The 51,698-nt window shown below is 73.5% G+C and carries 45 protein-coding genes (1 of these 45 running past the window's edge); 28 read left to right on the forward strand and 17 right to left on the reverse strand.

Annotation, left to right across the window (positions count from 1 at the left end; genetic code table 11):
- The 7 genes from IG05_RS0124925 to IG05_RS0124955 form a co-directional block, all read left to right on the forward strand.
- Window positions 1–686, forward strand: the 3' portion of a protein-coding gene (locus tag IG05_RS0124925; protein WP_030345932.1) for a PP2C family protein-serine/threonine phosphatase. Its footprint begins 538 nt before the window's first position; 686 of the gene's 1,224 nt are visible here — the last part of the coding sequence; its start codon lies beyond the left edge, outside the window; it ends in the stop codon at window positions 684–686.
- Window positions 687–714: 28 nt separating this feature from the next.
- The gene (locus tag IG05_RS0124930) at window positions 715–1,086 is read left to right on the forward strand and encodes an STAS domain-containing protein (RefSeq protein WP_030345934.1); all 372 of its coding nucleotides are present in this window, start codon (window positions 715–717) and stop codon (window positions 1,084–1,086) included.
- A gap of 207 nt (window positions 1,087–1,293) precedes the next feature.
- Window positions 1,294–1,839, forward strand: coding sequence for a hypothetical protein (locus IG05_RS0124935; protein ID WP_030345936.1), 546 nt, complete (start codon window positions 1,294–1,296; stop codon window positions 1,837–1,839).
- 175 nt (window positions 1,840–2,014) lie between these two features.
- Window positions 2,015–2,218, forward strand: a complete 204-nt coding sequence (locus IG05_RS0124940) for a cold-shock protein (RefSeq protein ID WP_030345937.1) — start codon at window positions 2,015–2,017, stop codon at window positions 2,216–2,218.
- A gap of 201 nt (window positions 2,219–2,419) precedes the next feature.
- Window positions 2,420–3,838 carry a serine/threonine-protein kinase gene (locus IG05_RS0124945; RefSeq protein ID WP_078894428.1) on the forward strand — a complete coding sequence of 473 codons (1,419 nt, stop codon included), beginning with the start codon at window positions 2,420–2,422 and terminating at the stop codon, window positions 3,836–3,838.
- A gap of 126 nt (window positions 3,839–3,964) precedes the next feature.
- The gene (locus IG05_RS47975) at window positions 3,965–4,168 is read left to right on the forward strand and encodes a hypothetical protein (protein WP_158839017.1); all 204 of its coding nucleotides are present in this window, start codon (window positions 3,965–3,967) and stop codon (window positions 4,166–4,168) included.
- A gap of 15 nt (window positions 4,169–4,183) precedes the next feature.
- Window positions 4,184–5,053, forward strand: a complete 870-nt coding sequence (locus IG05_RS0124955) for an alpha/beta fold hydrolase (protein ID WP_030345940.1) — start codon at window positions 4,184–4,186, stop codon at window positions 5,051–5,053.
- A gap of 42 nt (window positions 5,054–5,095) precedes the next feature.
- Here the strand turns inward: IG05_RS0124955 and IG05_RS0124960 are convergent, their stop codons facing one another.
- Window positions 5,096–6,085 (reverse strand): magnesium and cobalt transport protein CorA, encoded by a 990-nt coding sequence (locus IG05_RS0124960; RefSeq protein WP_030345941.1) that lies wholly within the window; start codon window positions 6,083–6,085, stop codon window positions 5,096–5,098.
- 518 nt (window positions 6,086–6,603) lie between these two features.
- On the reverse strand, window positions 6,604–7,023 hold the full coding sequence (locus tag IG05_RS0124970) for an ATP-binding protein (RefSeq protein ID WP_051790238.1): 420 nt from the start codon (window positions 7,021–7,023) through the stop codon (window positions 6,604–6,606).
- A 241-nt stretch (window positions 7,024–7,264) separates the two neighbouring features.
- On the opposite strand from IG05_RS0124970, the gene IG05_RS0124975 reads away from it, so the two are divergent.
- The 4 genes from IG05_RS0124975 (at window position 7,265) to IG05_RS0124990 (ending at window position 10,021) form a co-directional block, all read left to right on the forward strand.
- Window positions 7,265–8,404: a YihY/virulence factor BrkB family protein gene (locus IG05_RS0124975; protein WP_078894432.1), complete on the forward strand. Its 1,140-nt coding sequence runs from the start codon at window positions 7,265–7,267 to the stop codon at window positions 8,402–8,404.
- A gap of 48 nt (window positions 8,405–8,452) precedes the next feature.
- Complete coding sequence (locus tag IG05_RS0124980) at window positions 8,453–9,001, forward strand: phosphatase PAP2 family protein (RefSeq protein WP_030345944.1); 549 nt, start codon at window positions 8,453–8,455, stop codon at window positions 8,999–9,001.
- A gap of 115 nt (window positions 9,002–9,116) precedes the next feature.
- Window positions 9,117–9,542, forward strand: a complete 426-nt coding sequence (locus tag IG05_RS0124985) for a phage holin family protein (protein WP_420707627.1) — start codon at window positions 9,117–9,119, stop codon at window positions 9,540–9,542.
- Complete coding sequence (locus IG05_RS0124990) at window positions 9,539–10,021, forward strand: DUF3618 domain-containing protein (protein ID WP_030345946.1); 483 nt, start codon at window positions 9,539–9,541, stop codon at window positions 10,019–10,021. Before IG05_RS0124985 ends, IG05_RS0124990 begins: the two co-directional genes overlap by 4 nt.
- 474 nt (window positions 10,022–10,495) lie before the next feature.
- Here the strand turns inward: IG05_RS0124990 and IG05_RS0125005 are convergent, their stop codons facing one another.
- The gene (locus tag IG05_RS0125005; protein ID WP_030345947.1) at window positions 10,496–11,755 is read right to left on the reverse strand and encodes a SpoIIE family protein phosphatase; all 1,260 of its coding nucleotides are present in this window, start codon (window positions 11,753–11,755) and stop codon (window positions 10,496–10,498) included.
- A gap of 241 nt (window positions 11,756–11,996) precedes the next feature.
- Here IG05_RS0125005 and IG05_RS0125010 point away from each other — a divergent pair, with 241 nt between their 5' ends.
- Entirely contained in the window at window positions 11,997–12,638 is a 642-nt protein-coding gene (locus IG05_RS0125010; RefSeq protein ID WP_030345948.1) for a carbonic anhydrase, read from the forward strand.
- A gap of 112 nt (window positions 12,639–12,750) precedes the next feature.
- On the opposite strand, the gene IG05_RS0125015 is transcribed toward IG05_RS0125010, so the two are convergent.
- From IG05_RS0125015 to IG05_RS43825, 4 genes are all read right to left on the reverse strand, one after another.
- Window positions 12,751–13,728 (reverse strand): L-threonylcarbamoyladenylate synthase, encoded by a 978-nt coding sequence (locus tag IG05_RS0125015; protein ID WP_030345949.1) that lies wholly within the window; start codon window positions 13,726–13,728, stop codon window positions 12,751–12,753.
- Between the two features lie 260 nt (window positions 13,729–13,988).
- Window positions 13,989–14,390, reverse strand: coding sequence for a hypothetical protein (locus tag IG05_RS0125020; protein WP_030345950.1), 402 nt, complete (start codon window positions 14,388–14,390; stop codon window positions 13,989–13,991).
- Window positions 14,391–14,511: 121 nt separating this feature from the next.
- Complete coding sequence (locus IG05_RS0125025; RefSeq protein ID WP_234336017.1) at window positions 14,512–15,255, reverse strand: polysaccharide deacetylase family protein; 744 nt, start codon at window positions 15,253–15,255, stop codon at window positions 14,512–14,514.
- Between the two features lie 114 nt (window positions 15,256–15,369).
- The gene (locus IG05_RS43825; RefSeq protein ID WP_030345952.1) at window positions 15,370–16,389 is read right to left on the reverse strand and encodes a DUF2690 domain-containing protein; all 1,020 of its coding nucleotides are present in this window, start codon (window positions 16,387–16,389) and stop codon (window positions 15,370–15,372) included.
- Window positions 16,390–16,588: 199 nt separating this feature from the next.
- Between IG05_RS43825 and IG05_RS43830 the strand changes: the two genes are divergently transcribed.
- On the forward strand, window positions 16,589–16,999 hold the full coding sequence (locus tag IG05_RS43830; protein ID WP_051790242.1) for a peptidoglycan-binding domain-containing protein: 411 nt from the start codon (window positions 16,589–16,591) through the stop codon (window positions 16,997–16,999).
- Here IG05_RS43830 and IG05_RS0125040 read toward each other — a convergent pair.
- Window positions 16,977–17,945 (reverse strand): helix-turn-helix domain-containing protein, encoded by a 969-nt coding sequence (locus tag IG05_RS0125040; RefSeq protein ID WP_107051409.1) that lies wholly within the window; start codon window positions 17,943–17,945, stop codon window positions 16,977–16,979. The genes IG05_RS43830 and IG05_RS0125040 overlap by 23 nt on opposite strands.
- A gap of 168 nt (window positions 17,946–18,113) precedes the next feature.
- Complete coding sequence (locus IG05_RS43835; protein ID WP_051790244.1) at window positions 18,114–18,521, reverse strand: hypothetical protein; 408 nt, start codon at window positions 18,519–18,521, stop codon at window positions 18,114–18,116.
- Window positions 18,522–18,963: 442 nt separating this feature from the next.
- On the opposite strand from IG05_RS43835, the gene IG05_RS43840 reads away from it, so the two are divergent.
- On the forward strand, window positions 18,964–19,182 hold the full coding sequence (locus IG05_RS43840) for a hypothetical protein (RefSeq protein WP_051790245.1): 219 nt from the start codon (window positions 18,964–18,966) through the stop codon (window positions 19,180–19,182).
- Here IG05_RS43840 and IG05_RS0125055 read toward each other — a convergent pair.
- On the reverse strand, window positions 19,145–19,603 hold the full coding sequence (locus IG05_RS0125055; RefSeq protein WP_030345960.1) for a pyridoxamine 5'-phosphate oxidase family protein: 459 nt from the start codon (window positions 19,601–19,603) through the stop codon (window positions 19,145–19,147). The two genes, IG05_RS43840 and IG05_RS0125055, sit on opposite strands and share 38 nt — an antisense overlap.
- 359 nt (window positions 19,604–19,962) lie before the next feature.
- Between IG05_RS0125055 and IG05_RS0125060 the strand changes: the two genes are divergently transcribed.
- The 6 genes from IG05_RS0125060 (at window position 19,963) to IG05_RS0125085 (ending at window position 25,783) form a co-directional block, all read left to right on the forward strand.
- Window positions 19,963–22,653 (forward strand): LuxR C-terminal-related transcriptional regulator, encoded by a 2,691-nt coding sequence (locus IG05_RS0125060; protein WP_030345962.1) that lies wholly within the window; start codon window positions 19,963–19,965, stop codon window positions 22,651–22,653.
- Window positions 22,654–22,767: 114 nt separating this feature from the next.
- Window positions 22,768–22,965, forward strand: coding sequence for a hypothetical protein (locus tag IG05_RS0125065; protein ID WP_030345963.1), 198 nt, complete (start codon window positions 22,768–22,770; stop codon window positions 22,963–22,965).
- A gap of 74 nt (window positions 22,966–23,039) precedes the next feature.
- Entirely contained in the window at window positions 23,040–24,395 is a 1,356-nt protein-coding gene (locus IG05_RS0125070; protein WP_030345965.1) for a hypothetical protein, read from the forward strand.
- Between the two features lie 59 nt (window positions 24,396–24,454).
- Entirely contained in the window at window positions 24,455–24,652 is a 198-nt protein-coding gene (locus IG05_RS0125075) for a hypothetical protein (RefSeq protein WP_030345966.1), read from the forward strand.
- A gap of 33 nt (window positions 24,653–24,685) precedes the next feature.
- On the forward strand, window positions 24,686–25,114 hold the full coding sequence (locus tag IG05_RS0125080) for a DUF7144 family membrane protein (RefSeq protein ID WP_030345967.1): 429 nt from the start codon (window positions 24,686–24,688) through the stop codon (window positions 25,112–25,114).
- 120 nt (window positions 25,115–25,234) lie between these two features.
- Complete coding sequence (locus IG05_RS0125085) at window positions 25,235–25,783, forward strand: hypothetical protein (RefSeq protein ID WP_030345968.1); 549 nt, start codon at window positions 25,235–25,237, stop codon at window positions 25,781–25,783.
- A gap of 218 nt (window positions 25,784–26,001) precedes the next feature.
- Here the strand turns inward: IG05_RS0125085 and IG05_RS43845 are convergent, their stop codons facing one another.
- Window positions 26,002–26,235 (reverse strand): hypothetical protein, encoded by a 234-nt coding sequence (locus tag IG05_RS43845; RefSeq protein ID WP_030345969.1) that lies wholly within the window; start codon window positions 26,233–26,235, stop codon window positions 26,002–26,004.
- Window positions 26,236–26,426: 191 nt separating this feature from the next.
- Here IG05_RS43845 and arr point away from each other — a divergent pair, with 191 nt between their 5' ends.
- Entirely contained in the window at window positions 26,427–26,855 is a 429-nt protein-coding gene (gene arr, locus IG05_RS0125095) for an NAD(+)--rifampin ADP-ribosyltransferase (protein ID WP_030345971.1), read from the forward strand.
- A gap of 98 nt (window positions 26,856–26,953) precedes the next feature.
- Window positions 26,954–27,226 (forward strand): hypothetical protein, encoded by a 273-nt coding sequence (locus tag IG05_RS0125100; protein WP_030345973.1) that lies wholly within the window; start codon window positions 26,954–26,956, stop codon window positions 27,224–27,226.
- Between the two features lie 130 nt (window positions 27,227–27,356).
- Here the strand turns inward: IG05_RS0125100 and IG05_RS0125105 are convergent, their stop codons facing one another.
- Window positions 27,357–27,944 carry a TetR/AcrR family transcriptional regulator gene (locus tag IG05_RS0125105; RefSeq protein ID WP_030345974.1) on the reverse strand — a complete coding sequence of 196 codons (588 nt, stop codon included), beginning with the start codon at window positions 27,942–27,944 and terminating at the stop codon, window positions 27,357–27,359.
- 112 nt (window positions 27,945–28,056) lie between these two features.
- On the opposite strand from IG05_RS0125105, the gene IG05_RS0125110 reads away from it, so the two are divergent.
- The gene (locus tag IG05_RS0125110; protein WP_030345976.1) at window positions 28,057–29,067 is read left to right on the forward strand and encodes an NADP-dependent oxidoreductase; all 1,011 of its coding nucleotides are present in this window, start codon (window positions 28,057–28,059) and stop codon (window positions 29,065–29,067) included.
- A 173-nt stretch (window positions 29,068–29,240) separates the two neighbouring features.
- On the forward strand, window positions 29,241–30,197 hold the full coding sequence (locus tag IG05_RS0125115) for a hypothetical protein (protein WP_030345977.1): 957 nt from the start codon (window positions 29,241–29,243) through the stop codon (window positions 30,195–30,197).
- A 136-nt stretch (window positions 30,198–30,333) separates the two neighbouring features.
- Here IG05_RS0125115 and IG05_RS0125120 read toward each other — a convergent pair whose 3' ends face one another.
- Window positions 30,334–31,227 (reverse strand): LysR family transcriptional regulator, encoded by an 894-nt coding sequence (locus tag IG05_RS0125120; RefSeq protein ID WP_030345979.1) that lies wholly within the window; start codon window positions 31,225–31,227, stop codon window positions 30,334–30,336.
- Between the two features lie 100 nt (window positions 31,228–31,327).
- On the opposite strand from IG05_RS0125120, the gene IG05_RS0125125 reads away from it, so the two are divergent.
- Window positions 31,328–32,332, forward strand: coding sequence for an NADP-dependent oxidoreductase (locus tag IG05_RS0125125; protein ID WP_030345981.1), 1,005 nt, complete (start codon window positions 31,328–31,330; stop codon window positions 32,330–32,332).
- Window positions 32,333–32,513: 181 nt separating this feature from the next.
- Here IG05_RS0125125 and sbnB read toward each other — a convergent pair whose 3' ends face one another.
- The 4 genes from sbnB to IG05_RS0125145 all read right to left on the reverse strand — a co-directional run bounded on the left by sbnB (window position 32,514) and on the right by IG05_RS0125145 (window position 36,462).
- Entirely contained in the window at window positions 32,514–33,527 is a 1,014-nt protein-coding gene (gene sbnB / locus IG05_RS0125130; protein WP_030345983.1) for a 2,3-diaminopropionate biosynthesis protein SbnB, read from the reverse strand.
- Window positions 33,521–34,540, reverse strand: a complete 1,020-nt coding sequence (gene sbnA, locus IG05_RS0125135; protein WP_030345985.1) for a 2,3-diaminopropionate biosynthesis protein SbnA — start codon at window positions 34,538–34,540, stop codon at window positions 33,521–33,523. Before sbnA ends, sbnB begins: the two co-directional genes overlap by 7 nt.
- A 141-nt stretch (window positions 34,541–34,681) precedes the next feature.
- Complete coding sequence (locus IG05_RS0125140) at window positions 34,682–35,965, reverse strand: MFS transporter (RefSeq protein ID WP_078894438.1); 1,284 nt, start codon at window positions 35,963–35,965, stop codon at window positions 34,682–34,684.
- Window positions 35,966–36,219: 254 nt separating this feature from the next.
- A complete protein-coding gene (locus IG05_RS0125145; RefSeq protein WP_051790247.1) occupies window positions 36,220–36,462 on the reverse strand; it encodes an MbtH family NRPS accessory protein in 243 nt (80 codons plus the stop codon).
- A gap of 167 nt (window positions 36,463–36,629) precedes the next feature.
- On the opposite strand from IG05_RS0125145, the gene IG05_RS0125150 reads away from it, so the two are divergent.
- The 3 genes from IG05_RS0125150 to IG05_RS0125160 are packed head-to-tail and all read left to right on the forward strand — an operon-like array spanning window position 36,630 to window position 51,317.
- Window positions 36,630–37,664, forward strand: coding sequence for a TauD/TfdA family dioxygenase (locus IG05_RS0125150; RefSeq protein ID WP_107051410.1), 1,035 nt, complete (start codon window positions 36,630–36,632; stop codon window positions 37,662–37,664).
- Entirely contained in the window at window positions 37,651–44,106 is a 6,456-nt protein-coding gene (locus IG05_RS0125155; protein WP_030345991.1) for a non-ribosomal peptide synthetase, read from the forward strand. Before IG05_RS0125150 ends, IG05_RS0125155 begins: the two co-directional genes overlap by 14 nt.
- The gene (locus IG05_RS0125160; RefSeq protein WP_030345993.1) at window positions 44,103–51,317 is read left to right on the forward strand and encodes a non-ribosomal peptide synthetase; all 7,215 of its coding nucleotides are present in this window, start codon (window positions 44,103–44,105) and stop codon (window positions 51,315–51,317) included. The genes IG05_RS0125155 and IG05_RS0125160 overlap by 4 nt, the downstream gene beginning before the upstream one ends.
- Window positions 51,318–51,698 lie beyond the last annotated feature (381 nt).

Here is a 51,698-nt window from a genome sequence, read left to right on the forward strand (position 1 = left end):
GACACGACGTCACGGTGGGTGCGGTGATGGAACCGGCGTACCAGGTCGGCGGCGACGCCTTCGACTACGCCGTGGCCGGCACCACCCTGCACCTGAGCGTCTTCGATGCCATGGGCCACGACACGACCGCCGGTATCACCGCGAACGTCGCCGTGGCCGCCTGCCGCAACGCCCGCCGCCAGGGCGCGTCGCTGATCGAGACCAGTGAGCAGGTGGAACGGGTGCTGCTGGAGCAGTTCAGCACCAGCCGCTACGTCACCGGCATCCTCGCGGACCTCGACATGGCGAGCGGTCGGCTGACCTGGATCAACCGCGGCCACCACCTGCCGGTCCTCATCCGGGAGAACCGCTGGACGACGGAGCTGGCCTGCCCGCCGGCCGGCCCCATGGGTGCGGATCTGCGCCTGCCGGTGACCCAGTGCACCGAACAGCTGCAGCCCGGTGACCGCCTGCTGCTGTACACCGACGGGGTCGTGGAGGCCCGCGACGTCCGGGGGGCCGAGTTCGGGCGGGACCGGTTCGTCGACTTCATCCGCCGCCAGCACGCCGGCCGGCACACCTTGCACGAAACCCTGCGGCGGCTCATGGCGGCCGTCCTGGACCACAACGACGGGCGACTCGCCGACGACGCCACCGTCCTGCTCGCCGAGTGGCGCGGGAGCGACCACCGCGGGCTGACACCATGAGACGCGCTCGCCCAGGCAGGAGAATCGCGTGAGTAGCGAACCACCCACCTCGCACCCGCGACGGGGCCCCACTGTGGACGTACAGCTGCGCGCGCTGGCCCCCGACCGCCGTCTCGTGACCGTCAGCGGCCAGCTGGATCTGCACACCGCCCAAGGGCTCGCCGACGCTCTGGAGCCGCTGCTGGGCGGCCGTGACCAAGCGGTGCTGGTGGACCTGTCCGGCGTCACGTTCCTCGACTCGACCGGCCTCACCTGTCTGATCACCGCCTACCGGACCGCCCGGACGACCGGCGCCCGCCTCGCGCTGATCGCCCCGAGCGCGCCGGTGCGGACGATGCTGGAACTCACCGGCGTGGACCAGGTCCTCGACGTCTACCCCGCCGTGGACGCCGCACCCTGACGTCCCGCCGTACGCCACGGGGCCGAAGGCCACGTCAGCCGCGGCGGACTCGATGCCGGGATGCGGCCGGGCCGGGGCCATGACCTCGGCGGCCCGGCCGGACTGTGCGACGGCCGTGCCGAAGTCCGGGCGCGTCGCACATCGCACGGGCGATATCGCGGTACCCGTGACGACGGAGACCGGTCCGGCAACCGAAGGAGTCCGCAGATGAACGCCCCTGTGAAGCCCGGCGCGCACCACGGCCGCCACACCGGGCAAGGTGTCGACGTGAAGTTGCTCGGCATCTATCTCAACGACCACCTCGCCGGCGCCACCGCCGGCACCCAGCGCGCCGCCCATCTGGCGCGCACCTCCCGTGGCTCCGCGCTCGGGCGCGCACTGCACCCCGTCGCGGCGGAGATCGCCCAGGACCGGACGACGCTGATCAGCATCATGGGCGACCTCGGCGTGCCCGTGCGCCGCTACAAGGTGTGCGCGGGGTGGGTGGGCGAGAGGGCCGGACGGCTGAAGCCGAACGGCCGCCTGGTAAGCCGTTCCCCGCTCGGCGTCCTGCTGGACCTGGAGGCGCTGCGGCTGGGGATCGAGGGCAAGGTGGCCCTCTGGCAGACGCTGCGCCGGCTCGGCGCGTCGGAAGAGCGGCTCGACCCGGCCCGGCTCGACACCCTGCTGGAACGGGCCCGGCGACAGCAGACCACGGTCGAGGAGTGGCGGGTCCGCCAGGCGGAGGAACTGCTGCACGGAACGGCCGGATGAGCCCCGCTGCCACGGATTCGTGTCACCCGGTCATGTCACCCGGTCGGCGGCACAAAAGCGTGTTGGGCGGGTAAAGCGCGCGTCATCGGGTACATCGTGTGCGGCTCCTGTTGGTGAAGAGCCGGAGCACGCCCGGACCATGGGCTGCTCCCGGGTATGGACGAAGGATCATCTGATGGCCAGCGGCACTGTGAAGTGGTTCAACGCGGAGAAGGGCTTCGGCTTCATCTCGCCGGATGGCGGAGGCCCCGACGTCTTCGCGCATTACTCCGAGATCCAGGGCAGCGGATTCCGCGAGCTCACCGAGGGCGAGCACGTCACTTTCCAGATCGGGCAGGGGCAGAAGGGGCCGCAGGCTCAGAACATCGTCCGCGGCTGACCGGGGGAACAGGTCGGAACGAGGCGGTTGCCCTTCGGGGCAGCCGCCTCGGCGCGTTGCTCCGGACGCCTGCGGGGCGTCGGCGGTCAGGCATCGGATCTGACCGGACCGGGGTACTCCGGCAGCTCACGGGTACGCGTGTGCGGCGCCCTCTTGGAGGCGCACCTGTGGGCAGCACTCGGGGAAGCAGTAGGAGATGGCATGAGGCTCCGCCAGTCGGCTCTGGCACCGTTCCGGTGTTCCGCACAAGTGCTGGGCGGCCGGTACCGCCTGGACGCGGTCGTCGGCTCGGGCGGCGCCGGTGACGTCCACCGCGGCTTCGACCTGCGTCTGCAACGACCGGTGGCCGTCAAGCTCTTCCGCGCCGGTACCGGCGGCGACCGGGAGGACGGCTTCCACAACGAGGCGGTGATCCTCGCCCGGTTGCGGCACCCCGGCCTGGTCACCGTCTACGACGCCGGGCGGTACGACGGACGTGCCTACCTCGTGATGGAGCTGATCGACGGCCCCACGCTGAAGGCCCGCATCGCCGCGAGTCCCCTGGCCCCCGCGGAGACCGCTGCCCTCGGAGCCGGCCTCGCACGTGCTCTGGCCCACGCCCACGACGCGGGGATCGTGCACCGTGACGTGAAACCCTCGAACATCATCCTGGACGCGTCCGGCCGCCCCCACCTGACCGACTTCGGCATATCCCGGCTGCTGGACGAGACCACCCACACCACCACCGGCACACTCGTCGGCACGGCCGCCTACCTGTCTCCCGAGCAGGTGCTCGGCAGGACCGTCGGCCCGCCCGCCGATGTGTACGCCCTCGGGCTGGTGCTCCTCGAATGCGTCACGAGCCGCCTTGAGTACGACGGTGTCCCCCTGGAGGCCGCGATCGCACGGCTGCACCGTCCGCCCCGACTGCCCGACTCCCTGCCGGTGGAGTTCGCGGACCTGCTGCAGCGCATGACCGCCCTGGAGGCGCAGGACCGCCCCTCGGCCGACGACTGCGCCCGGACTCTGGCCGCCCTGGCCGACACGATCGGGCCCGGGCCCGTCCCGCCCCCGGCCGACGTCACGAGCCTGGTGCCCAGGCAGGCGCCGGCGCGCAGCGACCTCACGCACCCGTACGCGCCGCACGCCGCCGGCACGGCCCAGCCGAGGACCGCGTCGGCGCGCGGACGCCAGCTGGTCCTCGGCACGGCCGCCGCCGTGGCGGCCGCAGTCGCCGCCACACTCGCCGTGTCCGACGGACCCGCGCACCACGAAGCGGCACGGGCGGTGACCGCCCCCTCCGCGAAGGCCGGCACGCCGGGCGCGTCCACTCCCCGCGCCGAGGAGCGCTCCGCCCCGGCCGAGCCCGTCGGCCGCGACGTCCCCGCCGTACGGCTGCAAGCCCTCAGTTCCGATCCGACGTCCACCCCCACCCCAGCCGCCGTCCGGAACCGGGAGCCGGCCGCCGACGCGGGCGCCCACGGCGCCACCCTCCCCGCCCCACAGGCCGCGGTGACGCGGACGCACCCCGGGGCATCGCACGGCAAGAAGGGGGCGCACGCCGCCGGCAAGCGATCCGACAAGTCCCGGAACGCCGAGAAGGCTCACCACAAGAAGCCCCGGAAGAAGCATGGGGACTAGCCGCACGCGTCCGGTGCCCGTCGGAGACGGTCGGCGAGCCCGTCACCGTAACCATCCGGTGGGACGGGCGCGAAGACGCGGACCACGCGGTGCTGGTGCCAGCGGCCCCGTCGGCGCTCCGGGAGCATGGGGCCCCCACCGCGTACCCGGCGGGTGACGCCGGGGGAGCGGACCTGCGGTGGCGGAGGAGCCGCCGGACTACCGGACGCCGACGAGGCGCACTGGCTCCAGGAGAAGGCCCGCGGGGTCCGCCAGGGCTTCATGGATCCGAAGCAGAGGGCGGCGTCCGGGGAGTTCCTCGCCCGGCACGCGTCCCGCGACGAGCAGTGACGGGAGATTCGAGACGTGTTCGAGGGTTTCGGCACCACGCAGGTCCAGGTCGGCGACGCATCGGTCTTCGTCCGTCACGGCGGTGAAGGGCCGCCGGTGGTGCTGCTGCACGGCCACCCCCGGACATCCGCGACCTGGCACCGCGTCGCCCCGCTCCTCGTCCGGCGCGGCTTCACCGTGGTCTGCCCCGATCTCCGGGGCTACGGCCGCTCCACCGGCCCGGCCCCCACCGCGGACCACGCCGGGTACTCCAAACGGGCCGTCGCCGGTGACGTGGCCGAGGTGATGCGCTCCCTGGGCCACGCCCGGTTCGCGCTCGCCGGACACGACCGCGGGGGCGGTGTCGCGCTGCGTCTCGCGCTCGATCACCCCGACGCGGTCTCGCGGGTGGCGCTGATCGACTGCCTGCCGCTCACCGAGCACCTCTCCCGCATCACGACCGAGTTCGCCACGCGGTGGTGGCACTGGTTCTTCTTCGCCCAGCCGGACATCCCCGAGCGGGTCATCAACGCCGACCCGGACAGCTGGTACCGCGGGGATCCCCGGAGCATGGGACAGGAGAACTACGACGAGTGGCGCGCGGCCACCAGGAACCCCGACGTGGTGCGGGCGATGCTGGAGGACTACCGGGCCGGCCTCACCGTCGACCGGCGGCACGAGGAGCACGACCGTGCCGCCGGGGTCCGCATCCGCTGCCCGGCACTGATCCTCTGGTCGCTCCAGGACGACCTGGAGGACCTGTACGGGGACCCGGTGAAGATCTGGCGCCGGTGGGCACCGGACGTGCGGGGCCACGGCATCGACTCCGGTCACCACGTGGCCGAAGAGGCTCCGGAAGCGCTCGCGTCCTCCCTTGCCGGCTTCTTCGCCGGACGGCCTGCCTGAGCAGCCCGAACGGCGGGCCGTCCGCCTGCGTCCGCCGGCCCGTCACAACCAGCCGTTGCGGCGGAACGCCCGGTACAGCAGTCCCGCGCCGAGGGCCATCACGGCGAGCGCGCACGGATAGCCGTAACGCCAGTCCAGTTCGGGCATGTGGGAGAAGTTCATGCCGTAGATGCCGGCGACCATGGTGGGGATGGCGAAGATGGCCGCCCAGGCGCTGATGCGGCGCATGTCGTCGTTCTGCCAGGTGCTCACCTTGGCGAGATGGGCGTCGAGGACGGAGGCGAGCAGGTCGTCCAGGGCGCGGACCTCGGTGTCGGTGCGGGTGAGGTGGTCCGTCACGTCACGGAAGTACGGCAGGACCTGCCGCGGCCAGCCGTCCCGCGCCGTGGTGAAGGGCTGCACGACGGGGACGAGGGGCTGGACGGCGTCGCGGAACTCCACCACCTCGCGCTTGAGCGAGTAGATCTGCTCGGTGAGGTCGTCGCGGGCGGGCGAGAAGACGCACCGCTCCAGCTCCGTCAGGTCCGTGCGCACCTGGGCGGCGGCCTCGGCGTACGCGTCGACGATCACGTCGGTCACCGCGTGCAGGACGCCGACCGGCCCGAGCCGTGCCATGTCCGGCTGGTCAGCGAGCCGGCGCGCGGCCTCCACCGTGGGGTCGTTCGCTCCGTGCCGCACGGTCAGCGCGAAGGACGGTCCGAGGAAGATCATCACTTCGCCGGTTTCCACGTCCGCGCTCCGCTCGACGAACCAGAGCGTCTTCACGGCGACCGCGAGGACGTCGCCGTAGTGCTCCTGCTTGGGCCGCTGATGGGCCTGGACCGCGTCCTCGATCGCCAGCGGATGCAGGTCGAGGTACTCGCCCAGCCGCTCCACTTCCTCCTGGCGGGGTTCGTCCATGCGAATCCAGGCGAACTCGTCCGGCTTCAGCACCGCCACGCGGTCCAGGGTCGCCTGGCAGCCCGCGTCCGCCTGCCGGCAGTCGATCTGCTCGTACTCGCCCGTCCGCTCTTGATAGATCACGCACTCCATGCCCCTTCTGATGCTTCCGTCGCCGCGATCCATGCTCGTGGGAGGGCAAAAGGTCTGCCGCGCCGGGCCATCCGCCCCCAGGTGGTCACCAGACCTTCACAAGAGCGGGCCGCTGGCCGGGAGCCAGCTGGAAACCCGGCGAGGTGTCGCCGGCTGGAGGGATCTGTCGCTGTGTTCGCCGTAGCCGTGTTATTGCTGCCCGTCCTGGGCGTGCTGCTGTACGGATTGGACCGCATCGAGGGCTGGTTGCAGGGCGGCCCACGGGTGGCACGTCACGCCCGTGGCCGTCATCTCCGACTGGTCCACAGCGCGAGTCGGTCACGTGAGCCGGTCGATCGGTCGCCGCGCCACCGCGACGTGGCCTGATCGCGTCGGCATGACAGCCGACCGTGGGGACACCCGCCCCGCGTTGTGTGTGGGGGGGGCCAGCCCGGCCGAGCTCCCCGAGTCCTGACTCGGGGAGCTCGGCTCTTTCCCGTCGTGGTGCGCCGGCGGTCGCCGCACGCCGCCTCCGCCTCTCAGGGCCGGCGGCGGGCGGTACTCCCGTGGGGGTCGTCGAAGAGGGCGATACGGGCGGTGATGCGCTTGCCGACCGGTTCCCGCTTCGCCTCGAAGCCCTGGACGACCGCCATCACGATCTCCAGTCCGTGCTGGCCCACCCGGCCGGGGTCGGCGGCCCGGGCCACCGGCAGCACGGGATCGCTGTCCCAGACCACCACCTCGACGACCTCGTCGGTGACGCGCAGATCGAGCAGCACCGGACCGGGCGCGTACTTGCGCGCGTTCGTCACCAGCTCGCTGACCACGAGCTGCGTGAGGTCCATCGCCCGCGCCGGGACGAGGATCCCGTGGTCGGCCCGGAGCCGCGTGAGGAACCCGGCCGCCAGATGGCGCGCCTCGGCGATGCACGCGCCGTCGCCGTCCAGCGCGGCCGACATCCGCCACGACTCCTGACCTGGGGCCGTGGGGCCCGTTTCACCGAGAAGGACTGTTCGCATCCCCACCGCCTTCGCCACCCCGTTCATACGCCCGCGTATACCCGCGATCGTCACCTGCACGCCTGCGCGTTCGCGGTCGACGCGAGAACGGATGCGCCGACGGGGCCGGGAGGGCCGCCGACGCGTGGCCGGTTCTCCCCGCGCAGGCGTAGACGGGGCCGTGAGGGGTTACCCGGCGCGTATGGCGAGACTGCACCTTCCAGGGCGGAAAGCGCACCACGGCGTCGACGAGGCGCAGCGCGAGGAGTCGGCACGAGAGGCCCGCGAGGAGCCGCGGACAGCACAGGCCCGCGAGGAGCCGCGGACAGCACAGGCCCGCGAGGAGCCGGCGCCGGAGGAGGCCGGGCCCGGGCCGGAGGTGGAACGCCGGGCACCGGACACGCCGACCGAGCTGCCCAAGCGGGCCTGGGGCGCCGTGTTCAAGGGTGCCCTGCGTGAGTTCCAGGACGACGAGCTGACCGACCGTGCGGCGGCGCTGACGTACTACGCCGTGTTGTCGCTGTTCCCGGCCCTGCTGGTGCTGGTGTCCCTGCTGGGCATCACCGGCAGGTCGGCGACCGACGCGGTGCTGGCCAACATCCGGAAACTCGCTCCCGGTTCGGCCCGGGACATCATCACCCGGGCCGTGGAGCAGTTGCAGAGCAGCACCGGCGTCGGTTCGATCATGGCGATCGTCGGCATCATCCTGGCCGTATGGTCGGCCTCCGGTTATGTGGCGGCGTTCATCCGCGCGGCGAACGCCGTCTACGACATGCCGGAGGGCCGCCCGGTGTGGAAGATCCTCCCGGTCCGGGTCGGGGTGACGGTCGTACTGATGGTCCTCGCCGTGGTCAGTGCGCTGATCGTGGTGTTCACCGGCGGCCTGGCCCGCCGGGCCGGGGCCGCGCTGGGGATCGGGAACACGGCGCTGACCGCGTGGTCGATCGCCAAGTGGCCCGTCCTCGTGCTCCTGGTCACCATCATGATCGCGATCCTGTACTGGGCGAGCCCCAACGCGAAGGTGAAGGGGTTCCGCTGGATCACCCCGGGCAGCTTCCTGGCCCTGCTGATCTGGATGATCGCTTCGGCAGGATTCGCGTTCTACGTCGCCAACTTCGCCTCCTACAACAAGACCTACGGCACCATGGCCGGCGTCATCGTCTTCCTGGTCTGGCTCTGGATCACCAACCTGGCCATCCTGCTCGGCCTGGAGTTCGACGCCGAGACCGTGCGCCAGCGGGCCATCGCGGGGGGCCTGCCACCGGAGACCGAGCCGTACACCCAGCCCCGCGACACCCGGACGTGGGACGAGGAGGACCGGCGTCGCCTGGGCGAGAAGTGACCGCGGATCTTGAGTGTGGGGCGTTGACCTGCGGGATATCCGCCTCCCATGAGGCTTCTAGCAGTGTTGAGCGACGTTGATCGGTCGCTGGCCCGACAGGCGGCCTGCCGCGTCCCGCCCCGTGTCGGCAAGGTGCTGTCGGCGGTCGAGGAGGCCGCCGAGAACACGAAGTTGTGGTGCGGCTCGGCCGCCGCGATGGCGTGGCTGGGCGGGTGGCGCGGCCGGAAGGCGGCGGCCGGGGGACTGGCCGCCCTCGCCGCGGCACAGCTGATCTCCAACGGGCTGTGCAAGCAGCTGGCCGACCGGCCCCGGCCGCCGAAGGAGTGGTTCCCCCACGACGAGGTCGACGACCGCCCCGACTCCTCCTCCTTCCCCTCCGGCCACACCGCCGCCGCGGTGGCCTTCACCGCTGCCGTGGCACCGACGTGGCCGGCCGCCGGAGCAGTGTGTGCCCTGCCGGCCGCGATGGTGGCGTTCGAGCGCGTGCAGAGCGGCGCCCACTACCCCAGCGACGTGGCGGCCGGCGCCGCCGTCGGCCTGGCCGGCGCCTGGCTCACCCGTCACGCTCACCGTCTGATCATTCGCCACTGGCGCTAGCGGTCGGGGAAGGCCGGATGCGACGACCTTAAATGGACGGTTCGGGGTACTCGCGCGCTCGTCGGACGGCCGGGCGCAGGGTGCGGCCCGGCCGGTACGGACTCAGGAACGGGAGGTGACCGACGTGTCGGATACACAGCCGCACCAGGCCGGATCCGGTCAGGAGCCGGTGAGCGAGCTGGTGCAGCGGGCCTCGCAGCAGCTGACCGAACTGGTGCGGGGCGAACTGCGGCTGGCGCAGGCGGAGATGAAACAGAAGGGCAAGCGTTACGGCAAGGGCGGTGGCCTCTTCGGGGGCGCCGGTGTCGTCGGCTTCCTCATGTTGCAGGCGCTGGTCGCCACCGTGATCGCCGCACTCGCGGTGCCGCTGCCGGTGTGGGCGGCGGCGCTGATCGTCACCGCGGTACTGGGTGTGATCGCCGCGATGCTGGCCATAAGCGGGAGGAAACAGGTCGACCAGGCCGCGCCGCCCACACCCGAGCAGACGATCGAGAACGTGAAGGCCGACGTGGCCGAGATCAAGGAGAGTGCGCACCGATGACCCAGCCGCCGCACGACGAGCCCACCGCCACCAGCCCCGAGGAACTGCGCGAGCAGGTCGAACGGACCCGTTCCGAGCTCGGGGAGACGGTCGAGGCGCTCGCAGCGAAGACCGACGTCAAGGCACGCGCCCAGGAGAAGGCCGCCGAAGTCAAGGAGCAGGCCGCCGCGAAGGCCGGCGAACTGAAGGAGCAGGCCGCGCTGAAGGCCGGGGAACTGAAGGCGAAGGCCGCCGACCTGGCGCACCAGGCACAGGACCGGCTGCCCGACCCGGTCAAGGACAGCGCCGCCCAAGCCGCCGAGCAGGCCCGCGCGAAGGCGGCCCAGGCCGGCCGGCTGTGGGAGGAGAAGGCACCCGAGCCGGTGCGGCAGAAGACGGCCCAGGGGGCGCAGCTCGCGCGCAGCAACCGCAAGGTGCTGCTGACCGCGGCCGGTGTGGCCGCCGTGACCTGGTGGGTCTGCCGCCGCTCCAAGGGCTGAGCGGGTGCTCGCTGCCGTCAGCGATGTGACGGCAGCGAGGTGACGGCGGGAGCGCTGTGCGCGTGACCGGGGGAGATGCCCGGCCAGAGGGCCGGTACGACAGGGATACCGGCCCTCCCACCCGCTGCCCGGCACTCACGTGACGGTTTACATCCCGGACCCGCCCACGGGCATCGGCGGCGCCGTGCGGACGTAGTCCCGGGCGAGGCCGGCGTAGCGGTTGTGCTGGTGGCGGTGTGCGTCGGGGTGGTCGTACGTCCCGAGACGCCGACGGCCGGAAAGTGTGTCCCGCACGAGAACCGCGGCTCGGGTGAGCAAGGTGTTCAAGGCGTTCCCCCTCGTGTGTGTGGTCCTGTCGGACAGTGTGCGCCGTCTGCAGGAGGAACTGCCGCCGCATTGAGCAAGACTTGAGCCGGCGCGGCAGCGCGGCAACGGCCCGAACCCGGCACCGGCCCGACCCCGGCACCGGCCCGGTCAGTACGGTCGGGTCGTGCGGTCCAGGCGGACGACGACGATGGCGATGTCGTCGTCGGCGCCGCCGGCCAGGCCCAGGCGGGAGAGGAGGGCGTCGGCGAGGTGTTCGGCGCCGAACTCGGTGCAGGTGGCGAGCGTGGAGGTCAAGCGGGCCAGGCCGGCGTCGATGTCCTCGCCGCGGCGTTCGATCAGGCCGTCGGTGTAGAGGACGAGGGTGTCGTCGGACGTGTAGGTCGTGTTGGCCTGGGGGCGGGGGACGTGTTCGGGGCGGGCGCCCAGGGGCGGGTCGGTGGCCTGGTCGAGCAGCCGGCAGGAGCCGTCCGGGTGCAGCAGGATCGGCGGCAGATGGCCGGCGCTGCTGTAGATGAGCAGGTGGCTGCGGCAGTCGACGAGGACCTGGACGGCGGTGGCGGCCAGGGCTCCCTCGACCGAGCGGGCGTAGAGCCCCAGGACCTCCAGCGCCTGGGCGGGGCCGTGCACGGTGCGGGTGGCGGCGCTCAGCGCGCTGCGGAGCCTGCCCATGACGGTGGCGGCCATCAGCCCGTGGCCGACCACGTCGCCGACCGTGACGGTGAAGCGGTCCCCGGGCAGGTCGACCGCGTCGTACCAGTCGCCGCACACGTTCAGTGACCCGGTCGCGGGCAGGTAGCGCACGGCGATGTTCGGGTGCCGGGCCAGGTCCGGGGAGTGGAGCATGGCTTCCTGGAGGGCGACGGCGATGCGCCGTTCACGGGCGTGGGCCTGCCGCAGTTCCTCGTTCAGCCGCTGCAGTTGCCGGGCCCGGGCGTACAGCTCGGCCTCCATGGCCGCTTCCCGGCCGGGGCCGGCCGACGCCAGGTGCCCGGTGCGGCGCACGCGGACGACGTCGGTCATGTCCTCGGACCGGTGAATGATCCAGGCGATCTTCCCGTCCGGTCCGGGGACGGGCACGTTGATCGCGGTCCACCACCGCTCCTTGAACACCTCGGGGCTGCCGGGGACCGGGATGTCGTACTTCTGCAACGCCATGTGATCGGTCTGGCCGGAGGACAGGACACGGTGCAGTGAGGCCTGCAGCGTGGCCACCCCGCGGCCCTCCGGGTCGGCGGGGTTGTCCGGGAAGACGTCGAAGAGGTACTGCCCGAGCAGCTCGGCCCGGCTCCGGCCGGTCACGTCGCAGAAGGCCGGGTTGGCATCGGCGATCACCAGGTCCGTGCCGAGCACCAGGCACGGGCTCGGAAGGGCGGCGAACACCCCGGAGTAATCGATCTTCGGTGTCACACGCGTTCCCTGCCAGTGGCTCGCTCTTCAATCTACGGAAGGTCCCGCTCCCACGCCCGCCGACCTCCTCCGGGGCGGCCAGGGGGCGTACCACGGCCCACGCGCGGGCGGCAGCGGGGCGCACCGCGGACCGCTCCTGGGCGGGCGCGGGGCCCTCCGCCGGCCTGCCGTGGCGCCGGGGAAGGAGGCTTGGGCATGGCCAGGCTGTGCGGCGCCTGGGGCGGGGTCCTAGGCTACGGACATGAGCGAGATCAAGACTCCGACGCCCCAGGACGCCTTCGAGCTGCTGCTGGCCGGTAACCAGCGCTTCATCGCGGGCACCCCCGAGCACCCGAACCAGGACGCCACCCGCCGCGCCGAGATCGCCCCGTCCCAGCAGCCCTTCGCCGTACTGTTCGGCTGTTCCGACTCCCGCCTGGCCGCCGAGATCATCTTCGACCGCGGCCTGGGAGACCTGTTCGTGGTGCGCACCGCGGGCCACGTCATGGGCCCGGAGGTGCTGGGCAGCATCGAGTACGGCGTGGACGTGCTGGGCTGCCCGCTGGTCGTGGTGCTCGGTCACGACTCGTGCGGCGCGGTCGGCGCGGCGTGCGCCGCGCTGGAGGACGGCATGAAGCCGGCCGGATACGTCCGGGACGTCGTCGAGCGGGTCACGCCCAGCGTGCTCGCGGCGCGGGCCGCCGGGCGGGTCGAGCCGGAGGAGATCCTCGCCGAGCACATAAGGCACAGCGTCGACCTGCTGCTGGACCGGTCCCGAGTGCTCGCCGAGAAGGTCGCCGCCGGGCAGGCCGCCGTGGTGGGCCTGTGCTACCGCCTGGCCGACGGCAGCGCGCAGGTCGTCGCCGCCCGCGGCCTCGATGTGGCGGTACCCGCCGCGTCCTGACCGTGGGGGCTGCGGGTGCCTGCCGGGCTCCGACCGGGGAGGCCGGGCGTGCCCGCCGGGCCCCGGCCGTGACGGCCGTGGCTCCTCGGGCACGCCGCCGAGCCGATGCCGATTACTCGGGAGACCGGGGCCCCGCGGCGCGGCGGAGCCGGTTGGCGATCGCGAGTCCCAGCCCGTCCTCCGCAGGCAGGGACGCGACGATGAGGTCGCAGCCCTGCTGGTCGAGCTCCCGCAGGAACCCGTACAGCCCCCGCGCGTAGGCGGCCATCGACGCGGGGACCGCCGCCACGGCGTGCGCCTTCACCGCGGTGCCGGTGAGGGCGGGGGGAAGGAAGACGCCCACCCGGTGCCCCAGCTCCTGCGCGAGCTCCGCCTCGACGACGACCTTCTCGGGCTCGACGAGGACGACCCGCGCACGGGGCGCGTAGTGGGAGGGATGCTGGCCCGGCACCCGGACGCGGCTCGTCGAGTGGACCGCGAGCGGACGCCCCAGCACCGCTTCGAGGTCCTCGCGGGTCACCCCGCCGGGACGCAGGATGCTCGGGACCTCGCCCGTGGCGTCGACGATGGTCGACTCGACGCCGACCTCGCAGGATCCGCCGTCCAGCACGAAGTCGACGCCATCGCCGAGCTCGGCCCGGACGTCGTGCGCGGTGGTGGGGCTGACCTGGCCGAAGCGGTTGGCCGACGGGGCCGTGACACCGCCGCCGAAGGCCGCCAGCAGCGCGAGGGCGACGGGGTGGTCCGGGACCCGTACGGCCACCGTCTCCAGGCCGCCCGTCGCTTCGAGGGGCACCCGGTGACCGCGCCGCAGAACCAGCGTGAGTGGCCCCGGCCAGAAAGTCTCAGCCAGCAGGCGTGCCGTCGCCGGCACGTCCTCGACCCAGTCGTCCAGCTGCTCCGCGCCGCCGATGTGGACGATCAGCGGGTGGGAGGGCGGACGCCCCTTGACCTGGAAGATGCGCGAGACAGCGGCGGGGTTCTCGGCGTCGGCGCCGAGACCGTAGACGGTCTCGGTCGGCAACGCCACCAGCCCGCCGGCGCGCAGCACCCCGGCCGCCTTCTCGATGTCACTGGTTCTTGCCGTCACTCTCGCAATCCTAGGGGCACGGCGAGCACCGGCGACCACCATGATCAACCGGAGCGACGGCCCCCGTGCTCCCCGGCGACGGCGAGGGGTCTGCTCGACGAGCACGCCGGCGGCCCCTTCCAGGAGGGCGCCGCGGCCGGTCCGTGCTGTCCGACGACGGCGACCCGCTCAGCCGGACCCACCCCGAACGGCTCGCCGACGGCGCACGGCACGCGCTGCGGGCCGTGGCCGAGGGGCAGGTTCGGCTCGCGCGTACGGGGTCACTTCACCTTGACCGTCACGGTGGGCGAGTAGACCTTCCCGGACTCGCTCACGCCCGCGATCCGCAGATGCTCGGTGCCCTTGGTGTTGAGCTTGCCGAGCAGGGCGTACGAGCTGCCCTTCTTGACCTTGGCGGTCGCCCTGAGCGAGGTCCACTTGCCGGAGTTCTCGTGCTGGAGCACGAGCGGGGAGCCCACCTTCAGGCCCTTGGTGCGCCCGGTGAACGTCACCATGTCCCCGGCATTGACCTCTGTCTTGTTGGCCTTCACGGTGATCGACGCCATGGCGGTGGGAGTCGGGCTCGCGGCCACGGCTCCGGCTGTCCCGCCGGAGAGCAGCGCCACGGAGAGGGCGCCGGCGCCGAGCGTACGAAGGCAGTGGTGACGGAGTACGGAGGTCATGTGTGTCTCCCGTCCTGTCGCTCGATGGACCCTCCCAGGCTGGAGCCGGGCAGCGGCTCTCGCCACTTGAGCCTCTTGAGGTGGCGTTTTGCGCACTGTTCCCGCTGGTCACAGGGGCAGTTCACCGTTTGAGCAGGCTGCGGAGGTCGATGACGCGGTATCCACGGGCGGTGATCGCGTCGAGGATCCCTGGCAGGGCCCGGGCGTCGATCACGTCGGTGCGGCCCTCGGCCGCGCCGACGTGCAGCTGCAGGATCGCCCCTGGACGCAGTGCGTCCAGCGCCCGGCGCACGGCGCGGTCGACGGTCATGCCGCCCTCGGTGCCCACCCATCCGTTGGTGTCGGTGGTGAATTCGATGTCCGCGAACCCCAGGGCGTTGACCTCCCCGATCCAGCCGGGGGTGGTGTCGCTGTAGGGGAACCGGAAGAAGGGGGTCAGGGCTCGTCCTGCCCCGGCGGCGCGCAGGGCCCGGTCCGCTGCCCGGACCTCCCGGCTCCTGCCGGCGGCGGTCAGGTCGTCGAAGCAGGGATGGCTGTAGGAGTGGTTGCCCAGCCCGTACCCCGAGGTCGCAAGTCTCTTGACCACCTCGGGGTAGCGGTCGGCGAAGTCGCCGGTCAGGAAGAAGGTGGCGGGTGCGTGCCGACGGGCGAGCGCACGGAGGACACTGTCCAGACCGGCGTCGTTCCAGGCCGCGTTGAACGTCACCGCGACCACCCGTTGGCGCGTACGGATCGAGCGGTTCTCGGAACCGAACAGCGCCCGCAGGCCCTGGCCGTCCGCAGTGGGCGGTGCCGGGTGCGGCGGGGCGGCCTCGGCCGGCACCGCCGGTGGCCCGGCCGCCACCGACCAGAGAACAGCGATCACCCCAGCCGCCGACCCGAGGCGACGACGGGACACGAGACGGCGTGCGGCGACGAGAGGATGCCTTCCCATGCCACCGCCATCGGCCGACCGGTGCCCGCCCTTGAGCCCACGAGGTCAGGACACGGACACGGAGGGGGAGTTGACCGGCTCCGGCGGCTCCGTCAGATGCACCGGACCACCGGGCCCGGTGCAACCATGAGCCCCGGACGTGAGAACGGCGCAGGCCCGTGCCGCCGACGAAGCGTCCGAAGCGACCATCGGGCTGTAGACGTCGGTGTCGTAGTGGACGTGCTCCTGGTACGAGGTGCCGCTGTCGGCCACGACCTTGGCGATGTCACCGGGAGCTCCCCAACTGATGCGGGCCCACGCCGCCTTGCACGAGTCGCTGTAGCGCAGTTCCACGTAGACGCCGTGGACCCGGGTGAGTGCGGCGGTCCAGGCATCTCCCGCGCAGCCCATCACCCTGGGGTCCTGGCCACGGCAGCTGTCCTCGAAGCAACGGGTCTCCAGTGCGCCCGGCTCCGTGCTGGTGATCGTCGTATGCCGGGCGACGGCGCCCGGCGAGGACTGGGACGCCGGGTCCCACCGGATGACGACGGCGGCGACGGCCAGGGCTGCCAGCGAGGCGACCGGGACCAGGAGCACCCCCCAGCGCGCCGCCCGTGGGCGCAGCCGGGTCAGGGCCGCGGGCCGGAGACGGGGGCCACGCCGTGGCGGCCCCTGGGCCGCGCCTGCGGACGGCTGCGGTGGTGCCGGTGAGGCGAGGGTGTGCGACGGCAGGGCTTCCGAGCCGGTGGTGGCGGGCTGCTCCGCCGGCCGAACCGGAGTCCCGGGAGGGGTGGCGGATCGCGGTTCCGAGGCGTGGCGGCCGCTCCAGGCGCGGTCCGCCAGCTCCCACAGGGCGGCCAGTCGGGTCTCGTCGGCGCCGGCGAGGCGACCCAGGGAGGTGACGGCCTGCTGCGGGGGGAACGCCTTGCCGTTGAGGTAGCGCTCCCAGGAGGACTTGCTGTGCCGGGTGCGTTCGGCCAAGGAGGAGAGAGTCAGTCCGCTGCGGTCCTTGCATGCGCGGAGCTGATCGATCAGGTTTCGCACATCGGTGTCGAGTGCGTGCGGCAGGGGCTTCCAGACGGCCATGCCTCCATCACACGGCCTACCAGGCGTTGTTGAATATGCCCCTTTGCGTCAGCTCTGCTGCATACTGGCCGGGGTGGGAGGGGTCTTTCGTTCAGCGGGACGCGCGATCACCGTGGTGGCGGTACTCGCCTTGAGCGCGGCCTGCCGAGACGGGTCAACCGGACCCGCCGGCCCGCCTTCCGCCGCGGCGGAAGGGCGAGTGGTGAGGGGTCAGGGCGCGCCGGCGGACGACTGGCGCGACGAGCGGTGGCTCGTCCCGGGACGCACCCCGCGCAGCGATCTGGTGGGGCTGTGGCAAGCGGTGTTGTGGGCGGACGGATACCTGGCACGCTCCCGCGTGGACTGCGCCTACGACACGGCGACCGTCCGGGCGACCCGGGTGTGGCAGAGCAACCACGGGCTGTCGGCGGACGGCATCGTGGGGCCCGTGACGTACGGATCCGCAGGACGCCGGCTCGCGTTGCTGCCCCCGTGGACGGTGTACCGGGGAGAGGTGCGCGATCTCCCGTTCCGTCGTGGCCGCGGGGGCGCTTACGAGATCTACGACGCCGGCCACTTCCGCGTGCTGAGGCTGGACCGGGCCACGCTCACCCTGTGCCGCTCCCGCTGACCGGCCCCAGCCAGCTCTCGTGCTCCGACACGCACAGTTGGTGTCCCTCCGCCTCCACACACGCCCGTGCCCGGAGCCGATCGGCTGCGACCATGGCCGTACGGGATGCGCCGGAGGCGGCCCGCGCCGTCGTCCCCGCGGCGGCCACGACCAGACCGGTGGTGCCGCGCGCGGGCGTGACCTCAGCCCAGGCGGACTGGCAGGCCCGACTGTACTCAAGACGGAGCTGGTGCCCGTAGGCGCTCAGCGCATGGATCGGCGAACCGTCCCGGTCGCACTCCTCGCGGTAGGGGTCCTGCCCCTGGCAGGTACGGCGGGTGCAGGCCGCCCCGCCCGCCGGCAGCGGCGCGGTGTTCAACGCCCACGGCCACGCGGGAGTGCCCCTGGGGATGCCCTGCCACGTGGCGTTCGGAGCATCGGCGTGGCTCCCGGACCCGAGCGGTAGCAGGGCCGCCGGCAGCCCGCACAGGATCACCACGGCGCCTGCGACCACGACTCCCACCACCGGCACACGCCGCAGGAAGCGCCGGACGCCCGTGTCGGACCGCGCGGGGCCCGGAAGGTGCCCGGTCGTCGCCGCCGTCCGTGCGGGACCGCCGGTGTGCGGTGCCTCCTGGGCCATCGGCGTGGCGCTCGTCGGCGCGTGGTCCGCCGTGGTGCGTGGCCTGTCCGGGGCCTTCGGCTGCCACGCGTCCGACGCCGACTCCCAGAGCACGCGCAGCCGCTCCCGGTCCGCTCGTGTCACGGTGCCGAGCGCCTCGACGGCCGGCCACGGCGGCAGAGCCCGGCCACTGAGGTAACGGTGCCAGGAAGATCTGCTGTGCGCGGTCTTCGCGGCGAGCGACGGCAGGGTCAGCCTCGACCGATCCTTCTGGAGCCTGAGTTCCTCCACCAGTCGCCGAACCGGGGGCGGAAGATCAGCCGGCAGGGGCCGCCATCGGCTCATCGCAACCCTTCCACGCTGCTGGGGGCAGTGTCGCAGGAGGAGCAAGTATGGCCCAGGGCCTGCCCGTTCGGCAGTCGTACGGGGAGTCCCGGCGGCGCACGCGGACACGGCCGGAGCCACCGGCCGGGTCGGCGGCGGTGGTCGGGCTGGCCCTGTCCGTCGGGGTGGTCAGGCCGCCCAGTACCCCGTGGACGAGGCGTCCGACCTGAACCAGAAGAAGAAGTCCGTGCCGTCGGCCACGTCCGTCGCGACCGTCGTCCACTGCCCTGCCGTGGTCAGTGTGTAGTCGCTCTGGCAGTCCCCGGTCTTCAGCCAGCAGACCTTGACGTACCGGTTGGTGTTGGTCTTGATGTTGATGTCGGCGCAGTTGCCGGTCGTGGTGAGGTAGGCGCTGCCGGTCGGGTAGTCGTAGGACCCGCTGGGCTTGCTGTAGGCGTGAGCGCTGCCGTAGCAGCTCGCCGCCGTCGACGGGGCCGCCTCGCGCTGGCCGGCGCGGGCCGAGGGCGCGACAGCGATCACACCGGTGACGAGGGCGACCGAGACCAGTGCCTCCGCGGCGCGCTTGCGTAACTGCATGAGTTCTCCCGTGTCGTTGGTCGAACGAGGGGGAGCGGTCGAGCCGGGACGCGCTGGCCCGTACCGGCGGACGAGCCGCCCCGGCGGGGGCTCCACACCGGTGGACCCCATCCCGCGACCGCTCCGCGTGGACCCCGCCAGGGCCCGCCCTCCCGTCGGCCACCGAGCATGACGGCCGGCGCCGGCCCCGGGCCAGTGCGGGGCGACAGATGAGACGATCGCGGGACGTCCCGCCTTCCGACCTCGATGAATACACGGCCCCTCGGCACCGTCCCGGGACGGCGCACCGCTCGGCTTCACGATCCGGTGCACCGCCGTTCCCTGGGGGGAGCGTGTCCGTGACGGTACTCAACGCCCCGCTCCGCACTTCGGGTGGCGCGACCTGCCGGAAGACACCGACCGCCTGGACACCGACGACCGGCTCGGCACCCCCGGGCGTGAGATGCCGCTCGACCGCATCCGCACCTGCCGGCGGGCCACCGCCGAGCAGGTCGACAAGCTCCGCGTCCGGCTCTCGCGCGCCGAGGAGTTCGCCGCCACCGGGGCCGCCGGCCTGGAGGAGCCTCCTTCCCACCGCCTGAACCGAAGGGAACGCCGGATCACCCGCCGTGGTGCGGCAGCCGTCAGCCGGGTTCCCTCCCGGTTCCGTCCGGCGCCCTGAGGCGGACACCCGAGACCACCTCGGGGCGGATGCGTACCGCCTGGTCCATGCCCTGCATGGGCACCCACGGCTGCAACAGCTCCCGGATCCGGTCCAGCTCGGCGGGGTCGGTCACCAGGCGGGCGTACCCCGTGACGACCACACTCCAGCCGAGGTGGCCGGCAGGGTCGACGGCGTCGGCCTCGTAGGCGACGACCACCCCGGTGCCGCGGGCTTCCTCGGCGTGAGCCGTCAGGGCCGCGCCCTCGTGCGTGCGGATCACGATGTCCCCACGGTCCAGGACGTGATTGACCGGGCGGACGGTGGGCAGGGCCTGCCGCGTGAAGACGATCCTTCCCAGCGAGACGCTGCCCAGCAGCCGCAGTGCCTCGACGGGATCGAGGTCGACGAGCTGGTGGGCAGGGGCGTGCTTGTGGGGCATGGGCTGCTTCTCCGGAGGTCTGAGGCTCACGGGCCCGGTCCGTCGGGGGCTGCCGAGGTCCGATGAGGCGGAGCGGCACCGCGGGGGACCGGCGCCGCTCCTGCTTCTCAGTGTTCCCGCCCGACACACCTGCCGCCCAGTGCCGGTCGGGCCGGTCGAGGGGCCGGACGTCCCTGACACGAGCAGCCGCCGTCCCCCCGCGGAAGGCCGTCGTACCCCACGTCCTCCACCCGGGAGCGGACGACAGGGGACGGCCGGTGACCACTGGCCCAAGTGCCGCCGGGCCGCGCAGGGCCCACGCTGGGAAGCAAGGGGGGAACGCTGTCCGCGACCTGACGACATCCGTGGCGGTGAGTTCTATGGCCGTACTGGGCGGGAACGGACCCGTTCCAACCGCAGCGCATGCCGATCCCCGAGGGGACCCGTTCCTGCGGACGAGGTTCGCCATACCCGCCCGTCCTCCGACGTTCCTGCGCCGCGACCGACTGGTCGCGCACCTCGACGAGGCACTGCGGACACCGCTGACCGTGGTCGACGGAGCCGCGGGAGCGGGCAAGACGATGCTGGTCGCCGACTGGGCGGCGGCGCGGGACGGACACCTGGTGTGGCTGACCGCGCGGGTGGCCGACACGGGCTGCGGCACCTTCTGGGCCTACCTTCTCCAAGCCCTGCGCATGGCCGGCGTGTCACTGTCCCCCGAGGTCGGCGCCCCCGCCGAGGCCGACCGCGCGGACGAGGCGCTGCTCACGCGGCTCGCCGCCGAACTGAACGCCCGGGACACTCCCGTGCTCGTGGTGATCGACGAGTACGACCGGGTGACCGACCCGGAGATCGCCGACCAGCTGGAATCCGTCCTCCAGGCCGCCGGCCGGGGGATGCGTCTGGTTCTCGTGACGCGCACGGAGCCGCTGCTGCCGCTGCACCGTTACCGCGCGGCAGGCGCCGTCACGGAGATCATGAACGCCGAGCTCGCCTTCACCCCGGACGAGGCGGCCGACCTGCTGACACTGCACGGCCTGGACCTTCCGGCCGCCGCCGTCGGTGCGCTGGTGGAGCGCACCCGGGGCTGGGCGGCCGGCCTGCGGCTGAGCGCCCTGGCCGCACAGGGCGCGGCGGACCCGCAGACGTACCTGAAGGACTTCGAGGCCAACCGCACCACCATCGCCGATTTCCTGCTGGCGGAGGTGCTCAAGCGGCAGACCGCCGAGACGCAGGACCTGCTGCTGCGCACGAGCATCCTCGAACGCTTCTGTCCCGACCTGGCCAACGCCCTCACCGGGCGCACCGACGCCGAACTCATCCTGACCGGCCTGCACCGCGACAACGCGTTCGTGGACTACCTCGGGCACGGCTGGTTCCGGCTCCATCCGCTGTTCGGCGAGATCCTCCGCGCACACCTGCGGGTGCGCGCTCCCGGCGTGGAACCCCGGCTCCACCGGCGTGCCGCGCACTGGCTGCGGCGGGGCGGGTTCCTCGACGAGACGCTCAGCCACGCGGCCGCTGCGGACGACTGGGAGTGTGCCGCCGGTGCCCTGGTCGACGATCTCGCCATCGGCGAGATGTTCACGGGCCTGCGCTCGGAGGACCTGTCCGAGCTGTTCTCCGCGATGGGGCCCGAGCCGAGGAGCCCCGCCGCCGACCTGGTCCGTGCGGCCCGTGAGCTGTCCCGCTGCGACGTCGAGCGCGGCCTGTTCCGACTGGAACGGGCCGCACAGGCCCTGGCCGGACGGGACGGACCGGACGAGGACGATTCCCCCGGCCTGGCCGCCGCCCGGCTCAGCTGTGCCCTCCTGGAAGCCCTCGTCGCACGGCTGACCGGGTCGCCCGACCGGGTGGAGAGGGCGGCCGAAGCCGCCGAGGAACCCCGCCGGCAGGTGCCGGAGCGGCTCCTGGAGGAACACCCCGAGCTGACCGCCCTGCTGCTCACCCACCTGGGCTCGGCCCGGTTGTGGGCGGGCCGTTTCGGTGACGCACGTGAAGCCCTGGTCACCGTGGTGGACTCCGGCAGGGCCGCGTCGACGGCACGGGCGCGGGAGGAATGTCTGGGCCACCTGGCCCTGATCGACTACCTCAAGGGCTGGCCGGGCAGGGCCGAGCGCAAGGCCCGGGCCGCGCTCACCTCCGGGGACCGCCGCGGCCTTCCCTGGGGGGCCGGACCCGGGCTCGGATCGCTGGTCCTGGCGGCGGTGGCCGCCGACCGCGACGAGCTGGACCGCGCCCAGGCACTGCTCGATGCCGCGACGGACACGCCGCACCCGCCGCGGGACCCGGTGGTGCGGGCGGCGCAGGCCGTCGTGACCGGGCGTGTCCTGCTGGCCCGCGGCGAGAGTCAGGCCGCGCTCGAAGCGACGGATCGGGCCGTCGTCGCCGACACCGCCTCCCCGTGGGCCGAGGCGCACACCGCGGCGGTGGCCGCCGCCGCCCACCTCGCCGCGGGCCGGCCGGAGACGGCCGCCAAGCTGCTGGCGCAGGAGGCCTGCTGCGATCCGGTCTGCCTGTTGGGAGCCGCACAGGCGGAGCTGGCCACCGGGGGGACCGGCGCCGCGATCGAACTGCTCGACCGAGTGCGGGCGCACGGCGACATCGGGCCCTCGATCACCGTACGGGCCGCACTGGTCCGGGCACAGGCGGCGGGCGCATCCGGGGACCTCGCCGCTCAGCGCCGACTCGTGGCCCAGGCGCTCCGGGACGCCCGGCGCGAGCGCCTGCGACGCCCCTTCCGGGAAGCCGGACCGTGGCTGCGCCCCCTGCTCCGCAGCGGCCCGCTCCGCGCACTGGCCGGCGGCTGGCTCACACCCGGCCCGCAGACGACCGGCGGGCCGGTGCGGCCCGGGGATCAGCCCCCGCTGCCGGTGGTGGAGGAACTGAGCGGACGCGAACGTGACGTCCTGCAGAGGCTGGCCCAGATGATGTCGACGGAAGAGATCGCCGCCGATCTCTGTGTGTCGGTCAACACCGTCAAGACGCACCTCAAGAGCGCCTACCGCAAACTCGCCGTGAACCGGCGTCACGACGCGGTGCACCGCGCGCGTGACCTCGGTCTCCTGTGACCGTTTCCCGCGCGTGCGGCGGTCTCACCTGCCACGGGTGAGGCAGGAACGGGGGCCGGCGGCGGAGGATCGCACGGACAGGGACCGGCACTGCCTCCAGGGGGATCGCAGCTGATGCGCTATGAGATTCGCGTCGACGGGGAGATGACGGAGACGCTGGCCAAGGCGTTCCCCGAGCTGGAGCACGTGGTGATGTCCGGTCAGACCATCCTGTACGGCCCGGTCGTGGAAGAGGCGCACCTGTACGGACTGCTTGCCCGCTGTCAGTCGCTGGGCCTGCGCGTACTGGAGATGCGCCAGGCGCCGGAGTGATCTCACCAGGAGCGAAACTCCGCCCGGCTCCTCGGCCGTCCGGGCGCCGGGCCCTGATCAGCTGAGGAGGAGCCATGGGTTCCGACAACGCCTCCGGACGGTCCGGCCCCGGCGGCCCCGCGGAGACCGCAGGGGCCCTGTCCGCCGAGGAACGCGCGGACTACGACAGGCTCCGCCGGGCGGCGCACGTACGCCACCGGCGTCTGCGGCGGGTGGCCGCCTCGGTGCTCCTGGTGCTGACCCTCGTCCTGGCACCCCTGGCCGTCGTCGCGGTCTGGGTCCACGGCACGGTCGCGGACACCGACCGCTACGTGCAGACCGTGGCGCCGCTCGCATCCGAACCGGCCGTGCAGAGCGCCCTCGTGAACCGGCTGACCGACCGCGTGGTGGCCGAGGTGGACGTCCAGGCGGTGACCGACTCCCTGACGAAGCTGCTCGCGGACAACGGGGCACCACCGCGCGTGGTCGACACGTCGAAGTCGCTCACGGGCCCCCTCCGCTCCGCCGTGCAGACGGTCGTGCACCGCATCGTCAACCGGGTGGTGACCAGTGACGTCTTCAGGGAGGCGTGGGTGGTCGGCAACCGGCGGGCGCAGGCGGCGGTGGTGGGCATGCTCACCGGCGAGGGGCAGGGAGCGCTCAAGGCCACGGGCGACACCGTCCAGCTGGACATCGGAGTGGTCATCGACCAGGTGAAGAAGCGCCTCGCCGACGCGGGATTCGAGAAGGCCTCCGCCATCCCGCAGGTCGACCGCTCGGTCACCCTGTTCCGCACCGACAAGCTCGCCAAGGCCCAGACCTTGATGCGGCTGCTCGACATCGTCGGCACCTGGCTGCCCGTGCTGGCCCTCGCCGTGGCCGCCGCGGCCGTCTGGGCCGCTCCCGGGCACCGGGTGATGCTGATGGCCGTCTCCATCGGCATCGGCATCATGATGATCGTGCTGCTCGTCGGCCTGGCCGTCGTACGCGGTGTCTACCTCGACTCGGTGCCCCCGGCCACGCTGCCCCGCGACGCCGCCGCCGCGATCTACGACACCGTCATCCGCTTCCTGCGCGACAGCGTCCGTACGCTGCTGGTGGTCTCGGTGATCACGGCGCTCGCCGCCTACCTGTACGGGCCGGGGCCGGCGGCCCGCACCGTACGGTCCGTCGCGCAGCGGGGTGCCACGGCGGCGGGGCGGGGACTGAGCCGCGTCGGCGTGCGCACCGGTCACGCCGGAGAGTGGCTGGCCCGGCACCGGTCCTGGACCAGCGGCGGCACCATCGCGGCCGGCGCCCTGGCCCTCGTGCTGTGGAACCACCCCACGGTCGGCGTGGTGGCAGTCGTCCTCGTGCTCGTCGTCGCCGTGCTGGCCGTCACGGCCGTGCTGGCCGCCGCCACCGGGCGGCCGGCCCCGCCCGCCGGCGAGCCGCACCCGTCGGTTCCCTGACCGGCGTTCACCCGCCGCGGGTGAGGCCGCCCCGCCCCGGCCCGCGCACGCTGGGAGCAGTGCAGAAGGACCACCGGGCGACCACCGGGCGGGCAGGCGCGCCTCCCGCCCGCGCCGACGAACTCTCCGAGCTCGCCGAGATGCGGTCCCACGGGGACACCACCGACGACGAGTTCCGGCGGGCGAAAGAACTGGTGCCCGCCGGCGACGGAGCATCCGGACGCTCGGGAGCGGCCCCCTGCGCCACCGCGCACTGAGCACATCGCTCACCACAGAAACGAGGCAGCACGATGACCGCCACACCCACCGCACGTACGTCCACCGCCAAGGAACAATGGGCCACCGGCCTGGTCGCCTTCGGCGCGGTCATGCTGATGCTCACGGGGCTGCTGGACATCTTCCGCGGCATCATGGCGATCGCCCATGACAACGTGTTCGTCGCGACCCGCAGCTACGTCTTCCGGTTCGACCTCACGGGCTGGGGCTGGATCCACGTGATCCTGGGCGCCATCGCCGTCGCGATCGGCGTCGGACTCCTCAAGGTCGCCCCGTGGGCGCGGATCAGCGGAGTGGCCATCGCCGCGCTCATCATCATCGCCAACTTCCTGTCGCTGCCGTACTCCCCGGTCTGGTCGATCGTCGTGATCGCCTTCTCCGCGTTCATCATCTGGGCACTGTGCGTGGTCCGGCAGGACGGCTCCACCAGCCGGCTCGGCTGAGTACGAGCTCCGGCCGTGGAGGTGGCTGACCCGAACCGGTGAAAGTGCGGTGTGCGCCCTCGGCACCGGGGCCGCACACCGTATGACTGAGGCGCCTACGACGCCGTCTTCTTCGACGACATGCCGGCGCTGTGGGCGGTGGCCACCGCAGTACTGCTCTCGGGCGCGCTGCTGGGGCGTCGGGGTGCGCCGCCCTGGCGCGGCTGGCTCGCGCTGTCGCTTCCCTCGGTCTGGATCGTCCTGGCCATCGTGGCGCCGAGGACTCAGGGGTTCCGCTACCTCCACTACTTCGAAGCGGCCCTCACCCTGGTGGGCGCCCCGATGCTGACCTGGCTGCTCTTCAGGGTCCTGCTCCCCGACTACGCGGCACTCCCCGTGTCCGAACGCTGGGGAGCCGTCGCCGTCACGCTCGTGGTCGGAGTCCTGGCGTTCCTGCTCGGGAAGTTCAACTATCTCTTTCTCAGCTGCGCCGATTTCGACGTGAGCGGCAACAACACGCCCGCCCACTGCGCGCAGGGCCGGCCGCCCTTCGCCGGTGTCAAGCGGGAGGACGGCTACTCGCTGAGCGACACCTTGAAATCTGGGCGCTTTTGTCCGAATTTGCCATCCGTATGGCGTCGTGCCAGCCTGGAAACGAGGGGTGGGCATGGACCGGAATTCCAACAGTGAGAGGGAGCCGCCATGCGAACTCATGCGAGAGGGGCCCTGGTTGCGGCGGTAGTGGCGCCCGTTCTGGCGCTCGGCGGAGCCGCTGGAATCGCCACCGCGCAACACTCCGCCGACCTCAGCGCGCACATCGCTCCGGCCAAACCCAAGTGCTACTGGAAACAGGGGCATTGGGAGTACAGGGGAGAGGGCCAGCACAAGAAGCGCGTCTGGGTCCAGGGTCACAAAATCTGCACCTCGACAGGGACGACCAAGCCGACCAGGACGGCCAAGCCGACGAAGACGGCGAAGCCAACGAAGACGGCGAAGCCGACAAAGACGGCCAAGCCGACGAAGACGACCTCGCCGACCGCTTCGGTCACCGGCACGAACAAGCCGTCGCCGACCGTGACGACTACCGGGTCGCCGTCGCCCACTGCCACGACGCAGATGTCGTCGCCGACTGCTCCGACCACGCCCTCGTCGTAATTCGCGGCGGACCGTAGCCCCCGCTCAACGGGAAACCGCTGGCCGGGGGCGATTCCGTGCCGTCCGTGCGCGGACGCTCGCCTGGCCCGGCTCTGGCCGTGCCGACAACCGATCGGCCCCGCCGGTGGCCGCTGTGGTTCCCTGTTGGTTGTCGACGTCCAGGCCGAAGGAGTGGCCCATGCCCACCGCCCCCGTCCCCTTCCAGGTGTACGAGGCAGGAACCTACCTGCACGGTACGAAGGCCGACCTTGTTCCCGGGGACCTGCTGACCCCCGGGCGCGCGTCCAACTACGAGGAAGGGCGCACGTCCCGCCACGTCTACGTGTCCGAGACCCTGGACGCCGCCGCCTGGGGCGCCGAGCTCGCGGCGGGTGACGGGCCGGGCCGGATCTACGTGGTGGAGCCGACCGGCGAGCTGGAGGACGACCCCAACGTCACCGACAAGAAGCTCCCGGGCAACCCCACCCGCTCGTACCGCACACGTGAGCCCGTCCGCATCGTGTCGGAGCTCGAGGACTGGGTCGGGCACACCCCCGAGCAGATCGAGGCCATGCTGAACGGGCTGGCCGACCTTCGCCGCCGCGGCCTCGCCGAGATCCTGGACTGACGGGGGCCGAGGGGGTGTCCGCTCCACCGGACGCCCCCTCATCGCCCCGGTGCTCCGCGCCGCCCCCGTTGTCGGTGGTGGCTGGAACGCTGGGTGGCATGAACAGCGACGACGAGCAGCTGCTGCGCGGCCGGGTGTACGGAGCCGACCCCGACCACCCGGGACCACACCCGAGCCGCGACTACGCCGAACTGGTCGGCGGCCCGCTGGACGGGCTGCTGCTGGACATCACCGGCTGGGCGCCGGACGAGATCGGCAGCGGGGTCTCCCTGCTGACGGACCTCGGGCGGTTCGGGCCCGGCGGCCGGGCGCTGTACGACCCGCGCCCGGGCGACCGCGGCCGCTTCGACTGGTCCGGCGACAGCCCCTGACACCGTCGCCGGCGGAGCCGGGCCCGCCCAGGGATGCGATGTCGCCGGGGGAGGGGTCGGGGCGCGGACGCCGTCCTGCGTGCGCCGCCGACGGCCGGTGTCGCGGGTCCGCAGGGACGACGATGACGGGTTACCGGACCGGAGGCGGCGTTCCGCCGGGCCCGGTGCTCGCCGGATCCGCCAGGATCGCGCTCGCGACGACTCCGAAGAGGTGGTCGGCCCGTGGCGCGAGCGAGGGCTGGTCGCCGAGCCATGCGAGCGCCGCCACCAGGGCGAACAGATCGGCGCCGTCGATGTCGCTCCGTGCCGTGCCCGCGGCCTGGGCGCGGGTGAGGAGCCGGGCTCCGGCCGCGCGCAGGGTGACGCACGACGCGTGGAGCGCGGATTCGGTGTCCTCGATGGCGGCGGCCATCAGCACGGTCACACCCCGGTACTCGGTGGTCCATGCGACACAGTCGCGCAGCCACGAGACCAGCGCCTCTCCCGGTGCGTCCGAGGCCTCGAACTCGGCGGCCTTCGCGGTCAGTTCGTCGAAACTCGTGCGCAGCAGCGCCTCCAGGAGCGCCTCGCGCGTCGGGAAGTGCCGCAGCAGCGTCGCGAGCCCCACCTCGGCCCTGCGCGCGATGTCGCGCAGGGAGACGTCGACGCCTTGCTCGGTGATGGCGTTGCCCGCTACTGCGAGCAGGTGGTCGCGGTTCTTCCTGGCGTCGGCCCGCATCTGTCCCTCTTGACTATCCGGATCAGTGGTCCATATATTCGGATCAGCGGTCCGTTTATGTGGACCGCCGATCCGAATAGCGTATCCCGCAGCGCGAAGGCAGGAGAAGGCGATGCCGACACACACGATGAGGGCGGTCCGGCTCCACGAGCACGGCGGCCCCGAGGTGCTGCGTTACGACGAGGTACCGCTGCCCGAACCGGGACCGGGCGAGGTGCTCGTGCGCGTTCACGCGGCCGGCGTCAATCCCCCGGACCGGTACCTGCGCGGCGGGCTGACCAGCATGCCCGGGAAGGCGGATTCGACGGTCGGTCTCCCGGTGATCCCGGGGACGGACGTGTCGGGCGTCGTCGAGGCCGTCGCTGCCGACGTGGACGAGTTCGTCGTAGGTGACGAGGTCTTCGGGCTGCTGCGTTTTCCCGGCTTCGACGGCAGTGCGTACGCCGAGTACGTGGCCGCGCCCGCGTCGGACCTCGCACGCAAGCCGGCCGGCATCGACCACGTGCACGCCGCCGGGGCGCCCATGGCCGGGCTGACGGCGTGGCAGTTCCTGATCGAGCCGGGACACGATCACCCGTCGCCCTTCCAGGACACACCGCACCGCCCGACGGCACTCGACGCCGGCACGACGGTGCTGATCAACGGCGCCGCGGGCGGTGTGGGGCACTTCGCGCTGCAGCTGGCCAAGTGGAAGGGGGCACGGGTCATCGCGGTGGCGTCGGGCCGGCACGCCTCGTTCCTGAGCGGGCTCGGTGCCGACCGTTTCATCGACTACACCCGGAGTCGTCCAGAGGACCTCGTGCGCGACGTGGACCTCGTGCTCGACGCCGTAGGTGGCCCGCAGAGCAGGCGTTTTCTGCGTACTCTCAAGCGCGGTGGCGCCCAGTTCCCCGTGCTGCCAGGGGACTTCGACGCGCAGGAGACCGCGGAACTGGGCGTCACGGTATCCAGCGCCCAGGTCCGCTCGAACGGCGCGCAGCTCGCCGAACTGGGGCGCCTGCTCGACGCGGGCACGGTCCGCGTCGCGATCGACAGCACCTTCGCCCTGGCGGATGCCCGTGCAGCGCACGAACGCGCCGACCGAGGGCACATCCAGGGAAAGATCGTACTCACGGTGGCTTAGCGGCGAGCCGAGTTGCAGCTCTGCTGCGCTTGCCGTTGTACACGGCGGGGACCCCTGGTGAGCGCGGCTACCGGCCGGTACAGTGTCACGAGGCGTGATCACGCACGGTATGTGATCGATAACGATCTGGGCCCAGCCCTTGTGGGTGGTGTGATCCGCTCTAGCCTCCGGCCATGGGATTTCTTTCAAGCCGCCGCAATCGGGCACGTCTCGCCCCCGAACTCGACGACCGGGAGCTGGGCAAACTGCTGAAGTCCCTGCTGGCGACCGCCAGGACGGGCACGATCGCCACCACGGACCTGTGCGCGGCCCAGGTGTCCCGGCTCCTGGACCAGGACCCGGGGGACTGGGACCGTCGTACCCACCGCATCAGCGTGCTGGCCGAATTCCTCGCCGCGTCGCGTCTGCCGAGGTCCTGGGTCGCGCGCGAACCACGCAACGCGACCGCGCTGGTGCTGCATGCCTGGTCCCAGGTCGCGCAGAACGCCCCCCAGGATGATCCGCGCGGCACGGATGACGCAGTGGAAAGCTGCCTGCGCGCCGCCGAACTCACCCCGGACGATCCCACCCCCTGGGTCGCCCTGCTCAAGGTGGCGCGTCGGCAACGGTGGAAGCAGTCCCAGGTGTTCGGGGTGTGGAACGAGGTGCTCGCGCGTGACCGCTGGAACCGCGAGGCGTACATGAACATGCTGGGCTACCTCACCCCGGAGGAGGGAGGCTCCCGGCTGCAGGTGCTGGACTTCGTCGACGGCCTGGCCGCCCGTGTGCCCGCCAACGCGCCCTGCGTGGCAACGGAACTCACCGCCCAGGTCCTCCAGTACCACTCCATTCTCGGCCGGGGCGGATACGAAGCACTGGTCGCACGGACCCACTGGTCGCAGGGGATGGCGGCCCAGGCCCTCGACCGTGTGGCGCACACGTGGGCACAGCCGGGATTCCTCCGTCACGCCCAGGCCCTCGCCGACCTGAACCTCCTCGCCTACGCGCTGATGGCCGGCGACCGGCGCGCGGAGGCACGGGCGGTGTTCGAGGCGATCGGGCCGACCGTCACCGACTGGCCCTGGCAGACAGGCGGTGATCCCCTCACGGAGTTCGAACAGGCGCAGCGCAGAGCCACCGTGGGCGCGTGAGCCGCAGGCCGGCGCGGTCCGGGCCGCCGTTCGGGTGGCGGCTCGGTGGCCCGGGCGCCCCGGCCGCGTCCGCAGGTCCCGTGGTGGCGCGAGCCGTCCGGCCGTGCCCCCCGACGGCGGTCGCGGCAGCGGACGCTCACACCGACGGGGCCGCGGCCCGCAGTTCCCTCACGAAAGCGCGTACGACGGCGGACCCGGCCAGTTCCGAGGTGGTGACGTAGCCGACCTGCCGTGTCGGGCGCCGGGGACCGAGATCGGTGATCTGTACCGACTCCGGTGCCCCGGCCAGGGAGAGCGCGGGCATGATCGCCATGCCGTGACCTCCGCTCACCAGGGAAAGCACCGCTCCGTCGTCCTCCGCCTCGACGGTCGCCTGCGGGATCCAGTCCTGCGCGGCCCACCAGTCACGGGTGTACGAGCCGCAGTTCTCGGCCCAGTCGACCAGCGGCAGCGACCGCGGGGCGGCGTGACCCGCCGCGTGCACCAGGGCGTACGGCTCCGTGAAGAGTCCGCTCGTCACCAGACCCGGTGGAAGGGGCACGGAGCCGGACAGCGTGGCGATGGCTATGTCCGCTTTCCCGTATGCCACTTCACCCGCGGTGCCGCGCCCCACCTCGCGCACGATGCGCACCCGCGGCTCCACCCCGGGATGCCGGGTGCGCAGCCGCTGGAGGACCGGGGGCAGCAGGTGGAGGGCCGCGCTGCGGAAGGCCGCGATCCGCAGCGGCCCCTGCGCCGCGCCGGACCGCGCCGCACCCCGCGCCTCGGCGGTCAGGACGTCCAGCAGACGCAGGATGCGGCGCGCGTGCGCCACGGCCTTCTCCCCGGCAGCAGTGGGGCGTGCGCCGCCGCGGCCGCGTTCGAAGAGCACAACACCGATCTTGCGCTCGCTGCCGCGCACCGAGTGGGAGACCGCGGACTGGGTCAGACCGAGCGTGCCGGCCGCGGCCGAGAAGGCGCCCGTGTCCGCGACCGCCACCAGGACACGCAGCTCGTGCGGGGCGAGATCGGAGTCGGTCGTGCGGGTCATGGGGCGCTCACCTCACGGTATGAGAACTGCTCATGGAACGGACTGTCGCATGAGCCCAACGGGCTGCCCGCCGGGGGCGTTCCCGCCCTACGTTCCGGTCATGAACGAATCCGCGCTCACCGTGCACCAGACCGCCCGCCCGCACGGTTACCCCACCGCCGGGCACTTCGCCTTCGTCGAGTCCGCGCTGCCCGAACCGGTGGCCGGCGGGGCCCTCGTGGAGAACCTCTACTGGTCCGTCGACCCCTATCACCGCGAGATGATGGACGAGGTCCCCGGCGGCTTCGCGCTCCACGCACCGCTGGAGGGCCGTACGATCGGGCGGGTCATCGCCTCGCGCACCCCTCGGCTGGCCGAGGGGGAGATCGTGTTCCACCGGCAGGGCTGGCGCACGCACGCGGTGGTCACGCCGGAGGAGGTCCGGCGGCTGCCCCGCTTCGACGGGGTGCCGCTCACCGCGTACCTGGGCGTCCTCGGTGGCACCGGCCTCACCGCGTATGTGGGCCTGACCCGGATCGCCCGGCTGCGGGAGGGTGAGGACCTGTTCGTGTCGGCCGCGGCGGGCGGGGTCGGTACGGCGACCGGACGGTTCGCCCGGCTGCTCGGCGCGGGGCGGCTCGTGGGCAGCGCGGGTTCGGCGGCGAAGGCCCGTCACCTCACGCGGGAGGTCGGCTACGACGCCGTCTTCGACTACCACGACGGGCCCGCCGCCGACCTGCTCGCCGGGGTCGCACCGGACGGCATCGACGTCTTCGTCGACAACGTCGGCGGCGAGCAACTGGCCGCGGCGGTGGGCGCGCTGCGCGAGTTCGGGCGTGTCGTGCGCATCGGCACGATCAGCCAGTACAACACCCCCGACGCACCACCGCCGCGCTTCGACCACGCGGACATCGTGGAGAAGAGCATCCGCATGGAGGGCTTCCTGGTCGGCAACCACCGAGAGGTGCAGGAGGAGTTGTACGAGTTCGCCGTACCGCATCTGCTGAGCGGCCGGCTCGCGCTGGACGAGACGGTGGTCGACGGGTTCGCGCACATCGTGGACGCGTTCCTGGCCATGCTGCGCGGCGGGAACACCGGCAAGACCATCGTGCGGGGCCGCCCCTGAGAAGCCCGTGAGGGTCCGCCCGGCGCTCGGCGGCGCCGCGCGGACCCTCACCCCGGCGGGTCCGTACGGACCCGCCCGGCGGGCGCCGGAGCCCGGACCGGCCGGGCCGCCCCCCGCGCGACCCGGTCGTGGCCCGTACGAGCCGTGCACCCGCCGGTGCTCTCGATGCCGGCCCCGCCGGTCAGCCGACCGCCGCGCCGGCGGGGACCGGCAGGAAGTCCGGTACCCGGGTGCCCAGGCCCAGGGATTCGGCCCGGCGGCGGACGAGGTCGGCGAGGGCCAGGTCGAGGGCGCCCAGGCCGAACGGGGAGAACACCGTGACACGGTCCTCGGCGCGCCGGAAGGACTTCCCGGAGGCCAGCACGGCCCCGATCGAGGTGGCGATGAAGTCCCGGTCGCCGCAGAGCCGTTCGGCCAGGTGCAGGGAGGTCGACTCACGGCACACGTGGTCCGCGTCGTCCACCACGTTGACGGCGGTCAGGATGCTCCCCGGCGTCAGGTCGCGCAGCGACACGTGCAGGACCAGGGTGCCGCGCCGGCATGCGTCGGTGGTCAGGTGCGGTGCGGCGGCGGTGGTCGCCAGGCAGACCAACCGGTGGGCGCAGAGCGCCTCCTCGGGACTGAAGGCGACCTCGGTCTTCAGGCCGGGCCAGCGCTCCTGGCAGCGGGCCGCGAACGCCTCCGCCCGGTCGTCGTCCACGTCGAACACGGTGACCGCGGCGAGGCCGGGCAGCACGGCCCTGAGGTAGGCGAGGATCTCGAAGCCGATCACGCCGCAGCCGATCAGGGAGACACCGGTCTCGGGGACCGGCGAGGCCAGCGTCACCGCCGCGAGGGCGGCGCTCGCCGCGGTCCGCCGCGCCGAGATCACCGAGCCCTCCAGCAGCGCCTCCGGCTGCCCGGTGGTCACGGAGTTGAGGATCACCGCGGCGGAGGCCCGTTCCAGGCCGCGCGCGGTGTTGCCGGGGAAGGAGGCGATCCACTTGATGCCCGTCACCGGCTCGTCCTCGCCGAGGTAGGCGGGCAGCCCGATGATCCGGCTGCGCGGGTCGTCGGGGAAGCGCAGGAACACCGAGTGCGGCAGGGCCGTACGGCCCCTGTCGTGCAGCAGGTACGCGCGCCGCACCGCCGCGACGACCTCGGCCTCGGCGTGGTCGAGGACCTGGCGGACCTCCGCGGCTCCCAGGATCAGCATGATGCCTCCTTCATCGCCGGCTTCGGCTCCTTCCACAGGTGGGACACGTCGCCGAAGTGGCGGGCGACCCACTCGTCGTCGTAGATCGTGTCGAGGTAGCGCTCCCCGCGGTCGGGCAGCACCATCGCGCAGCGCGCGCCCTCGGGGATCCGGTCGGCCAGCCGGCCGACCGCCGCCACCAGGGCCCCGGAGGAGCCGCCCGCGAGAACGGCCTCCCGGGCGGCGAGCCGCCGGCACCCCACCACGCAGTCGAGGTCCGTCACGTGGACGACCTCGTCGGCGAGCCCGTCGCGGTGGAGCGCAGGCCGTACGGCCGCCCCGTGGCCCGGGATCAGCCGCGGCGCCGGGACGTCGCCGAAGATGGCGCTGCCCCTGGCGTCCACCGCGACCACGGTCACCGGCAGCCGCAGGTCGCGGACGTACTCCGCGCAGCCGCGCAGGGTGCCGCACGAACCCGTCGCGCAGAACAGGTAGTCGATGCCGCCCGGCACCGCCTCCCAGATCTCGCGCATCGTCCGCCGGTGCGCCCGCGGGTTGAGCGGGTTGGCGTACTGGTTGGGCCAGTAGGCGCCGGGGATCCGGGCGACCAGCGCGTTGATGCGGCGGATCCGGACGGGCAGGTACTCGCCGGTCGCCGGATCGCACTCGTCGACCACCTCGACCTCCGCGCCGAGGGCCCGCATGACGGCGATGTTCTGCCGGTTGGTGCGGGGGTCCACCACGCAGATGAAGCGGAGCCCGTAGTAGGCGCAGATCTGGGCGAGGCCGATGCCGAGGTTGCCGGAGCTGGATTCCACGACCACCGAGCGGCCGGGCACGAGGGTGCCGCGCCGGATCCGCTCGCGCAGCATCTCCAGGGCCGAGCGGTCCTTCATGCTGCCGCCGGGGTTGAAGGCCTCCAGCTTGGCGTAGGTGGTGAAGTGCCGCCCCGGAGCGAGCTTGGCGAGTTCGACCAGCGGGGTGCCGCCGATCGTGCCGAGAACGCCGGCGGGCCCGTCGTCAGGTCCCGGCATGGTGGCCTCGCCCCGTCGGATCGGGGCACGGCCCGAGCATGGTGCGGAACACGCTGGTTCCTCCTGTCAGCACTGGATCGAGGAGTGGTGCGGCCGCCGCCGGCGGGGTGTGCCGCAGGCCTGGACCGGGGCCCGGCGGGGTCACCGCGGCGGCGGCCCGGGTGTGGCGCGTACGGAGCGGGCGAGGGAGGCGGCGCCGGCGATCAGGACCATCCAGACCGCCAGGGCCAGCGCCGCGGTGCGCGCGCCGGCCCGGTCGAGCAGCAGGCCGCCGAGCAGCGAACCGATCGGCAGCGTCCCGTTGGACAGCGTGGTCATCGCCGCGAGCACCCGGCCGCGCAACCGGTCGGGGGTGATGTCCAGTTGGTAGCTGCCGAGCGCCACGTTCCACAGCGGGCCCACGAACCACATCGCGGCGTAGGCGGCGGCGAGGGAGAAGGGGTCGCGGCTCAGGGCGATCACGGCCATCAGCACCGCCCACGTCCAGTTCGCCCCGATCACCAGGGTGCCCAGGGCGATCCGGCGGGCGAACCACGGCGCCGCCAGCGAGCCGAGGACGCCCCCGCCCCCCGCGACGCCCACCATCAGACCCACCCCCGCCGAGGAGGCGCCGACGTCGCCGGCCAGCACGATGGTGACCAGGAACAGCGCCCGGAACATCAGGTTGCTGCCGGCCACCAGCAGGGTGGTGGTGCGCAGGAAGGGCTGACGCCACAGCCATCCCAGACCCTCGCGGATCTGCTCGCCCATGCCGCCGGTGTGCGCGGACCGCTCGGCCTCGAACTCCTTGCGGATGAACAGCAGTCCGGTCAGCGAGACCAGGTAGCTGAGCGCGTCGGCCAGGAACGGGACGGCCCGGCCGACACCGAACAGCGCACCGCCGAGCGGTGTCCCGAGCATCACGGCGGCGCGCCCCCGCGCCTCGTTGCGGGACAGCGCCAGCGAGAGCTGGCTGCGGGGCACGACGTTCGGTACGGCGGCGTGCGAGGCGAGCCCGTGGAACACCGTCAGCGCGCCCTCGGCGAAGCCGACGGCCAGCACCAGCGGAAGGCCCAGGACGCCGAGGGCGGCGGCGACCGCGATGGCCGCCGCGCCGAGCGCGCGCAGCGCGTCGCACCAGATCATCAGCCGGCGGCGCGGCCAGCGGTCCACCAGGGCGCCGGCCGGCAGCGGCAGGAGCAGCGCGGGCAGCAGCGCCACGAATCCGGCCAGCCCGGCGGCGAACGGCGAGCCGGTGAGGGCCAGGACCAGCAGCGGGTAGGCGATGGTGGTGGCCGTCGACCCGAGCAGGGAGACCGCCGAGCCGCCCCACAGCAGCAGGAAGTCGCGGTTGCGGTGCAGCGGCACCACCCGGTCGGCGGTGGCCGCGTCCGGGGGGTCCGGCGGCCGCGGGTCCGCCGGTGCCCTCGTGTCGGGGCTCGTCATCTGTCACACTCCCAGTCCGGCCCGGGCCGGACGCCAGGGCCTGTCCGGCGGATCACTCCGAGACGCGGGGCCCGGCACGCCTCACCGGGGGCCCCGACGGCGGTGTCCTCGCTCGCCGGCTCCCCGAACTCGACGGCGCTCACGCGGGGCCCCTCGCGCAGCCGCCCTCCTCCGCCTCGCAGCCGGACGCACCGGCCCCCCTCGCCCAGGCTGCAAGACACCGCTGACCTCCGACCCGATCCGCCGGACAGGCCCTAACCGCGCGCCGCCTGCTCCATCTGCCGGCGCAGGCTGAGCGGGCGCATGTCGGTCCAGACGGTGCCGATGTGGGCCAGGCACTCGGCCCGGCTGCCCTCGGTGCCCTCGGCGCGCCAGCCGAGCGGCAGCTCGCGGTCGGCGAGCCAGACGGAGTACTGCTCCTCGTCGTTGAGGACGACGCGGTACGTACGCTCGTCGGTGTCTTCCTCGGCCACGGCGGGCCCTCCCTCGGGTGACATGCCGCGTCACGCACCTCACGTGACCGGTGGCGGCGCCGGAGAGCCTGCCGCAACCGCGCCCCCCGCCCCCAGAGAAGGAGGCGCAGTCACCGCGGCGCCGACGCTGCCGACGTGACTGCCGGTTGTTCTCTCCGAGCGGCGGCAGCCCCGCGGCGACGCTGGGGCGCATGACTGCGAACCCCTCCCTCCGGACCGCGCCCGCGGGCCGTACCCAGGAGCGCGACACGAGCCGCGCCCTCCCGCTGACGCTGTCGGCCGAGTCCCCCGGGACGCCCTTGTCCGCATACCTGTCGGACGCCCGACCGCTCGTCCGCGCCCGGCTGCTCGAACACGGCGCGGTGCTGCTGCGCGGTTTCGACGTCGGCGGCGTGGACGGCTTCGAGGCCGCGGTGCGGGCGGTGTCCGGGGCGCCGCTGCCCTACGCGGAGCGGTCCTCACCGCGCAGCACCATCAAGGGGCAGGTGTACACCTCGACCGACTATCCGCCGGACGAGGAGATCTTCCTCCACAACGAGAACTCCTACCAGGCGGACTGGCCGCTGACCCTGTTCTTCCACTGCGTGCAGCCGCCGGACACCCTGGGCGCCACACCGCTCGCCGACACCCGCCGGGTGTACGAGGCGATCGACCCGTCCGTCCGCGAGGAGTTCGCCGCCCGGGGCTGGATGGTCGTGCGCAACTTCTCCGACGGGTTCGGCGTGCCGTGGCAGCAGGCCTTCAACACCGGCGACCGCGCCGAGGTCGAGGCGTACTGCGCCCGCAACGGTGTCCGGACCGAGTGGACCGCGGACGGCCTGCGGACCCGCGCGCGCCGCCGGGCCGTACACCGCCACCCGGTGACCGGGGAGACGGTCTGGTTCAACCACCTCACCTTCTTCCACGTCACCACCCTGTCCGAGGAGGTGTGCGGCGCACTGCGGGAGATGTACGACGACGCGCGGCTGCCGACCAACACCTACTACGGCGACGGCCGGCCGATCCCGGACGAGGTCGTCGCACATCTGCGGTCCTGCTACCGCGCCGAGCAACGGCGCTTCGACTGGCAGCGCGACGACGTCCTCCTGGTGGACAACATGCTGTCGGCGCACGCCCGCGAGCCGTTCACCGGGCCGCGCCGGATCGCCGTGGCGATGGCCGAGCCCTACTCGGCCGCCGTACCGCAGTCCGCCGCGTCCGCGGAGGTGGCCGATGTCCGCCGGTGACAGCGGCCTGCCGCTCTCGTTCGCCCAGGAACAGCTGTGGTTCCTGGACCAGCTCCGCTCCGGCGCCTCCACCGAGTACCTGATGTGCGAGGCGTTCCGCATCCGCGGCCCGCTCGACACCGGGGTGCTGGAGGCCGCGTTCACCGAGATCTCGGCGCGGCACGAGGTGCTGCGCACCCGCTACGGCACCGCCGCGGGCGCCGGGGCGCAGTTCGTGGACGAGCCCCGCCCGGTCCGGCTCGCCCGGGTGGACCTCACGGACACCGGGCCGGCGGACCGCGAGGCGCGGGTGCGCGAACTGCACGCGGCCGAGCTGCGCACCCCGATCGACCTCCGCGAGCAGGCGCCCTGGCGGCTCACCCTGGTCCGGTTCGCCGAGGACGACACCGCGCTGCTGGTGACGGTCCACCACATCGCCTTCGACGGATGGTCCTGGGGCGTCCTGGCCCGGGAACTGTACGAGCTGTACACCGCGTTCGCGGCCGGCCGGCCGTCGCCGCTCGAACCGGTGGCGGTGCAGTACGCGGACTTCGCCCAGTGGCAGCGCGACACCTGGGCGGCCGCCCCCGCACGGGCCGAGCGGCGGCGCGGCTACTGGCGGGAACGGCTGGCGGGCCTGGAACCGCTGGAGCTGCCCGCCGACCACCGCCGCCCGGCGCACTGGGACCCGGCCGGGGAGAGCGTCCCGTTCACGGTGCCGGCGGAGCTGGCCGAACGGCTGGCGGTGCTCGGCCGGGACGCGGGCGCGACCCCGTTCATGGTGCACCTGGCCGCGTTCCAGCTGCTGCTCGCGCGCTGGTCCGGCCGTACCGACGTGGCGGTCGGCGTGTCGGTCTCGGACCGCTCCGAGGTCGAACTGGAGCCGCTGGTCGGCCTGTTCCTCAACACCGTGGTGCTGCGCACCGACCTGTCCGGCCGCCGCTCGTTCCTCGACCTGCTGGCGCGGGTCAGGGAGACCACCCTGGACGCCTACGAGCACCAGGACGTGCCGTTCGGCTGGGTGGTGGCCGACCTCGCGCCCGACCGGGACCCCTCCCGCAACCCGGTGTTCCAGGTCGGCTTCGCGCTGCACAACGCCGAACGCCGCCCGCTGCGGCTGCCCGGACTCGACGTCGTGAAGGCCGAACCGGGCACCGACCACTCCGCCTTCGACCTGTCGCTGCACCTGTCCGGACTCACCGACGGCTCCATCGAGGCCCGGCTCATCTTCCCCACCGCGCTGTTCGACCGCGCGCGGATCGAACGGATGGCGGCGAGCCTGCTGCGGCTGCTCGCCGCCGTCGCCGAGCACCCGGACGCCCCCGCACACACGCTGGAGACCGTCCCCGACGCCGAACTGGCGGCCTTCCGGCGCTGGAACCGCACCGAGACCGAGCGCCCGCGGCAGTCCCTCGCCGAACTGTTCTTCGCGCAGGCCCTCGCCACCCCGGACGCGGTCGCCGTGGTGGCCGGCGCCGAGGAGACCGGTTACGCCGACCTCGCCGACCGGGTGCGGCGCCTGGCCGGCGTGCTGCGCTCGCGCGGCGTCGGCCCGGAACGCGCGGTGGGCGTCGCGCTGCACCGCGGGAGGGACCTGGTCGCCACCGTCCTCGCGGTGCTCACCGCGGGCGGGGTGTACGTACCGCTGGCCCCGGAACACCCGGCGGAGCGGCTGGCCCACCTGGTCGCCGACGCCGGCGTGACCCTGCTGGTCACCGAACAGGCGCTGTCCGGACGGCTGCCGGCCCACCCGAACACCCTCGTGCTCGACGCCGTCCGCTCGCGGGAGGACGAACAGGCCCCGCCCCTGGAACCGGTGGCCACGCCCGGCACGCAGGCCGCGTACGTGATGTACACCTCCGGTTCGACCGGCCGGCCCAAGGGCGTCGTCGTACCGGAGGCCGCGATCCGCAACCGCGTGCTCTGGCCGGTGGAGCGCTTCGGCCTGGGCCCCGGCGACCGGGTCCTGCAGAAGACCACCATCGGATTCGACGCCGCCCTGTGGGAGTTCCTCTCCCCGCTGGTGTGCGGGGCCGCGGTGGTGACCGGCCCCCGGGACGCCCACCGCGACCCGGCGGTGATGCTCCGTGCCGTGGCCGATCACCAGGTCACCGTGCTGCAGGGCGTGCCGTCGATGCTGCGCCTGCTGCTGGAGGAGCCGGCCCTCGCCGACTGCGCCTCGCTGCGCCTCGTGTGCTCGGCGGGGGAGCCGCTGACCGCCGAGCTGGCCGGCCGGCTGCGCCGCGCGTTCGACGCCGAGGTGGTCAACACCTACGGCCCCACCGAGTGCGCCGTCGACTCCACCGCCTGGCACTTCGACCCGGACGAGCCCGGCGACCTGGTGCCGATCGGCCTGCCGCTGCCCAACGCCCGCACCTACGTGGTGGACGCCGAAGGCCGGCAGGTGCCCGTCGGGGTGACCGGCGAGCTGCACGTCGGCGGCATCGGTCTCGCCCGCGGGTACGCGGGCCGGGGCGACCTCACCGCCGACCGGTTCGTCCCCGACCCGGACGCGACCACGCCCGGCGCGCGCCGCTATCGCACCGGGGACCTGGTACGGCGCCGCGCGGACGGCGCGCTGGAGTACGTCGGACGCGCCGACGACCAGGTCAAGATCGCCGGGGTGCGGATCGAGCCCGGCGAGATCGAGGTCCTGCTGGCGGCCCACCCGTCGGTGGCCGCCGCCGTGGTGGCCGTGCACCGGTCCGGCACCGGCGACGCGCGGCTGACCGCGTACACGGTGCCCGTCGCGGGGGAGCGGCTCGATCCGGAGGCGTTGCGCGTCCACCTGGCCGCCGCGCTGCCGGAGGCGATGCTGCCGGCCGCCTTCGTGGACCTCCCCGAGCTGCCGCTCACCCCGAACGGAAAGGTGGACCGGCGCCGGCTGCCGGCCGCAGCCGAACCGGACCCGCCCGCCACCGGGGCCCGGGAGGCCCCGCGCACCGCAGCGGAGGAGGCCGTCGCCGAGCTGATGGCCGAGGTCCTCGGCGTCGAGCGGGTCGGCGCCGAGGACGACTTCTTCCTGCTCGGCGGCCACTCCCTGCTCGCCATCAAGCTCGTACTGCGGCTGCGGCGCGCCTTCGGCGCCGAACTGACCGTCGGCGAGCTGTTCCAGGCCCGGACGGTCGCCGCGCTGGCCGCCCGGGTCACGGCGGCCGGCGCCGGCCCGGAACCCGCCCCGGACACCGGTGGGGACGCCGTCCGGCCGGCGGGCCGCGACCGCCCGCTGCCGCTCTCCTTCGGCCAGCAGCGGATGTGGTTCCTCGATCAGCTGGAGCCCGGGACGCACGAGTACGTCGTCCCGCTGGCGCTGCGGCTGACCGGACCGCTCGACACCGTGGCGCTGCGCCACGCGCTGGACGAGCTGTCCGAACGGCACGAGGTCCTGCGCACCAGGTACCGCTCCGAGGGCGGCGAGCCCGTTCAGATCGTCGACCCGGCCGGGCCGGTGGACTTCACCCTGACCGACCTCACGGACGCACCCGACGCCGGACGCCGGGCCCGGACCCTGGTCGAGGAGCTGGCCCGCCGGCCGTTCGACCTCGAACACGCGCACCCGCTGCGGGCGACCCTGATCCGCACCGCCCCGGAGGAGCACCTCCTCGTCCTGACCCTGCACCACATCGCCTTCGACGCCTGGTCGACCAACGTCTACCTCCGCGACCTGGACCTCTCCTACCGGGCCCGCACCGCGGGTGAACCGTCGCCGCACGCCCCGCAGCCCGTCCACTACGCCGACTTCGCGGTGTGGCAGCGCGAGCAGCAGCGGGCCGGCCGGCTGGACCACCAGCTCGCCTACTGGCGCGACCGCCTGGACGGCCTCACCCCCGTCGAACTGCCCACCGACCGGGTCCGCTCGGCGGTCCGCGACGCCCGGGGCGACAACGTCGTGGTCGAGGTGGCGCCGGAGGTCGCCCGGGCCGTCGCCGAACTGGCCGGCCGGCACGGCGCGACCCCGTTCATGGTGCTGCTCGCAGCCTTCCAGGTGCTGCTGCGGCGCTGGACCGGCCGCGACGACCTCGCGGTGGGGACCCCGGTCGCCGGACGGACCCGGCAGGAGACGGAGGACCTGGTCGGGTTCTTCACCAACAACCTGGTCATCCGCAGCGACCTCGGCGGCGACCCGGTCTTCACCGAGCTGCTGGAGCAGGTCCGCGGCACGGTGCTCGACGCCTTCGCCCACCAGGACGTGCCGTTCGAGCACCTCGTCGACGCGCTGCAGCCGGAGCGGGACCTCTCCCGCAACCCGCTGTTCCAGATCATGTTCGAGCACCAGCACCTGGCGGGCGTCCCCGACCGGCTCGGCGCGGTCGCCGTGGAGCCGGTCCGGGCCGGACTGGGGACCGCCAAGTTCGACCTCACCGTGACCGTCAAGGAGCGCGGCGGGCGCATGTACTGCTGGTTCGAGTACGCGACCGCGCTCTTCGACCGGGAGACCGTCGAGCGGATGGCGGGTCACTACCTGACCCTGATCGGCAGCGTCACGGCCGCCCCCGACGCGCGGATCGGCGACCTCGGCATGCTCACCGAGGAGGAACGGCACCGCGCCCTCACCGCCTGGGCCGACCCGGAGGCCGAACGGGCCGGCGTGCTCGACCCGGCCGGGGAACACGACCTGTGCGTACCGGAGCTGTTCGCCCGGCAGGTCCGGCGCGCCCCGGACGCGATCGCCGTCGTCTTCGGCGACCAGCAGGTCAGCTACGCCGAACTCGACGTGCGGTCCGACCGGTTCGCCGCCCGGCTGCGTTCCCTCGGGGTCACCGCCGAGACGGTCGTCGGCTCCTGCCTGGAACGCGGTGTCGAGGCGGTGGTCGTACTGCTCGCCGTGCTGAAGGCCGGCGGCGTGTACGTGCCGTTCGACCCCCGGCACCCCGCCGAGCGGCTGGAGCTGATGCTCGCCGACGCCGGCCCGGAACTCGTGGTCACCACCCGCGCGTTCGCCGGCCGGCTCACCGGCGACCACCGGGTCGTCCTGGCCGACGCCGACGCCGACGCCCGGCACGAAGCGGACAGCGCCCCCGCCGCCCCGGTGCCCGTCGCGGCCCGGCCCGGGAACCTCGCCTACGTCATCTACACCTCCGGCTCCACCGGCCGCCCCAAGGGCGTGATGATCGAGCACCGCAGTTACGCCCACCACTGCCGGGTGATCGCCGACGCGTACGGGATCGCCCCCGGCGAACGGGTGGCCCTGCTGTCCGCGCTCACCTTCGACGTGGCGATGGACCAGATCGCGGCGACCCTGGTGGCCGGCGCCACCGTCGTCGTCGCCGACCCGGTGTTCTGGACCCCGGACGAACTGCCCGCCCGGCTCGCCGAGCACGGCGTCACCGTCCTGGAGATCACCCCGTCCTACTACCGGGCCGTCCTGGAGTCGCCCGACCTGCCACTGCTGGGATCGCTGAAGCTGATGAACGTCGGCAGCGACGTGGTCACCGGCCTGGACGCGCGGCGCTGGGCCGAAACCGGCCTGCCCGCCCGCTTCCTGTGCAACTACGGGCCGACCGAGGCCACCGTCACCTGCCTGCTGCACCCCGTTCCCGAGCCCCCCGCCGAGGGCGACGCGGCCGGCGCCCTGCCGCTGGGCCGCCCCGTCCCCGGCACCCGGGCCCTCATCCTCGACGCGGACCTGCGGCCCGTCCCGGTCGGAGTGCCCGGCGAGCTGTACCTCGGCGGCGTCCGGCTGGCCCGCGGCTACCACCGGCGGCCGGACCTCACCGCCGACCGGTTCGTCCCCGACCCCTTCGCCACCGAACCCGGCCGGCGCCTCTACCGCACCGGCGACCTCACCCGCCACCGCCCGGACGGCACCATCGAGTTCCTCGGCCGCATCGACCACCAGGTCAAGGTCCGCGGCCTGCGCATCGAACTCGGCGAGATCGAGGCGGCGCTCGCCCGGCACCCCGCCCTCCAGGAGGCCGTCGTCACCGCCCCGCAGACGGCCCCCGGCGAACGCCGGCTCGCCGCCTACCTCGTGGCGCGCCCCGGCAGCCCGGTACCCGACGTGGCCGAGCTGCGCGCACACCTGGGCGCCCTCCTGCCCGAGTACATGATCCCGTCGGTGTGGGTGCCGCTCGACGCGTTCCCGCTGACAGCCAGCAAGAAGATCGACCGCAAGGCCCTGCCGGACGCCTCGGCCGCCCTGGCCGGCGCCGCCCGCGAACACCTCGCCCCGCGCGACCCCGTCGAGGAGGCCGTCGCCGCGATCTGGTCCGAGGTCCTGGGTGTGCGGCGGATCGGGGTCCAGGACGACTTCTTCGCCCTCGGCGGCCACTCGCTGCTGGCCACCCGGGTGCTGGCCCGGCTCCGCGAGACGTTCGCCGTCGAGCTACCGCTGCGCCTGCTGTTCGAGGCCACCACCGTGGCCCGGCTCTCCGAGGCGGTGTCCGAGGCCGTGGAGGCCGACATCGCCGCGCTCTCCGACCACGAAGTGGCGGGCCTGCTCGCCGAGGAAGGTCTGCGATGACCGACACCAGGGACCGCGCCCAACTGAGGCAGGAGCTGCTCCGCCGGCGCCTCGCCGGGCGGACCGCGCCCATCCCCGCGGACGGCATCGCCCGCGCCCCGCGCGGTGGCCCGCTCCCGCTGTCCTTCGCCCAGCGCCGCCTGTGGATCCTCGACCGGCTCCAGCCCGGCGGCACCGAGTACCTGATGACCGTGGCGCTCAGGCTGCGCGGCCCCCTCGACCGGGCCGCGCTGCGCACCGCGCTGGACCGGATCCTGCACCGGCACGAAGTGCTGCGGACCCGCTACCCGGTGGTCGAGGGCGAACCCGTGCAGCTCGTCGACGAGCCGGGGAGCGTCCCCCTCGGCGAGGAGGACCTCGGCGCACTCGACCGGGCCGCCGCGGACGCCCGGATCGCCGCCCTGGCCACCAGCGCGCGCCGGCCCGTCGACCTCGCCGAGGGCCCGGTGTTCTCCGCCGTGCTGGCCCGGCTGGCACCGCACGAACACGTCCTCCTGCTCACCGTCCACCACATCGCCTGCGACGGGCGGTCCGAGGACATCCTGGTCCGCGAACTCGCCGAACACTACGCGGACGCGGTCGCCGGACGGCCGGCCCGCTCGCCACAGCCGCCGCTGCAGTACGCCGACTTCGCGCTCTGGCAGCGCGAACGGCTCTCCGGTGCGGCGCTGCGCCGCCCGCTGGACCACTGGCGGGAACGGCTGGCCGGACTCCCGCCCCTGGAACTGCCCACCGACCGGCCCCGCCCCGCCGTACGCGACTCGGCGGGCGGGCTGGCACCGCTCACCGTGCCGGCCGGCACCGCCCGGCGGCTGACGGCACTCGCCCGGGAACACGGCGCCACCCCCTTCATGGCCCTGCTGGCCGCGCACGCCGTCCTGCTCGGCCGCTGGAGCGGCCGGCGGGACGTCGCCGTCGGCTTCCCGGTGGCCGGGCGTGACCGCGCGCAACTCGACGACGTGGTCGGCCTCTTCCTCAACACACTGGTGCTCCGCGTCGACCTGTCCGGGACGCCGTCGTTCGCTGACCTGCTGCGGCAGGTCCGCGAACGCGCCCTCGACGCCTACGCCCACCAGGAGATCCCCTTCGAGCGGCTGGTCGAGGCGCTGGCACCGGAACGGGACCCGTCCCGTACGCCGCTGTTCTCCTCCATGCTGCTCTGGCAGGACGCGGCCGGCTCGCCGACGCCGGCCACGATGGGCCCGCTGACGGCCGAGCGGCTGCCGGTCGGCGAGAGCAGCGCCAAGTTCGACCTCACCGTGGGCCTCGCCGAGCAGCCCGACGGCTCGCTGTCCGGCGGCGTCAACTACGCCTCGGCGCTGTTCGACCCGGCCACGGCCGGACGGTTCGCCGCCCAGTTCGCCCGCCTGCTCCAGAGCGCGGTCGCCTCGCCCGGCACCCCCGTGGACGAACTGGAGATCCTGCCCGCGGCGGAACGCGACCGCCAGCTCCTCGACTGGAACGCGACCGACCGGCCCTACCCGGCCGGCACCCTCCCCGCGCTGTTCGAGGACCAGGCCGCCCGCACCCCCGACGCCGACGCGGTGCGCTTCGAGGGCGCCGCCCTCAGCTACCGGGACCTGGCCGAGCGGGCCGGCCTGCTCGCCCGGCACCTGCGCGGCCTCGGTGTCGGACCCGAGTCCGTGGTCGGCGTCTGCCTGCACCGGAGCACCGACCTCGTGGTGGCGCTGCTGGCGGTGCTCAAGGCAGGCGGCGCCTACCTGCCGCTCGACCCGGACTACCCGCCCGCCCGGCTCGCCTTCATGCTGGAGGACTCCGGCGCCCGCGCCGTGATCACCGAGCCCGGACTCGCCCCCCTGGTGCGCGACCGCGCACCGCACCTGGTCGACATCACCGGCGACCTCCCACCCGACAGCGCCGACGCCACCCCGGCCGGCCCGGCGGCCCCCGGGCACCCGGCCTACCTGATCTACACGTCGGGCTCCACCGGCCGCCCCAAGGGCGTGCTCATCGAGCACCGGGCCATCGTCAACCGGCTGCACTGGATGCAGGAGGCCTACGGGCTCGGCGCCGACGACCGGGTGCTGCAGAAGACGCCCTACAGCTTCGACGTCTCGGTGTGGGAGTTCTTCTGGCCGCTGATCACCGGCGCGACGCTGGTGCTCGCCCGCCCCGGCGGCCACCGCGACCCGGCCTACCTGGCGGGGCTGATCGACACCGAGGCGATCACAACCGTCCACTTCGTCCCGTCGATGCTGCGGGCCTTCCTCGCCGAACCGCTGCCGCCCCTGCCCTCGCTGCGCCGCATGGTGTGCAGCGGCGAGGCGCTCCCGGCCGACCTGGTCACCGCCGTCCACGAGCGGATCGGCTGCGAACTGCACAACCTGTACGGGCCGACCGAGGCCGCGGTGGACGTCACCGCGACCCGGTGCGAGCCGGGCCTGCCCGTCACCATCGGCCGCCCGATCGCCAACACCCGCGCCTACGTCCTCGACGCCGCCCTGCGGCCGGTGCCGATCGGTGTGCCGGGCGAACTCCTGCTCGGCGGCGTCCAGCTCGCCCGCGGCTATCTGAACCGCCCGGCGCTCACCGCCGACCGCTTCGTGCCCGACCCCTTCGCCACCGGACCCGGCGGGCGGCTGTACCGTACCGGCGACCTGGCCCGGTACCGCGCGGACGGCACCATCGAGTACCTCGGCCGGCTCGACCACCAGGTGAAGATCCGCGGCCAGCGGGTCGAACTCGGCGAGATCGAGGCCGTACTGGCCGCGGCCCCCGGGGTCGTGGCCGCGGCCGTCGCCGTGCACGACGAGCAGCTCGTGGGATACCTGGTGCCGCCCTCGGCCGACGTCGAGGCGGCCCGCGAGCACCTGCGCGCGCGGCTGCCGGAACACATGCGGCCCGTGCACTGGACCGTCCTGGAGGCGCTGCCCCTGACGCCCAGCGGCAAGACCGACCGCGCGGCCCTGCCCGCACCCGACCGGAGCCGCCCCGACCTGGCCGGCGCGTTCACCGCCCCCGGCACGGAGATCGAGCGGACCCTCGCGGACGCCTTCGCCACCGCCCTCGGCATCGACAAGGTCGGGGTGCACGACGGCTTCTTCCAGCTCGGCGGCGACTCCATGCGCGCCATCCGGGCCGTCGGGGCGCTGCGCGACCAGGGACTGGCCCTCACCGTGCAGGACGTCTTCGCCCGGCAGACCGTCGCCGAGCTGGCCCCGCTGGCGGCCGCCCGGCCGGCGGCCGAACCGGAGGAGACCACCCTCGCCGGCCGCTTCGAGCTGCTGGCCCCGGACGACCGCGACCGGCTCCCGGAGGGCCTGGTCGACGCCTACCCCATGGGCCAGGTCCAGGCGGGCATGGTCTACGAGATGCTCGCCGACCCCGAGCGCAACACCTACCAGAACGTCAGCACCTTCCAGATCCTGGACGACGGCCCGTTCTCCGCCGAGGCGTTCACCGGCGCGGTACGCCTGCTGATCGAACGGCACGAGATCCTGCGCACCTCCTTCGACCTCACCGGCTACTCCGAACCGCTCCAGCTCGTGCACGCCCCGGACGGCCTGGAGGTGGAGATCGGCGTCACCGACCTGCGCGGACTGCCGGCCGGGGAACAGCGGGCGCGGGTGCGGGACTTCCGGGCCGCGGCCCAGCGCACCCCGTTCGACATCGGCCGTGCGCCGCTGCTGCGCTACCACGCCCACCTGACCGGCGACCGGGAGTGGCTGCTCACGCACGTCGAATGCCACGCCATCCTGGACGGCTGGAGCCACCACTCGGTCATCGGCGAGCTGCGGGCCGCCTACCGCGCGCTGTCCCGAGGCGCCGCCACCCCGCCCGCCGCAACGCCACGGGTCCGCTACGCGGACTTCATACGGCTGGAGAAGCAGGCCCTGGCCTCGCCGGCGGACCGCGCGTTCTGGCAGGAGCGGATCACCGGCCACGAACGGCTCCGGCTGCCCGCCGACACCGCCCCCGCGGCGGCGGACTCGCCGGCCCCCGAGGTGCGGCTGCCCTGGAGGGACCTGGAACCGCGGCTGCGGCGCCTCGCCGCCGAGACCCAGACCTCGCTCAAGAGCGTCCTGTACACCGCCCACCTGAAGGTGCTCGGCCTGATCAGCGGCCAGCACCGGTTCCTCGCCGGGGCCGTCACCAACGGCCGGCCCGAACTGCCCGGCGGCGACCGGGTGCGCGGCATGTACCTCAACACGGTGCCGTTCGCCGTCGACCTGCGCGCACCGAGCTGGCGCGAGCTGGTGCGCTCGGTGTTCGCCGAGGAACTCGCCCTGTGGCCGCACCGGCGCTACCCGCTGCCCGCGATGCAGCGCGCATGGGGCGGCGGCGAGCCCCTCGTCGAGGTGGTCTTCGCCTACCTGGACTTCCACGTGCTCGACGAGCAGCGCACGGACATCGGCACGATCGACGACCACAGCCCCAACGAGTTCACCTTCGACGTGTGGACCTTCCCCGGCGAACTGCGCATGACCTGCCGGCCCGGCTGGGCCGACGAGAAGCGGCTGGCGGCCATCGGCGACGCCTTCATGGGCGTCCTCACCGCCATGGCCGACGACGCCGACGCCGACCCGCGCGCGTTCCGCGCCCCCGGCCTGGAGCAGACGGACGGCACACCGGCCACCACCCGGCCACTGCCCGAGGTCTGCGTGCCCGAGCTGATCGCCGCCCGCGCCCGTCCCGACGCGACCGCGCTGGAGGACGGGCGACGGCGGTTCACCTACCGCGAACTGGACGCCCGCGCCAACCAGCTGGCCCATCTGCTGCGCGGGCTCGGCATCGGCCCGGAGCAGCCGGTCGGACTCTGCCTGGACCGCGGTGCCGAGGCCGTGGTGGCGATGCTCGCCGTCCTCAAGGCCGGCGGGTACTACGTACCGCTCGACCCCGGCTACCCGGACGCGCGCATCGGCTACATCCTGGACGACGTCCAGGCCGGCGTGGTCCTGTGCCGCCCGCAGGACACCGCGCGCCTGGCCGCCTTCGCCGGCGTCCACGGCGTACCCCTGGACGCCGGGTGGGCCGTGCTCGACGGGCTGCCCGAGACCCCGGTCGCGGCGGGTACGGTCCCCGACAACCTGGCGTACGTCACCTACACCTCGGGCTCCACCGGCCGGCCCAAGGGCGTGCAGGTCACGCACCGGGGGATCGTCCGACTGGTGCACGACGCGAACTACGCCGACCTCGACCCGGACCAGGTGCTGCTGCTGCACGCGCCGCTCGCCTTCGACGCGTCCACGCTGGAGGTGTGGGGCGCGCTGGCCAACGGCGCCCGGCTCGCCGTCTGCCCGCCCGGGGCCGGCACGGCCGACGAACTGGCCGAGGTGGTCCGCCGGCACGGCGTGACACTGCTCTGGCTCACCGCCGGCCTGTTCCAGCACGTGGTGGAGACCCGCCCGGAACTCCTCGCCGAAGTACGGCAGGTGCTCGCCGGCGGCGACGCGCTCTCGCCCTCGCACGTGCGCACCGCCCTGGCGCACGGCGTGGCGCTGACCAACGGCTACGGTCCCACCGAGTGCACCACCTTCAGCACCGCCCTGCGCGGGGTGACCGAGGCCGACGCCGACCGCGGCGTGCCGATCGGCACGCCGATCACCGACACCCGGGTGCTGGTGGTCGACGAGAACCTCGACCCGGTGCCGGTCGGGGTGCCCGGCGAACTCCTGGTCGGCGGCCCCGGACTCGCCCGCGGCTACCTGGGCCGCCCCGACCTGACGGCGGACCGCTTCGTACCCGACCCCTCCGGGACCGTCCCCGGAGCGCGCCTGTACCGCACCGGGGACATCACCCGCCGCGACGCCGACGGGACGCTGTCCTTCATCGGCCGGCGCGACGGCCAGGTGAAGATCCGCGGCCACCGGATCGAGCCGGCCGAGGTGGAGGCCGCACTCGGCGGGCTGCCGTCCGTCCGGGCCGCGGCGGCCGCCGTACATCCCGGGCCGGACGGCCACAAGCGGCTCACCGGCTACGTCGTCCTGGAACCCGGGCACGGCCCGCTGGACGTAGCGGCACTGCGCGCACAGCTCCGGCGGCAGGTGCCCGACTACCTGGTGCCCGGCGCGTGGGTGGAGCTGGCCGCCCTCCCGCTCACCGCCAACGGGAAGATCGACCGGACCGCGCTGCCCGAGCCCGCCGCGCCCGTCGCGGCGTCGGCCCACACCGCCCCGCGCACCCCCGCCGAGCGGGCCGTGGCCGAGGTGTGGGGCGAGGTGCTCGGAGTGGAGAGGGTCGGCGCCGACGACGACTTCCACGTCCTCGGCGGACACTCCCTGGCCATCCTCCGGATCATCGCCCTGCTGCGCGAGCGGCACGGCATCGAGCTGACCGTCCGCTCGTTCCTGGAGCGCCCCACCGTGGCCGGGCTCGCCGCGGCCGCCGAGGCCGGCGCGCCGGAGGCCCGGTCACTGGTCTGGCTGCGGCGCGAGGGAACCCGGCCGCCGCTGTTCTGCGTGCACCCCGGGGGCGGCAGCGCCCACTGGTACCGCCCGCTGGTGCCGTACCTCCACCCCGACCAGCCGGTCGCGGCCTTCGCCTGGCCCGGCCTGCAGGCCGAGCACGGCCCCGTCCCCTCGACGGAGGAGATGGCGGAGCGCTACCTGGCCGAGCTGCGGGCCGAGGCACCGCACGGCCCGTACCGGCTGTTCGGCTGGTGCGGCGGCAGCGGCATCGCGAGCGAGATGGCGCACCGGCTCACCGCCGACGGCGAGGAGGTCACCTTCGTCCTGCTCGACCCCGGGCTGGACAACCACGAGCGGGCCGCGCTGTGGCGGGAGTACCGGCTGATCGAGAGCTGCGTGGCCAAGCTGACGGAGCTGGCCGCGGCGCCGCCCGGGCAGGACACCTCGGCGCTGCGGGCGGAGGCCCTGGCGCTGCTCGAACACCTGGTGGACGACGTCGACCCGGAGGTGGGGATCACGCTGCCGGAGCACGGCGCCGGTGACGTCTGGCTGCCCTCCGCGAAGATGTGGCGGGAGGTCATGGAGATGTGCCTGACCTACCGGCACCGCCCGTACCCGGGCCGGCTGCACCTGATCGCCAGCGACGAACTGGCCGACGGCGAACACGAGGTGGCCTCCGGGCAGTCCTTCCCCGACTACCTCGCCCGCTGGCGCGAGCTGACCGGGGACGTGACGCTGCACCGGATCACCGGTGACCACTTCGGCGTGCTGAGGCCCCCGCACCTCGGCCGGCTCGCCGAGGCCCTCACCGGCATCCTCGCCGGCGAGGAGGGCACAGGCTGACACCGGCGGACGGTACGGCCGGGAGGGCGGGGGCGCGCACGGCGCCCCCGCCCTCCCGTCGTCGTCGGCAACCCGGCGTGCGCGCCCGCCACTGAGCGCCCCGAACGCCCCGCAAGAACGCCCCGCAAGAACGCCTCCACTGAACGCCCCCACCGCGGAACCCGTAGCCGTGCCGCTGTACACGCGACCGGGCCGGGCTCCTGGTGCGGAGCCCGGCCCGGTTCGGGGGTGCGGGGTGGACCGCGGCGCAGGACCGCGGTTCGGTGGGGCGGTTCAGCCGGTGACGGCGACGAGGCGGAGTTCGCTGGTGTAGCGGTGGCCCTGGTCGTCGGTGAGCCAGGTCTGTTCGGGGGTGGGGAGCATCTCGGTGACGGTGAGGCG

This window comes from Streptomyces sp. NRRL S-1022, assembly GCF_000720135.1.
GTDB lineage: Bacteria > Actinomycetota > Actinomycetes > Streptomycetales > Streptomycetaceae > Streptomyces.

Bases quoted from the DNA above. Each gene is read 5' to 3' on its own strand.
- IG05_RS0125110 (WP_030345976.1), top strand. From the start codon at position 28,057: ATGCCGACACACACGATGAGGGCGGTCCGGCTCCACGAGCACGGCGGC.
- sbnB (WP_030345983.1), bottom strand. From the start codon at position 33,527: ATGCTGATCCTGGGAGCCGCGGAGGTCCGCCAGGTCCTCGACCACGCC.
- IG05_RS0125080 (WP_030345967.1), top strand. From the start codon at position 24,686: ATGACCGCCACACCCACCGCACGTACGTCCACCGCCAAGGAACAATGG.
- IG05_RS0124940 (WP_030345937.1), top strand. From the start codon at position 2,015: ATGGCCAGCGGCACTGTGAAGTGGTTCAACGCGGAGAAGGGCTTCGGC.
- IG05_RS0125125 (WP_030345981.1), top strand. From the start codon at position 31,328: ATGAACGAATCCGCGCTCACCGTGCACCAGACCGCCCGCCCGCACGGT.
- IG05_RS0125020 (WP_030345950.1), bottom strand. From the start codon at position 14,390: ATGACCTCCGTACTCCGTCACCACTGCCTTCGTACGCTCGGCGCCGGC.
- IG05_RS0124960 (WP_030345941.1), bottom strand. From the start codon at position 6,085: ATGGAGTGCGTGATCTATCAAGAGCGGACGGGCGAGTACGAGCAGATC.
- IG05_RS47975 (WP_158839017.1), top strand. From the start codon at position 3,965: ATGGGGCCCCCACCGCGTACCCGGCGGGTGACGCCGGGGGAGCGGACC.
- IG05_RS0125065 (WP_030345963.1), top strand. From the start codon at position 22,768: ATGCGCTATGAGATTCGCGTCGACGGGGAGATGACGGAGACGCTGGCC.
- IG05_RS0124970 (WP_051790238.1), bottom strand. From the start codon at position 7,023: ATGTCGGCCGCGCTGGACGGCGACGGCGCGTGCATCGCCGAGGCGCGC.
- IG05_RS0125150 (WP_107051410.1), top strand. From the start codon at position 36,630: ATGACTGCGAACCCCTCCCTCCGGACCGCGCCCGCGGGCCGTACCCAG.
- IG05_RS0124990 (WP_030345946.1), top strand. From the start codon at position 9,539: ATGACCCAGCCGCCGCACGACGAGCCCACCGCCACCAGCCCCGAGGAA.
- IG05_RS0125105 (WP_030345974.1), bottom strand. From the start codon at position 27,944: ATGCGGGCCGACGCCAGGAAGAACCGCGACCACCTGCTCGCAGTAGCG.
- IG05_RS0125070 (WP_030345965.1), top strand. From the start codon at position 23,040: ATGGGTTCCGACAACGCCTCCGGACGGTCCGGCCCCGGCGGCCCCGCG.
- IG05_RS0125145 (WP_051790247.1), bottom strand. From the start codon at position 36,462: ATGTCACCCGAGGGAGGGCCCGCCGTGGCCGAGGAAGACACCGACGAG.
- IG05_RS0125040 (WP_107051409.1), bottom strand. From the start codon at position 17,945: ATGAGCCGATGGCGGCCCCTGCCGGCTGATCTTCCGCCCCCGGTTCGG.
- IG05_RS0125155 (WP_030345991.1), top strand. From the start codon at position 37,651: ATGTCCGCCGGTGACAGCGGCCTGCCGCTCTCGTTCGCCCAGGAACAG.
- IG05_RS0124975 (WP_078894432.1), top strand. From the start codon at position 7,265: ATGGCGAGACTGCACCTTCCAGGGCGGAAAGCGCACCACGGCGTCGAC.
- IG05_RS0124935 (WP_030345936.1), top strand. From the start codon at position 1,294: ATGAACGCCCCTGTGAAGCCCGGCGCGCACCACGGCCGCCACACCGGG.
- IG05_RS0125085 (WP_030345968.1), top strand. From the start codon at position 25,235: ATGCCGGCGCTGTGGGCGGTGGCCACCGCAGTACTGCTCTCGGGCGCG.
- IG05_RS0125055 (WP_030345960.1), bottom strand. From the start codon at position 19,603: ATGCCCCACAAGCACGCCCCTGCCCACCAGCTCGTCGACCTCGATCCC.
- IG05_RS43840 (WP_051790245.1), top strand. From the start codon at position 18,964: ATGCCGCTCGACCGCATCCGCACCTGCCGGCGGGCCACCGCCGAGCAG.
- IG05_RS0125140 (WP_078894438.1), bottom strand. From the start codon at position 35,965: ATGACGAGCCCCGACACGAGGGCACCGGCGGACCCGCGGCCGCCGGAC.
- IG05_RS43825 (WP_030345952.1), bottom strand. From the start codon at position 16,389: ATGGCCGTCTGGAAGCCCCTGCCGCACGCACTCGACACCGATGTGCGA.
- IG05_RS0124980 (WP_030345944.1), top strand. From the start codon at position 8,453: ATGAGGCTTCTAGCAGTGTTGAGCGACGTTGATCGGTCGCTGGCCCGA.
- IG05_RS0125115 (WP_030345977.1), top strand. From the start codon at position 29,241: ATGGGATTTCTTTCAAGCCGCCGCAATCGGGCACGTCTCGCCCCCGAA.
- IG05_RS43835 (WP_051790244.1), bottom strand. From the start codon at position 18,521: ATGCAGTTACGCAAGCGCGCCGCGGAGGCACTGGTCTCGGTCGCCCTC.
- IG05_RS0125010 (WP_030345948.1), top strand. From the start codon at position 11,997: ATGAGCGAGATCAAGACTCCGACGCCCCAGGACGCCTTCGAGCTGCTG.
- arr (WP_030345971.1), top strand. From the start codon at position 26,427: ATGCCCACCGCCCCCGTCCCCTTCCAGGTGTACGAGGCAGGAACCTAC.
- sbnA (WP_030345985.1), bottom strand. From the start codon at position 34,540: ATGCCGGGACCTGACGACGGGCCCGCCGGCGTTCTCGGCACGATCGGC.
- IG05_RS0125160 (WP_030345993.1), top strand. From the start codon at position 44,103: ATGACCGACACCAGGGACCGCGCCCAACTGAGGCAGGAGCTGCTCCGC.
- IG05_RS0125120 (WP_030345979.1), bottom strand. From the start codon at position 31,227: ATGACCCGCACGACCGACTCCGATCTCGCCCCGCACGAGCTGCGTGTC.
- IG05_RS0125100 (WP_030345973.1), top strand. From the start codon at position 26,954: ATGAACAGCGACGACGAGCAGCTGCTGCGCGGCCGGGTGTACGGAGCC.
- IG05_RS0125060 (WP_030345962.1), top strand. From the start codon at position 19,963: ATGGCCGTACTGGGCGGGAACGGACCCGTTCCAACCGCAGCGCATGCC.
- IG05_RS0124945 (WP_078894428.1), top strand. From the start codon at position 2,420: ATGAGGCTCCGCCAGTCGGCTCTGGCACCGTTCCGGTGTTCCGCACAA.